This is a genomic window from Mesorhizobium loti CJ3sym (assembly GCF_000472785.1).
GTDB classification, from domain to species: Bacteria; Pseudomonadota; Alphaproteobacteria; order Rhizobiales; family Rhizobiaceae; genus Mesorhizobium; species Mesorhizobium loti_E.
Genome location: NZ_KI421462.1, coordinates 57,672 through 114,484, shown reverse-complemented (window position 1 = coordinate 114,484; position 56,813 = coordinate 57,672). Strand labels below are relative to the sequence as shown.

The 56,813-nt window shown below is 60.9% G+C and carries 55 protein-coding genes and 2 tRNA genes (2 of these 57 cut by a window edge); 39 read left to right on the top strand and 18 right to left on the bottom strand.

Annotated elements, in window-relative coordinates:
* The 11 genes in view from A3A9_RS0136965 to A3A9_RS0136915 are tightly spaced (at most 31 nt apart) and all read left to right on the top strand, a layout consistent with a single transcriptional unit that may run on beyond the window.
* On the top strand, positions 1–189 hold the final stretch of the coding sequence (locus A3A9_RS0136965; RefSeq protein ID WP_027033450.1) for a CopG family transcriptional regulator. Its footprint begins 225 nt before the window's first position; only the last 189 of its 414 coding nucleotides appear in the window; its start codon lies beyond the left edge, outside the window; its stop codon occupies positions 187–189.
* The gene (trbB, locus tag A3A9_RS0136960) at positions 186–1,154 is read left to right on the top strand and encodes a P-type conjugative transfer ATPase TrbB (RefSeq protein ID WP_010914019.1); all 969 of its coding nucleotides are present in this window, start codon (positions 186–188) and stop codon (positions 1,152–1,154) included. The genes A3A9_RS0136965 and trbB overlap by 4 nt, the downstream gene beginning before the upstream one ends.
* Before the next feature lie 11 nt (positions 1,155–1,165).
* Complete coding sequence (locus A3A9_RS0136955) at positions 1,166–1,474, top strand: TrbC/VirB2 family protein (RefSeq protein ID WP_010914020.1); 309 nt, start codon at positions 1,166–1,168, stop codon at positions 1,472–1,474.
* The gene (locus A3A9_RS0136950) at positions 1,474–1,746 is read left to right on the top strand and encodes a VirB3 family type IV secretion system protein (RefSeq protein WP_027033451.1); all 273 of its coding nucleotides are present in this window, start codon (positions 1,474–1,476) and stop codon (positions 1,744–1,746) included. Before A3A9_RS0136955 ends, A3A9_RS0136950 begins: the two co-directional genes overlap by 1 nt.
* A complete protein-coding gene (gene trbE, locus A3A9_RS0136945; RefSeq protein ID WP_027033452.1) occupies positions 1,740–4,190 on the top strand; it encodes a conjugal transfer protein TrbE in 2,451 nt (816 codons plus the stop codon). The genes A3A9_RS0136950 and trbE overlap by 7 nt, the downstream gene beginning before the upstream one ends.
* On the top strand, positions 4,187–4,912 hold the full coding sequence (gene trbJ / locus A3A9_RS0136940; RefSeq protein ID WP_027033453.1) for a P-type conjugative transfer protein TrbJ: 726 nt from the start codon (positions 4,187–4,189) through the stop codon (positions 4,910–4,912). The genes trbE and trbJ overlap by 4 nt, the downstream gene beginning before the upstream one ends.
* Before the next feature lie 31 nt (positions 4,913–4,943).
* Positions 4,944–6,266 carry a P-type conjugative transfer protein TrbL gene (trbL, locus tag A3A9_RS0136935; RefSeq protein WP_027033454.1) on the top strand — a complete coding sequence of 441 codons (1,323 nt, stop codon included), beginning with the start codon at positions 4,944–4,946 and terminating at the stop codon, positions 6,264–6,266.
* Complete coding sequence (gene trbF, locus A3A9_RS0136930; RefSeq protein ID WP_010914023.1) at positions 6,267–6,992, top strand: conjugal transfer protein TrbF; 726 nt, start codon at positions 6,267–6,269, stop codon at positions 6,990–6,992. It abuts the gene before it with no gap.
* 8 nt (positions 6,993–7,000) lie between these two features.
* The gene (gene trbG, locus A3A9_RS0136925; RefSeq protein ID WP_430515917.1) at positions 7,001–8,017 is read left to right on the top strand and encodes a P-type conjugative transfer protein TrbG; all 1,017 of its coding nucleotides are present in this window, start codon (positions 7,001–7,003) and stop codon (positions 8,015–8,017) included.
* Between the two features lie 11 nt (positions 8,018–8,028).
* On the top strand, positions 8,029–9,243 hold the full coding sequence (locus A3A9_RS0136920) for a TrbI/VirB10 family protein (RefSeq protein ID WP_027033456.1): 1,215 nt from the start codon (positions 8,029–8,031) through the stop codon (positions 9,241–9,243).
* 12 nt (positions 9,244–9,255) lie between these two features.
* Complete coding sequence (locus A3A9_RS0136915) at positions 9,256–9,528, top strand: DUF2274 domain-containing protein (RefSeq protein WP_027033457.1); 273 nt, start codon at positions 9,256–9,258, stop codon at positions 9,526–9,528.
* A 538-nt stretch (positions 9,529–10,066) separates the two neighbouring features.
* Here the strand turns inward: A3A9_RS0136915 and hemN are convergent.
* On the bottom strand, positions 10,067–11,416 hold the full coding sequence (gene hemN, locus A3A9_RS0136910) for an oxygen-independent coproporphyrinogen III oxidase (protein WP_027033458.1): 1,350 nt from the start codon (positions 11,414–11,416) through the stop codon (positions 10,067–10,069).
* A gap of 157 nt (positions 11,417–11,573) precedes the next feature.
* Between hemN and A3A9_RS0136905 the strand changes: the two genes are divergently transcribed.
* On the top strand, positions 11,574–12,329 hold the full coding sequence (locus A3A9_RS0136905) for a Crp/Fnr family transcriptional regulator (RefSeq protein ID WP_027033459.1): 756 nt from the start codon (positions 11,574–11,576) through the stop codon (positions 12,327–12,329).
* Between the two features lie 3 nt (positions 12,330–12,332).
* On the opposite strand, the gene A3A9_RS0136900 is transcribed toward A3A9_RS0136905, so the two are convergent.
* Entirely contained in the window at positions 12,333–12,872 is a 540-nt protein-coding gene (locus A3A9_RS0136900; protein ID WP_010914029.1) for a hemerythrin domain-containing protein, read from the bottom strand.
* Positions 12,873–13,001: 129 nt separating this feature from the next.
* Between A3A9_RS0136900 and ccoN the strand changes: the two genes are divergently transcribed.
* The 8 genes from ccoN to ccoS all read left to right on the top strand — a co-directional run bounded on the left by ccoN (position 13,002) and on the right by ccoS (position 21,069).
* Positions 13,002–14,612, top strand: coding sequence for a cytochrome-c oxidase, cbb3-type subunit I (ccoN, locus tag A3A9_RS0136895; RefSeq protein WP_027033460.1), 1,611 nt, complete (start codon positions 13,002–13,004; stop codon positions 14,610–14,612).
* Positions 14,613–14,623: 11 nt separating this feature from the next.
* On the top strand, positions 14,624–15,355 hold the full coding sequence (ccoO, locus tag A3A9_RS0136890; protein ID WP_027033461.1) for a cytochrome-c oxidase, cbb3-type subunit II: 732 nt from the start codon (positions 14,624–14,626) through the stop codon (positions 15,353–15,355).
* Between the two features lie 10 nt (positions 15,356–15,365).
* Positions 15,366–15,515 carry a CcoQ/FixQ family Cbb3-type cytochrome c oxidase assembly chaperone gene (locus A3A9_RS0136885; protein ID WP_027033462.1) on the top strand — a complete coding sequence of 50 codons (150 nt, stop codon included), beginning with the start codon at positions 15,366–15,368 and terminating at the stop codon, positions 15,513–15,515.
* Between the two features lie 2 nt (positions 15,516–15,517).
* Entirely contained in the window at positions 15,518–16,381 is an 864-nt protein-coding gene (gene ccoP / locus A3A9_RS0136880) for a cytochrome-c oxidase, cbb3-type subunit III (RefSeq protein ID WP_027033463.1), read from the top strand.
* A 203-nt stretch (positions 16,382–16,584) separates the two neighbouring features.
* Positions 16,585–18,150 carry a cytochrome c oxidase accessory protein CcoG gene (gene ccoG, locus A3A9_RS0136875; RefSeq protein WP_080680419.1) on the top strand — a complete coding sequence of 522 codons (1,566 nt, stop codon included), beginning with the start codon at positions 16,585–16,587 and terminating at the stop codon, positions 18,148–18,150.
* Complete coding sequence (locus A3A9_RS0136870) at positions 18,147–18,644, top strand: FixH family protein (RefSeq protein ID WP_027033465.1); 498 nt, start codon at positions 18,147–18,149, stop codon at positions 18,642–18,644. Before ccoG ends, A3A9_RS0136870 begins: the two co-directional genes overlap by 4 nt.
* Positions 18,641–20,923, top strand: coding sequence for a cation-translocating P-type ATPase (locus tag A3A9_RS0136865; RefSeq protein ID WP_027033466.1), 2,283 nt, complete (start codon positions 18,641–18,643; stop codon positions 20,921–20,923). Before A3A9_RS0136870 ends, A3A9_RS0136865 begins: the two co-directional genes overlap by 4 nt.
* Positions 20,920–21,069: a cbb3-type cytochrome oxidase assembly protein CcoS gene (gene ccoS / locus A3A9_RS0136860; RefSeq protein ID WP_006329249.1), complete on the top strand. Its 150-nt coding sequence runs from the start codon at positions 20,920–20,922 to the stop codon at positions 21,067–21,069. Before A3A9_RS0136865 ends, ccoS begins: the two co-directional genes overlap by 4 nt.
* Positions 21,070–21,108: 39 nt before the next feature.
* Here the strand turns inward: ccoS and A3A9_RS46180 are convergent, their stop codons facing one another.
* Together A3A9_RS46180 and A3A9_RS0136850 are read right to left on the bottom strand one after the other, a co-directional pair.
* The gene (locus A3A9_RS46180) at positions 21,109–21,354 is read right to left on the bottom strand and encodes an Arm DNA-binding domain-containing protein (RefSeq protein ID WP_407660584.1); all 246 of its coding nucleotides are present in this window, start codon (positions 21,352–21,354) and stop codon (positions 21,109–21,111) included.
* A gap of 144 nt (positions 21,355–21,498) precedes the next feature.
* Positions 21,499–21,795: a hypothetical protein gene (locus A3A9_RS0136850; protein WP_224713086.1), complete on the bottom strand. Its 297-nt coding sequence runs from the start codon at positions 21,793–21,795 to the stop codon at positions 21,499–21,501.
* A gap of 623 nt (positions 21,796–22,418) precedes the next feature.
* On the opposite strand from A3A9_RS0136850, the gene A3A9_RS0136840 reads away from it, so the two are divergent.
* Positions 22,419–24,350 (top strand): hypothetical protein, encoded by a 1,932-nt coding sequence (locus A3A9_RS0136840; RefSeq protein WP_027033468.1) that lies wholly within the window; start codon positions 22,419–22,421, stop codon positions 24,348–24,350.
* Positions 24,351–24,402: 52 nt separating this feature from the next.
* A complete protein-coding gene (locus tag A3A9_RS0136835) occupies positions 24,403–25,311 on the top strand; it encodes a carbohydrate kinase family protein (protein ID WP_080680529.1) in 909 nt (302 codons plus the stop codon).
* Between the two features lie 38 nt (positions 25,312–25,349).
* On the opposite strand, the gene A3A9_RS40930 is transcribed toward A3A9_RS0136835, so the two are convergent.
* On the bottom strand, positions 25,350–25,847 hold the full coding sequence (locus A3A9_RS40930) for an NADAR family protein (protein ID WP_032925939.1): 498 nt from the start codon (positions 25,845–25,847) through the stop codon (positions 25,350–25,352).
* 35 nt (positions 25,848–25,882) lie between these two features.
* Here A3A9_RS40930 and A3A9_RS0136825 point away from each other — a divergent pair, with 35 nt between their 5' ends.
* The 4 genes from A3A9_RS0136825 to A3A9_RS0136810 all read left to right on the top strand — a co-directional run bounded on the left by A3A9_RS0136825 (position 25,883) and on the right by A3A9_RS0136810 (position 30,546).
* A complete protein-coding gene (locus tag A3A9_RS0136825; protein WP_157279971.1) occupies positions 25,883–26,242 on the top strand; it encodes a helix-turn-helix domain-containing protein in 360 nt (119 codons plus the stop codon).
* A gap of 103 nt (positions 26,243–26,345) precedes the next feature.
* Entirely contained in the window at positions 26,346–27,464 is a 1,119-nt protein-coding gene (locus tag A3A9_RS0136820; protein WP_027033471.1) for a phosphoribosyltransferase-like protein, read from the top strand.
* Between the two features lie 18 nt (positions 27,465–27,482).
* Positions 27,483–29,375 (top strand): hypothetical protein, encoded by a 1,893-nt coding sequence (locus A3A9_RS0136815; protein ID WP_027033472.1) that lies wholly within the window; start codon positions 27,483–27,485, stop codon positions 29,373–29,375.
* A 76-nt stretch (positions 29,376–29,451) separates the two neighbouring features.
* On the top strand, positions 29,452–30,546 hold the full coding sequence (locus A3A9_RS0136810; protein ID WP_152536311.1) for a hypothetical protein: 1,095 nt from the start codon (positions 29,452–29,454) through the stop codon (positions 30,544–30,546).
* 387 nt (positions 30,547–30,933) lie between these two features.
* On the opposite strand, the gene A3A9_RS40925 is transcribed toward A3A9_RS0136810, so the two are convergent.
* The 3 genes from A3A9_RS40925 to A3A9_RS0136795 form a co-directional block, all read right to left on the bottom strand.
* Positions 30,934–32,178, bottom strand: coding sequence for a tyrosine-type recombinase/integrase (locus A3A9_RS40925; RefSeq protein WP_051371565.1), 1,245 nt, complete (start codon positions 32,176–32,178; stop codon positions 30,934–30,936).
* 212 nt (positions 32,179–32,390) lie between these two features.
* A tRNA-Phe gene (locus A3A9_RS0136800) sits at positions 32,391–32,466 on the bottom strand.
* A gap of 313 nt (positions 32,467–32,779) precedes the next feature.
* Entirely contained in the window at positions 32,780–33,652 is an 873-nt protein-coding gene (locus A3A9_RS0136795; RefSeq protein ID WP_027062879.1) for a helix-turn-helix domain-containing protein, read from the bottom strand.
* Positions 33,653–33,756: 104 nt separating this feature from the next.
* On the opposite strand from A3A9_RS0136795, the gene A3A9_RS0136790 reads away from it, so the two are divergent.
* From A3A9_RS0136790 to A3A9_RS0136770, 5 genes are all read left to right on the top strand, one after another.
* Complete coding sequence (locus A3A9_RS0136790; protein ID WP_027062878.1) at positions 33,757–35,028, top strand: ABC transporter substrate-binding protein; 1,272 nt, start codon at positions 33,757–33,759, stop codon at positions 35,026–35,028.
* 90 nt (positions 35,029–35,118) lie between these two features.
* Entirely contained in the window at positions 35,119–35,979 is an 861-nt protein-coding gene (locus tag A3A9_RS0136785) for a carbohydrate ABC transporter permease (protein WP_027062877.1), read from the top strand.
* Complete coding sequence (locus tag A3A9_RS0136780) at positions 35,976–36,812, top strand: carbohydrate ABC transporter permease (protein ID WP_027062876.1); 837 nt, start codon at positions 35,976–35,978, stop codon at positions 36,810–36,812. The genes A3A9_RS0136785 and A3A9_RS0136780 overlap by 4 nt, the downstream gene beginning before the upstream one ends.
* 8 nt (positions 36,813–36,820) lie before the next feature.
* Positions 36,821–37,900, top strand: a complete 1,080-nt coding sequence (locus A3A9_RS0136775) for an ABC transporter ATP-binding protein (RefSeq protein WP_027062875.1) — start codon at positions 36,821–36,823, stop codon at positions 37,898–37,900.
* A 35-nt stretch (positions 37,901–37,935) separates the two neighbouring features.
* A complete protein-coding gene (locus A3A9_RS0136770) occupies positions 37,936–39,963 on the top strand; it encodes an aldo/keto reductase (RefSeq protein ID WP_027062874.1) in 2,028 nt (675 codons plus the stop codon).
* Positions 39,964–39,987: 24 nt separating this feature from the next.
* Here A3A9_RS0136770 and A3A9_RS0136765 read toward each other — a convergent pair whose 3' ends face one another.
* On the bottom strand, positions 39,988–41,043 hold the full coding sequence (locus A3A9_RS0136765; RefSeq protein ID WP_202596450.1) for an AraC family transcriptional regulator: 1,056 nt from the start codon (positions 41,041–41,043) through the stop codon (positions 39,988–39,990).
* Positions 41,044–41,109: 66 nt separating this feature from the next.
* On the opposite strand from A3A9_RS0136765, the gene A3A9_RS0136760 reads away from it, so the two are divergent.
* From A3A9_RS0136760 to A3A9_RS0136735, 6 genes are all read left to right on the top strand, one after another.
* The gene (locus tag A3A9_RS0136760; protein ID WP_027062872.1) at positions 41,110–42,576 is read left to right on the top strand and encodes an alpha-glucosidase/alpha-galactosidase; all 1,467 of its coding nucleotides are present in this window, start codon (positions 41,110–41,112) and stop codon (positions 42,574–42,576) included.
* 102 nt (positions 42,577–42,678) lie between these two features.
* On the top strand, positions 42,679–44,760 hold the full coding sequence (locus tag A3A9_RS0136755) for an ABC transporter substrate-binding protein (protein ID WP_027062871.1): 2,082 nt from the start codon (positions 42,679–42,681) through the stop codon (positions 44,758–44,760).
* Positions 44,761–44,876: 116 nt separating this feature from the next.
* Positions 44,877–45,884, top strand: coding sequence for an ABC transporter permease (locus A3A9_RS0136750; protein ID WP_027033482.1), 1,008 nt, complete (start codon positions 44,877–44,879; stop codon positions 45,882–45,884).
* Positions 45,885–47,024: an ABC transporter permease gene (locus A3A9_RS0136745; RefSeq protein WP_027062870.1), complete on the top strand. Its 1,140-nt coding sequence runs from the start codon at positions 45,885–45,887 to the stop codon at positions 47,022–47,024.
* A 10-nt stretch (positions 47,025–47,034) separates the two neighbouring features.
* A complete protein-coding gene (locus A3A9_RS0136740; RefSeq protein ID WP_027062869.1) occupies positions 47,035–48,702 on the top strand; it encodes an ABC transporter ATP-binding protein in 1,668 nt (555 codons plus the stop codon).
* A 19-nt stretch (positions 48,703–48,721) separates the two neighbouring features.
* Positions 48,722–50,092, top strand: coding sequence for an alpha-glucosidase/alpha-galactosidase (locus A3A9_RS0136735; protein ID WP_027062868.1), 1,371 nt, complete (start codon positions 48,722–48,724; stop codon positions 50,090–50,092).
* Between the two features lie 69 nt (positions 50,093–50,161).
* On the opposite strand, the gene yacG is transcribed toward A3A9_RS0136735, so the two are convergent.
* The 9 genes from yacG to A3A9_RS0136690 form a co-directional block, all read right to left on the bottom strand.
* Positions 50,162–50,359 carry a DNA gyrase inhibitor YacG gene (yacG, locus tag A3A9_RS0136730; protein ID WP_027062867.1) on the bottom strand — a complete coding sequence of 66 codons (198 nt, stop codon included), beginning with the start codon at positions 50,357–50,359 and terminating at the stop codon, positions 50,162–50,164.
* The gene (locus A3A9_RS0136725) at positions 50,356–50,982 is read right to left on the bottom strand and encodes a Maf-like protein (RefSeq protein ID WP_027062866.1); all 627 of its coding nucleotides are present in this window, start codon (positions 50,980–50,982) and stop codon (positions 50,356–50,358) included. The genes yacG and A3A9_RS0136725 overlap by 4 nt, the downstream gene beginning before the upstream one ends.
* 23 nt (positions 50,983–51,005) lie before the next feature.
* On the bottom strand, positions 51,006–51,224 hold the full coding sequence (gene infA / locus A3A9_RS0136720; protein WP_006200926.1) for a translation initiation factor IF-1: 219 nt from the start codon (positions 51,222–51,224) through the stop codon (positions 51,006–51,008).
* Between the two features lie 97 nt (positions 51,225–51,321).
* Positions 51,322–51,792, bottom strand: a complete 471-nt coding sequence (locus tag A3A9_RS0136715; RefSeq protein WP_082222412.1) for a low molecular weight phosphatase family protein — start codon at positions 51,790–51,792, stop codon at positions 51,322–51,324.
* Positions 51,780–52,259 carry a UPF0262 family protein gene (locus A3A9_RS0136710; RefSeq protein WP_027062864.1) on the bottom strand — a complete coding sequence of 160 codons (480 nt, stop codon included), beginning with the start codon at positions 52,257–52,259 and terminating at the stop codon, positions 51,780–51,782. The genes A3A9_RS0136715 and A3A9_RS0136710 overlap by 13 nt, the downstream gene beginning before the upstream one ends.
* Positions 52,260–52,265: 6 nt before the next feature.
* The gene (gene hisD, locus A3A9_RS0136705) at positions 52,266–53,558 is read right to left on the bottom strand and encodes a histidinol dehydrogenase (protein WP_027062863.1); all 1,293 of its coding nucleotides are present in this window, start codon (positions 53,556–53,558) and stop codon (positions 52,266–52,268) included.
* Positions 53,559–53,561: 3 nt separating this feature from the next.
* On the bottom strand, positions 53,562–53,993 hold the full coding sequence (locus A3A9_RS0136700) for a DUF2948 family protein (protein WP_027062862.1): 432 nt from the start codon (positions 53,991–53,993) through the stop codon (positions 53,562–53,564).
* A 168-nt stretch (positions 53,994–54,161) separates the two neighbouring features.
* On the bottom strand, positions 54,162–55,454 hold the full coding sequence (gene murA / locus A3A9_RS0136695) for a UDP-N-acetylglucosamine 1-carboxyvinyltransferase (RefSeq protein ID WP_027062861.1): 1,293 nt from the start codon (positions 55,452–55,454) through the stop codon (positions 54,162–54,164).
* Between the two features lie 129 nt (positions 55,455–55,583).
* Positions 55,584–55,760, bottom strand: coding sequence for a hypothetical protein (locus A3A9_RS0136690; RefSeq protein ID WP_080680930.1), 177 nt, complete (start codon positions 55,758–55,760; stop codon positions 55,584–55,586).
* 160 nt (positions 55,761–55,920) lie between these two features.
* Between A3A9_RS0136690 and A3A9_RS0136685 the strand changes: the two genes are divergently transcribed.
* Positions 55,921–55,995 (top strand) — tRNA-Thr (locus tag A3A9_RS0136685).
* A gap of 92 nt (positions 55,996–56,087) precedes the next feature.
* A protein-coding gene (locus tag A3A9_RS42245; RefSeq protein ID WP_152536310.1) for a tyrosine-type recombinase/integrase crosses the window boundary here: on the top strand, positions 56,088–56,813 show its 5' portion. The gene runs 849 nt beyond the window's last position; only the first 726 of its 1,575 coding nucleotides appear in the window; its start codon is at positions 56,088–56,090; its stop codon lies beyond the right edge, outside the window.

The window sequence follows — 56,813 nt, the reverse complement described above, 5'->3', positions numbered from 1 at the left end:
ACATTGGAAAGCTTGGCGCTCTTCATCCGCTTTTCGATCACGCTTCATGCCCACACGCCTGTTCCGGACAAGGCGACACAGGCGATTGCTCAGGAGCGTTTCGACAAATTCGTCGAGCAGGTCGGTCGCCAGATCGCATCGGGGAAACGCTCGCTTGGCAAAGACAATGGCGGAGGAGGGGAAGGATGAGCGCTCATCCAGAGGCCGACCACCGACGCCGCGCCATGCTGCGCACCGCCATGGGTCCGACGATCACTGAGGCGCTGGCCGATCCATTGGTCATCGAGGTGATGGTCAATCCCGATGGCGCGCTGCGGCTCGACCGGCTGGGAGAAGGCCGAATCGATACGGCCGTGCATATGCATCCTTCCGAGGCGGAACGCATCATCCGCCTGGTCGCTTCCCACGTGCGTGCCGAGGCGCATGCGGACAATCCGATTGTCAGCGCCGAATTGCCGTCGGGCGAACGCTTCGAGGGACTGCTGCCGCCTGTCGTGCTGGCGCCTTGCTTTGCCATCCGCAAACCAGCCGCAAAGCTCTACACGCTGGCCAACTATGTTGCCGATCGCATCATGTTGCCGCTGCAGGCCGATGCGTTGATAAAGGCAGTCCGAGAACGGCGCAACATCCTTGTCGCCGGAGGCACGTCGTCGGGTAAGACGACGCTTGCCAATGCGCTGCTGGCCGAAGTCGCCGAATGCGACGAGCGAGTGATCCTCATCGAGGACACCCGCGAACTGCAATGCGCAGCAAAGGACTGCGTTGCCCTGAGAACCAGGCGGGGCTCGGTCACACTCGCCGATCTCGTGCGCTCGACGCTCCGGCTCCGCCCCGACCGCATCATCGTCGGTGAAGTCAGGGGCGCGGAAGCGCTGGACATGCTCAAGGCATGGAACACCGGGCACCCCGGCGGCATCGCCACGGTTCATGCCAATTCGGCGCGCTCTGCCCTCTATCGCATCGAGCAGCTTGCACAGGAAGCTGTCGTCACCGTGCCGCGCCGCCTCATCGCCGATGCCATCGATCTCATCGTCTTCATCGCGGGGCGCGGCTCGTCGCGCCGCATCGATGCAATCGCTGAGGTCACAGGTCTCGACGGCAGCGGCGACTACGCCGTCTCCCCACTCACGCCTCCGCAACTCCAGCAACTCTGAAAGGCCCCCTTATGCGCAAGAAGCTCCGCTTTCTTTCGTTTGCCGCGCTCGCGTTTCTTCTCACAGTTCCGGCGCACGCTGCCGGCTCCGGCATGCCTTGGGAACAGCCGCTGCAGCAGATCCTGGAATCGGTGCAGGGACCGGTCGCCAAAATCGTCGCGGTGATCATCATCATCACCACCGGCCTGACCCTTGCCTTCGGCGATACTGCAGGCGGTTTCCGCCGGCTGATTCAGATCGTCTTCGGCCTGTCGATCGCCTTCGCCGCATCGAGCTTCTTCCTCTCGTTCTTCTCCTTCGGCGGCGGGGCGCTCGTCTGATGACCGCCGGAGTGCAACATATCGAGGGCTTCGAGGTTCCCGTTCACCGGGCATTGACTGAACCGATCCTGCTGGGCGGCGCGCCGCGGGCGGTGGCGATCCTCAACGGCACGGTGGCTGCGGCCATCGGACTAGGCTTGCAGCAATGGATTGCCGGGCTAGTGCTCTGGCTTGGCGGCCACACGCTCGCGGTCTTTGCCGCAAGGCGCGATCCCGACTTTGCCAGCGTGCTTGTCCGTCACCTTCGCCTGAGGGGATGGCTCGCATGCTGAACCTTTCGGAATATCGCGGCAGGGCCGACCGGCTTGCCGACCATCTGCCCTGGGCAGCACTGGTGGCGCCCGGCATCGTGCTCAACAAGGACGGCAGCGTTCAGCGGACTCTTCGGTTTCGCGGGCCCGATCTGGAAAGCTCGACCGAAGCCGAACTCCTCGGCATCTGCGCCCGGGCCAACAATGCGCTTAGACGCCTTGGCTCCGGCTGGACATTGTTTTTCGAGGCCGAGCGCATCGAAGCGCTGGGCTATCCGTCCTCGCGTTTCCCGGACGCGGCGTCATGGCTGGTTGATGAAGAACGGCGTGCTGCCTTCGAAGGCAAGGTCGCGCATTTCGAGAGCCGCTATCACCTGACCTTGCTGTCCATGCCGCCACCGGACGCCCAGGCGCGGGCGGAAAGCGCGCTCGTCGACTCGCATCATTCAGAAGGCGAAAGAGACTGGCGCCAGGAGATGGCGCGGTTCCGTGACGAGACCGACCGTGTGCTGGATCTTCTGTCGGGCTTCATGCCCGAAGTGCGTCCGCTCGATGACGCCGAGACGCTGACATACCTGCACGACACGATCTCGACCCGCCGCCATCCGGTCGCCGTGCCGGAAACGCCAATGTATCTGGACGGCATCCTGGTCGATGTGCCGCTTACCGGCGGCTTGGAGCCGATGCTGGGTGAGCAACATCTTCGCACACTTACCATCCTCGGCTTTCCGAACCTCACCCGGCCCGGAATCCTCGATGCCCTCAATCATCAGGATTTCGCCTATCGCTGGATGACGCGCTTCATTCCGCTCGACAAGACCGAGGCCACCAAGACGCTGACCCGCTTGCGCCGGCAGTGGTTTGCCAAGCGCAAATCGATCGTCGCAATCCTGCGCGAGGTTGTAAGCAACGAACCCGTTCCGCTCGTCGACAGCGACGCCGACAATAAGGCGCTCGACGCCGATGAAGCACTTCAGGCGTTGGGCGGCGATCATGTCGGCTTCGGGTATCTCACTGCAACGGTGACGGTATGGGACGAGGATCGCCAAGCCGCCGCTGAGAAACTTCGCGCGGTCGAGCGCATCATCAATGGGCTCGGGTTCACCACCATCCGCGAAAGCGTCAATGCGGTCGAAGCCTGGCTCGGCTCGCTGCCGGGTCATGTCTATGCCAACGTTCGTCAGCCGCTCGTTCACACGCTGAACCTTGCCCATCTCATGCCGCTTTCCTCGGTGTGGGCCGGTCCTGCGGCGAACGAGCATCTGGCTGAAGTCACTGGACGAGAGGCCCCGCCGCTCCTCATCGCCGAAACCAGCGGGTCGACTCCGTTCCGGCTTTCTTCTCATGTCGAAGATGTCGGCCACATGCTGATCGTTGGACCGACCGGCGCCGGAAAATCGGTGCTGCTTGCCCTGATCGCCCTGCAGTTTCGTCGCTATGCCGGCGCGCAGGTCTATGTCTTCGACAAAGGCAATTCGGCGCGCGCGGCAACGCTCGCCATGGGTGGAGAGCATCATGTCTTGGGTTCGGACGGTGCGCTTGCCTTCCAGCCACTGCGCAATATCGGTGATCAGGGTAGGCGCAGCTGGGCAGCTGAATGGATCGCCGGCCTGATTGCCCATGAGAACGTCACCCTCACGCCGGAGGTGAAGGAGGCGATCTGGTCGGCGCTCAACAGCCTCGCCACCGCGCCGGCGCAGGAGCGCACGCTGACCGGTCTGTCGGTCCTGCTTCAGTCCAATGCACTGAAGTCCGCCTTAATGCCCTACACGCTCGACGGTCCCTTCGGCCGATTGCTCGATGCCGATGACGATCGGCTGGCCTTGTCGGATGTGCAGTGCTTCGAGACCGAGGAGCTGATGCATAGCCAAAGCGCTGTGCTGCCTGTGCTCACCTATCTCTTCCATCGCCTTGAGGAGCGGTTCGACGGGCGACCGACGCTGCTCATGCTCGATGAGGCCTGGGTCTATCTCGACAATCCGCTTTTTGCTGCCCGCATCCGCGAATGGCTGAAGGTGCTGCGAAAGAAGAACGTATCGGTGATCTTCGCCACGCAGTCGCTTGCCGACATCGCCGGCTCTGCAATAGCGCCGGCGATCATCGAGAGCTGCCCACAGCGCATTTTTCTCCCCAATGATCGTGCCGTGGAACCGCAGGCACGGACTGCCTATGAGCGCTTCGGTCTCAACAACCGGCAGATTGAACTGATCGCCCGGGCCACGCCGAAGCGGCACTACTATTTGCAGTCGCGCTGCGGCAACCGTCTCTTCGAGCTCGGGCTCGGCCCCATCGCGCTTGCACTTTGCGGCGCCTCGGGTCCAGCCGCGCAAAGCCTGATCGACAGGGTCCTGTCCGAGCACGGGCAGGACAGCTTTGTCTTTCGCTTCCTCGGCGCCCGCGGCCTCGATTGGGGGGCCGAGCTTCTCCAGCAATTCCCTCAACCAACCAAGGAGCAATCGTCATGATGCGGCGCCGCTTTCTCTCGGGCCTGATCACCCTTTCGTTGATCGCCAAGCCGATGGCCGACTACGTGCAGCCGGCCTACGCGCTCATCGTGTTCGATCCGTCGAACTACGCACAGAACGTGCTCACGGCGGCGCGCTCGCTGGAGCAGATCAACAACCAGATCCAGTCGCTCCAGAACCAGGCGACCGTGCTGCAGAACATGGCACGCAATCTTCAGAGTCTGGATTTTTCTTCGGTGGGTCAGCTTACCGGCTCGCTCCAACGGATCGACAGTCTGATGGACCAGGCAAGTGGCCTGAGCTTTGATCTCAACAAGCTTCAGGACCAGTGGCGTAATCAATATCCGGAAAGCTACGACGCCACGATCAAGGTCAGCGATGTAGCGAGCGCCGCACGTGACCGCTGGCAAAGCGCAATGCAGGCATTCCGTCAGACCATGGGTGTTCAGTCGCAGATCGTCGAGAATGTTCGCGGTGATGGCGACCTGCTTGCCGATCTCGTCAACCGCAGCCAAGGCGCGGCCGGTGCGCTTCAGGCAAGTCAGGCCACTAACCAGCTCCTTGCGCTTTCGACCAAGCAGCAGATGCAGATCCAGACGCTGCTCGCAACGCAGTTCCGCGCTGAGGCCGAGGATGCGGCGCGCAAGGCGCAGTCCGAGGAGGCCGCGCGCGAGACGACAAAGCGCTTCCTCGGCACAGGCACGGCCTATCCCAGCAACTGATCACCAATCTCTTGACGACGAGGAAGGCGGCATGAACGACCTTGGGGTCATTGATCGCTTCATGGAGACCTTCATCCGCTACATCGATAGCGGGTTCGGTCTGCTCTCGGGCGATGTCGCCTTCCTTACCACGACCCTGATCGGCATCGACGTCACACTTGCCGGCCTCGCCTGGGCATTCGGCGGCGAACCCAACATATTCGGCCGGCTCATCCGCAAAGTGCTCTATGTCGGCGTCTTTGCCTTCATCTTGAATAACTTCAAGAACCTCGCCGACATCATCTATCGGTCCTTCGCTGGCCTCGGCATCAATGCGTCCTCAGGCAATCTCTCCGCCGACAATCTCCTGCATCCGGGGCGCATTGCCGCAACCGGTTTCGAGGGCGCCTGGCCGCTTCTCGATCAGGCAAGCCAGCTTCTCGGCTTCCCAGAAATCTTCGGCAACGCGCTCACCATCTTCGTGCTGCTCGTGGCCTGGTTCCTGGTCATCATCGCCTTCTTCATCCTCTCCATCCAACTCTTCATCACCATCCTCGAATTCAAACTCACCACTCTGGCCGGATTCATTCTTGTGCCCTTCGCGCTTTGGAACCGGTCAGCGTTTCTCGCCGAGCGCGTGCTCGGCAATGTCATCTCGTCGGGCATCAAGGTGATGGTGTTGGCCGTCATCATCGGCATCGGCTCCACGCTCTTTGGCGAGTTCGCTTCCGCGCTGCAAGGCAAGGAGCCGGATCTGGCCGCCGCCATGTCACAGGTCCTGGGCGCCTTGGCGCTCCTTGGTCTCGGCATTTTCGGACCTGGGATAGCCTCCGGTCTTGTCTCGGGCGCGCCGCAGCTTGGCGCGGGCGCCGCACTTGGAACCACGGCAGCCGCAGCCGGTGCATCGCTCGTTGCCGCAGGCGCAGCATTTGCCGGCGCGCGCACGGCAACCGGCAGCGGTCTCACCGCACTCCGTGCCGGCACGACCATGGGGTCAGCGGCTTCTACGGCCTGGCAGATCGGGCGCGCAACATCGCCCGAGTCCGGCCTGTCCGGTGTAGCTGCTGGAATGCATGGTGTGACCAGCGCCGCCGGCGGCGCCGCAATGCGGGCGGCACGATCTGCCGCAGGGGGCTTCGGGCGCAGCGTTGATGCCGGGCGCGAAGCTGCCTGGACCGCGACCGGTGGTGCGCCGACCGCATCCATGACCGGAAGCCCTACTGGTCCGGTCGCTGATGCCGCGCCCGGCTGGGCCAGGCGCCTGCGTTCCGAACAGACAGCCCGTGCCCACCGTCACACCGCCATGCAGGCCGTCCGTGAAGGCGACAGGCCGGGAGGCAGCGCCAATCCCTCTCTCAACGACAAGGACGACTAAATGCTATTCAAGCGACCCATTCAACGTTATGGCAAGACGCCCGAGCCGGTCACGCCGTATCAGAAGGCCGCGCAGCTCTGGGACGAGCGCATAGGCTCATCTCGAGTGCAGGCCCGCAACTGGCGGTTCATGGCTCTTGGCTGTCTGACCTTGGCGGCCGGACTTTCCGGCGGACTCGTGTGGCAGTCGATGCAGAGCCGCGTCGTGCCTTACGTCGTCGAGGTCGACGGCTTCGGCGAGGCACGCGCCGTTGCGCCGGCAATCCGGGACTACGAGCCCTCCGATGCCCAGATCGCGTGGCATCTCGGCCGCTTCATTCAGAATGTCCGTTCCGTTTCCACCGATCCGGTGCTGGTGCGGCAGAACTGGCTTTCGGCCTATGACTTCGCCACCGACCGCGCGGCGCTCTTTCTCAACGAGTACGCCAAGGCGAACGATCCTTTCGGCCAGATCGGCACACGCAGCGTGTCGGTGCAAGTGACCAGCGTGGTCAGGGCTTCCGACAGCTCGTTCCAGGTCAAGTGGGCCGAGCAGGTTTTTGAGCGCGGCAGCCTTGCCAGCACGACGCGCTGGACCGCGATCCTCACCATCGTGATCCGCCCGCCAAGTAATACTGACCAACTGCGCAACAACCCGCTCGGCGTCTTCATCAATGCGATCGACTGGTCGCGCGAGCTCGACAGTGCTGCGCCGACGTCCGTTTCCCCAAAAGGAGTCCACCAATGAAGAATAGAATGTCGTCGGTCCGTGCCGTGCTGATCCTGTCGGCCTCTACAGCAGTCCTCTCCGCCTGCGCGTCGAAGCCGGTACCGCCGCCTGAGATTTCCTATGATGCTGCCGATTTCAAACCAGCCGCAATCGAGAAGCCGCCGGAGAAGCCGGTCAAGATAGTCGAGGTGCCAAAGCCGCTGCCGCTACCCGGTCAGTTACAGCCCAATCCGGGCAGGGTGGCCGAAGACAAGCGCTCTCCTGAAGAACGGGTCTCCGATGCCAATAAAGCAGCGACGCAGCAACCTACCAGGTATGGGTACATGAATGCGGTTCAGGTTTATCCATTCGCCGATGGCGCGCTCTATCAGCTCTACGCCGCACCGGAGCGCGTCACCGATATCGCACTCCAGCCGGGCGAGAAGCTAACAGCCGTGTCGGCCGGCGACACGGTGCGTTGGGTGATCGGCGATACTGTCAGCGGCACCGGTGACAATCAGCGCACCCATGTGCTGGTAAAACCCTTCGCGCCGGGGCTTACCACCAATCTGGTGATCACCACGGAACGACGCACCTACCATTTGCAGCTTCAAAGCACCGAGAAAACCTCGATGGCGGCGATCTCCTGGACCTATAGCGAGGACCAGATCATCGCGCTACGCCAGCGCAACGCTCAAGCCGAGGGTGCCATGCCGGTAGCTTCGAATGTGGCGCTCGAGAATATCCGCTTTCGGTATTCAATCACCGGCGACACACCACCCTGGAGGCCGACGCGCGCTTTCGACGATGGCAGCAAGGTCTATATCGAATTCCCCCGTCGCATTGATCAGGGTGAAGCGCCTCCTCTCTTCATCGTCGGCGCCGATGGCAATGACCAGCTCGTCAACTTCCGTATGCGCGGCAACTATTACATCGTCGATCGCCTCTTTGCTGCCGCCGAACTGCGCCTCGGCGCCAAACAGCAGCAAGTGGTGCGCATCACCAGGACTGACGGCCGGCAACCGCCGCGGCGGATTCCGCTCTTTGCGCGGACCAGCAGGTGAGGGGAGCGCTCATGACCGATACTTCCCGATCCGATGCGCCGCCGAAACTCGATCCCGAGCAGCTGCAATTGCGAGCCTCGCCCCGCCGCGCTGTCCGATTCAGGCGCGGTGTGATCGTCGCCATCGCTGCAGTCGGATCCGGTGCCATTCTGGGCGTCACGATGATGGCGCTTCAAGGACCGGCATGGCGTATCAAGCACCAGGCAGAGGACCGCTATAACACCGAGCGCAAGCCACCCGCCGAGGGACTAGAAGCGCTTCCCAAGGACTATTCCGGGATCATGCCGAAGGCCCCTGTGCTCGGACCGCCACTGCCCGGCGACCTCGGTCGCCCCATCCTTGAACGCCAACGTCAGCTCGGCATCGCGCCAGGGCAGGATATCTCCGCCGAGGAGCAGCGCCTTGCCCAGCAAGCAATTGAGGCGCGCGAGTCGCAAGTCTTGTTCCGGATCGACAATCGACCCAGACAGACAGATGTCGCCGGCGGCGGGCCGAGTGCGCAGCAGCCGTCTGAGGCGCTTCCGCAATCCGGAGCGACGCGCGCGTCAGCTTCCGTTGCCCCAGCCGAGGGTGACCAGAACAACCAACAGCGCAAGCTCGATTTTGTCAGTCAGCGAAACACAAGCGGGATCTACAATCCGCATGCGCTGCAGACGCCGGCCTCGCCCTACCAACTGATGGCCGGCAGCGTGATCGCGGCCAGTCTCGTCACCGGCATAAATTCCGACTTGCCTGGCCTTGTCGTCGCGCAGGTCACCGAGAATGTGCACGACACAGTCACCGGCAGCATTGTGCTCATTCCGCAAGGCTCACGCCTCATCGGCACTTATGACAGCGTCGTGGCTTTTGGGCAGAGGCGCGCATTGCTGGTCTGGCAGCGAATAATCCTGCCCGACGGTTCCTCGATCGAAATCGACAATCTGCCAGCGACGGATACTGCCGGCTATGCCGGGCTTGAAGACAAGGTCGATTTTCACACCTGGCAGCTGATCAAGGGAGTTGCTCTAGCGACGCTACTGGGCGTTGGTACCGAGTTGAGCTTTGGGGAAAACGAAAGCGACCTAGTTAAGGCGATCCGGGAATCCACTCAGCAAAACATCAGTCAAGCCGGCCAGCGCATCACCGAAAAGAACCTGAATATTCAACCCACCATTATCGTCCGCCCCGGTTGGCCCCTCCGCGTGATTGTACACAAGGATCTTGTGCTGCGCCCATACCCGACTTGAACAGGAGTAATCATGGCAGATCTGAAACTTGGAAAGCTTCCAGACCGGACACCTTCGAAGATGACCATCACCGTTAGCGCGGACTTGAACCAAGCACTCAAGGACTATGCGGCGCTTTACCGCCAGACCTATGGCGAGTCTGAAACGGTAGCGGAACTCATACCTTTCATGCTGGCAGGGTTTCTGGAAGGTGACAGAGCGTTTGCCAAGGCCAGAAAGGAAAGCTTGCCTGCCGCCGGCATGTCAGAGAAATCGCGACGCGTGTCAGGTTCAGATTCCGAGTAATCGAAGCATAAAGTTGGTCAATTGGCGCAGCCGCCCGGGTGCCTAATTTCCCGGCGGTCGCGGCCTACCGATCCGTCATGTAAGGCCTATGCGCGAACTTCGAGCAGCTGGAGGTCAAGTAAGTGCCTGGGCGGCCCGGAAACCGCGAACAAGGCGCAGGGCGTGCTAGCCGCACTCATGCATGGTTTCAGACACGTGGGAACGCCGTGCGGTTGTTACTCAGAATGAGCCCATCTCAAAGGGGCATTCAAGAGCCGCAGCGCTGAGTAGCGAAAGCCGCAATGGGGTGCGTCGCTGACATTCAGTGAAAGACTGGGCCGAACAATCCAACCTGCTTGGGCGGATACGAAGTGGAGCCCTGCCTGCAGGGTTCCGGCGGGTCCCAGCCCTCTGCCATGCGACCCCCTTTGGGAAATACCCGCGTCGTCACAGCATCGTAAAGTGGCGTCATATGCACTATCGAATTGTTAGCTGCTGGTTTCGGCGATTTTGAGGAGGTTCGCGATCGACTGAAGACGGTGACGTTCGTCTGTGGCACTCAGACTGCCACTGAGTGCCTGGCCGTTCCACTTTCGAAATATTTGTCGAACTTCGCTGCAATGCTCCTTACAAAGGGACGACTTTCCGCCGATACGACGTAACTGTCACCTTGGAGTTCAAGCGGTCGAGCAGGGTCGCCAATGGCGATGGAGCTTGCTTGGAAAAGAAGCTTTTGTCCGGCTTCCCCGAAGCGTTCCACCAGATCGGCTGCTGAAAAGCCGAAATCGCACATCAAGCGCTCGATGATCCAGCCGCGAACACGGTCATCTTCGGAAAACGCGATGCCGCGGACCGTGGCCAGATGTCCCCCCTCGACCATGCGTCTATATTCGGCTGTCGACGGCATGTTCTGCGAATAGCCCTGTCGAAACCGGCTGATCGATGACGACCCGAGCCCGATCAGTGTTTCGCAGCGATCCTCGGTGTAGCCCTGGAAATTGCGGCGGATTGTTCCCGCGCGAGCCGAGACTGCAAGCGCATCATCCGGCCTGGCGAAATGGTCTATTCCAATCGCCTCGTATCCGGCGCCCATGATCAGACGGGCGGCAATTTGCCACTGAGCGAACCGTTCGGCCGGACCCGGCAACCATGCCTCGTCGATCATAGTCTGATGCTTCTTGAACCAGGGCACATGCGCGTAGCCGAACAGCGCCATCCGGTCCGGCTCCAGAGTCAGCGCCTGCGCCACGGTGGAACAGACGCTCTCCCTGGTCTGATGCGGCAGGCCGTAAAGCAAATCGAGGTTCACGGACCCTACGCCGCGAGAGCGAATGCCGTCTACAACCGCCTTGGTCTGCAAAAAGCTCTGCTCGCGATTGATCGCCTTCTGCACCTTCGGATCGAAATCCTGAACGCCGACGCTCGCCCGCGCCATGCCGATCTCGGCAAGTGTATCAAGGCGGGCTTCGTCCATGTCGTTGGGTTCGATTTCGACGCTGATCTTCGCATCGGCAAGAAAATCGAAGCTATCCCGCAGGACAGTTCCCAAGGCTATCATATCCTCGGGCTTCAGCATGGTCGGCGAGCCGCCGCCGAAATGCACGGCGCGGACATGGGCCTTGCTGCCGACAAGACCGGCGACAGTCGCGATCTCCGCGTGAAGCGAGCGGAGATACGAAGCCACCGGCTCGTAGCGGCGGGTCTGCTTTGTATGGCACGCACAGAACCAGCACAGCCGGTCGCAATAAGGGATGTGCAGGTAGAGCGAGACCTCGTCACCGCTTTCGAGCGCCTTCAACCAGCTTCGATAGACATCAGCGTCGACGCCAGGATGGAAATGCGGCGCGGTCGGGTAACTGGTATAACGCGGGACGTTCTCGCCAAGCCTGGCAGCTAATTCCGGTCTCATTTGGTGGTCCGCCGTTTTTGCCTCGCCGGAAGTCTGGACGCGTCGAAGAGCCAATGCCCTGATTTCGGTCAGCCTCCAGCACGGACAAACTGCCGCAAGGATTTCTCTGCCATCGCTTGCTATCCTGTCGAAACTTGAGATCGGTAGCGCGAGCGTAATGACAGTACGGCAAGACATTCACAGTTCCGGCATTCCCGTTCTTTGCCTGTCTTGCGCAGCACGACATCGCGGCGTCTGCGGTGCGCTCGATCCAAACCATTTGGTTGGGCTAGCCAAAACTTCGTCGCGGCACAAGCTCGAGCCGGGGGTCGAACTGATCACCGACGCCGAGGCCGTCGACAGCTATTCAAACTTGCTTTCAGGCGTTGTGAAGCTGACGAAGTGCCTTTCGGACGGCCGCCAGCAGATTGTCGGTCTTCGGTTCGCACCGGATTTTCTGGGACGGCCCTTCAAGGTGAAAAGCACGATCAATGTGGAAGCGGCAACCTCCGTCTCCCTGTGCTCGTTTCCGAAGGCGGCCGTTGAACGGATAATGAAGGAATCACCGGGACTCGAGCATCGCCTGCTCAAGCAGACGCTGGACGAACTCGACGAGGCACTTGAATGGATGGTGACTCTCGGGCGCAAGACCGCACCGGAGAAGGTGGCGAGCTTTCTCCTCATGATCGCCCGGAATATGGATTCCAGTATCGACCCGGCGGCTGGGTCGGCATGCTTCGATCTGCCGCTGACACGTGCCGACATCTCTGATTTCCTTGGACTGACGAACGAGACCGTGAGCCGCCAGCTTACGCGATTGCGGGCTGACGGCGTGATCCGGATCGAGAACAAACGCCATGTAACGGTCGACAGCATGAGCCGGCTGGAGCAGCGCTGCGGCGGCCGAGGCGCGCGGCAACCGGCCTTTGAATGAGACCTAAGCGTCGGGGCCTTCGTCGCTTATTACGATCCGCGGCAGGACATGCTCGCGTTCGAAAGCGATGTGTCGCCGCAAGCCTTCGAAGAAGCCGCGTAGCATGAATCCGACAGCTTCCGCGCTCTCTATCGGATCACCATGACCGATCGCTAGGAGCGTTTCGGCCACCTCGCCAGCGAAGCATTGATCCTCAAGGTGCTCGATGCGCAACCGGCTGGTAGAGGCAAGTTTGGCCTCGGCCGGGGTCAAGTGCGCCTCATACGCAGGGAAAATCACCCTCTCCTCAAACCCATGAATGTCACGGAGCAGCGGAACGATCTTCTTGGCCGTTCCAAGACATTTGAGGCGGTCGACGTTCGGCAGTGCATCGGCAATGCTTTCCAGCGAGAAGCAGAGCTCCAGCTTTTCCCGATGAGCAAGCTTCATGACCTCGCCCGGAATCGCCTCTGTGCCGGCCTGGCGCGAGAAAGCCGCACTTGTCCATGAGCGGGTTGGCCCGTGCTGCGTTTCCTTGTTCAAATCGCCACCTTCTGATTGCACCGAACTCGATGCTGCCCGAAGCAAAATCGTGCGGCTCTGACATGGATCAGGGCGAGCAGGCGGCAACTACGGAATTAATGCACCGCGGATTTGGCGTCCGCGCATTGGAATCCTGGTCGGGGACATGTCATGAAATTCGGCACGGAGATCGTCGTTCTAAGCCTGTTTGCTTTTGCGGCCCTGGTGGCTGCCGGCTTCGGCGTAGAAGGACCTTTTCGCCAGCATATGGGGGTTTTGTTCTTCGCCGTGGCTGGCTTTACCGCGATCCTGCTGCGCAACACAGATTTCAAGCCGGCGGCTCCGATCGACACCTCCGCCTACATGGATGGCCCGATCCGCTACGGAGCCATTGCAACGGTATTCTGGGGCGTCGTCGGCATGCTCGTCGGTGTGATCATTGCCCTGCAGCTGGCATACCCTCACCTCAACATCCAACCCTGGTTCAATTTCGGCCGGCTGCGGCCGCTGCACACATCCGGCGTCGTCTTCGCCTTCGGCGGCAACGCTTTGCTTTGCACGTCTCTCTATGTCGTGCAGCGCACGTGCCGCGCCCGGCTGTTTGGCGGCAAACTGGCCTGGTTTGTGTTCTGGGGTTACCAGCTGTTCATCGTCATGGCGGCGACCGGCTACCTGCTCGGCATCACCGAAGCCCGCGAATACGCCGAACCCGAATGGTATGTGGATCTCTGGCTGACCATCGTCTGGGTCGCCTATCTCATCCTGTTCCTCGGCACGATCCTGAAGCGCAAGGAACCGCATATCTACGTCGCCAACTGGTTCTACCTGTCCTTCATCGTGACAATCGCGATGCTGCATGTGGTCAACAATCTGTCGATGCCGGCGTCGTTCCTGGGCTCGAAGAGCTACTCCGCCTTCTCCGGCGTCCAGGACGCCTTGACGCAATGGTGGTATGGCCACAACGCCGTCGGTTTCTTCCTCACCGCCGGGTTCCTCGGCATGATGTATTATTTCGTGCCCAAGCAGGCGAACCGGCCGGTCTATTCCTACCGCCTGTCGATCGTCCACTTCTGGGCGATCATTTTTCTCTACATCTGGGCCGGCCCGCACCACCTGCATTACACCGCCTTACCCGACTGGGCGCAGACGCTCGGCATGGCGTTCTCGATCATGCTGTGGATGCCGTCATGGGGCGGTATGATCAATGGCCTGATGACGCTGTCTGGCGCCTGGGACAAGCTGCGCACCGATCCGATCATCCGCATGATGGTGATGGCAGTCGCCTTCTACGGCATGTCGACCTTCGAAGGTCCGATTATGTCGATCAAGACGGTCAATTCGCTGTCGCACTACACGGACTGGACCATCGGCCATGTCCATTCCGGAGCGCTCGGCTGGGTTGGCATGATCTCGTTCGGCGCAATCTACTACATGGTGCCGAAACTGTGGAACCGTGAACGTCTCTATTCGCTGCGGCTCGTCACCTGGCACTTCTGGCTGGCGACGCTCGGAATCGTCGTCTACGCCGCGGTGATGTGGGTTTCCGGCATCATGCAGGGCCTGATGTGGCGCGAACACGACGAGCAGGGTTTCCTCGTCTACTCCTTCGCCGAAACCGTCGCCGCCATGCATCCCTTCTACGTCATGCGTGCCATCGGCGGTGCGATGTACCTCACCGGCGCCCTGCTCATGGCCTGGAACGTGACCATGACCATTCTTGGCCACCAGCGCGAAGAGCAACCAATGCCAGGTTCCGAGCCCGCCCTCCGGCCTGCCGAATAGGGAGCCAGACAATGGGCTTGATGGACAAACACGCGATCATCGAGAAGAACGCCACGCTTCTTCTCGTTGGCTCTCTTCTTGTCGTGACCGTCGGCGGCATCGTCGAGATTGCGCCGCTTTTCTATCTCGACAACACGATCGAGAAAGTCGAAGGCATGCGGCCCTACTCGCCACTGGAACTCGCCGGACGCAACATCTATGTGCGCGAGGGCTGCTACCTCTGCCACAGCCAGATGATCAGGCCTTTCCGGGACGAGGTCGAGCGCTACGGCCACTACAGCCTGGCCGCCGAGTCCATGTACGACCACCCCTTCCAGTGGGGCTCGAAGCGCACCGGCCCTGACCTTGCACGAGTCGGCAACCGCTATTCCAACGAATGGCACGTTCAGCACCTTATGGATCCACGTTCGGTGGTGCCGGAATCTATCATGCCTCGCTATGCCTTCCTGAAGGACGCTCCGATCGAGGTGAAGGACTTCTCGACGCATCTGGTTGCGAACGCGCGTGTTGGCGTCCCGTACTCCGATGAGATGATCGCGCACGCCAATGCCGATCTGATGGTCCAGGCCGACCCGAATGCCGATGCCTCCGGCGTCGAGAAACGCTATCCGAAAGCCAAAGTCGGTGATCTGGACGGCAATCCGCAGCAGGTGACCGAGATGGATGCCCTCGTCGCCTATCTGCAAATGCTGGGAACACTGGTCGATTTCAAGACCTATGACGATGCAGCCGGCTACCGCTGAGGGGGACGCAATGAGCTATAATTTGATGCGGGAATTCGCGGACAGCTGGGGTCTGCTTGCCATGGCGCTCTTCTTCGTCGGCTGCATTGCCTTTGCCTTGCGTCCCGGCGGCAAAACACAGGCCGATCAAGCCGCCCAGATTCCACTCAAGGACGACTGATCATGAGCAGCGAGTATATCGATGAAGTCTCGGGCATCTCAACGACCGGTCATGAATGGGACGGGATAAGGGAGCTCAACACCCCATTGCCCCGATGGTGGGTGATAACCTTCTACATCACCGTCGCTTGGGCGGTGGCTTATACAATTGCGTATCCGGCTTGGCCGATGCTGTCTTCCGCGACCAAGGGTGTGCTTGGCTATTCCAGCCGCAACGCTGTCAAGATTGAGCTGGCGGCTGCCGAAGCCGCCAAGGGCAAATATGTCGCGGCCATCCAGCAGAAGACCGTATCCGAGATTGCAGCCGACGACGCGCTGCGTGAATTCGCGATAGCGGCCGGCGGAGCTACCTTCAAGGTCAATTGCGTGCAATGCCACGGCTCGGGCGCCCAAGGGTCGAAGGGCTTTCCAAACCTGAACGACGATGACTGGCTGTGGGGCGGCACGACCGAGCAGATCCAGCAAACGATCGCGCACGGCATCCGTTTCGCATCCGACCCGGATACTCGGCAGTCGGAAATGCCCCCTTTCGGTGACATCATCACGCCCGAACAGATCGCACAGGTCGGCGCCTATGTCGCCAGCCTCTCGGGCAAGGTCCAGGATGCAAGTCTTATCGAGCCCGGCGCCAAGGTATTCGTGGAAAACTGCGTCGCCTGTCATGGCGATAATGCGAAAGGCAACAAAGAGCTCGGCGCGCCCAATCTGACCGATGCGATCTGGCTCTACGCACCCGGCGAGACAGCCATCGCCGTCCAAGTCCGCGCGCCGAAGCACGGTGTCATGCCGGCCTGGATCGGGCGTCTCGGCGAGACGAAGGTTAAGGAACTTGCGGTTTATGTCCATTCGCTTGGCGGCGGAGAATAGGAACGGAAGCCTATTCTCGGCCCTCCCCGCCAAGCGACGGGGCCCGGCACGAGTCGGGCCCCGACACCATTCCGGCATGCGGCGATTGACCTGCAGCAAGGCGGCGCGGCCCACACGGCGAAGCGGGCTCACTGCAGACCGGACGTCTGTCGAAGCAGACAAGTCCGTCGCACAACGATGTCATAGGCCGCGCGCGAGTGGAGATGCACGTGCTGGATAAAACGCAGATGGAGCGGCTCGAGGCAAAAGCGGTCAACTCCGCCAAGACACGACAGCCGCTCTATGCTCCGCGCAAGAAAATCTTCCCTAAACGCGCCTCGGGCAGCTTTCGCCGCTTCAAATGGCTGGTGATGGCGATCACGCTGGGCATCTATTATCTGATGCCCTGGTTGCGCTGGGATCGAGGTCCGTTTGCTCCTGATCAGGCCGTGCTGATCGATCTTGCCAACCGCCGTTTCTACGTCTTCTTCATCGAGATATGGCCGCAGGAATTCTACTATGTCGCCGGCCTTCTGATGATGGCCGGCATCGGCCTCTTCCTGATCACGTCCACCGTCGCCCGCGCCTGGTGCGGCTATACCTGCCCGCAGACGGTATGGGTCGATCTTTTCCTAGTTGTCGAGCGGGCGATCGAAGGCGATCGCAACGCTCGCATGAAGCTCGACGCCGGCCGCTGGACCGCGCGCAAACTGGTGCTGCGTGTGTCGAAACACGTCATCTGGCTGGTCATAGCGGCAGCTACCGGCGGCGCCTGGATCCTCTATTTCGCCGATGCGCCGACGCTGATCGGCGACGTATTCAACGGCACCGCCGCTTCGGTCGCCTACGTCACCATCGCGGTGCTGACGGCGACCACCTACACGTTCGGCGGGCTGATGCGCGAGCAAGTCTGCACCTACATGTGCCCGTGGCCGCGCATCCAGGCTGCCATGCTCGACGAGAATTCGCTCACTGTGACCTACAATGACTGGCGTGGCGAACCTCGTTCGCGGCACGCCAAGAAGGTCCAGGCTGCGGGGCAGCCGGTCGGTGACTGCGTCGACTGCAATGCCTGTGTCGCAGTCTGCCCGATGGGGATCGACATTCGCGACGGCCAGCAACTCGAATGCATCACTTGCGCGCTGTGCCTTGATGCCTGCGATGGCGTCATGAACAAGCTCGGCAAGGAGCGCGGGCTGATCTCCTATGCGACGCTGTCCGACTACAACGCCAACATGGCGGTGGCGACCGCAGGCGGCTCCGGTCCCGTGAACCCTTCACTCGTCAGAACGGCCGACAGCACATTCTCCGCCAGGTTGGCGCATTTCCATATTCGCAAGATCTTCCGGCCGAGGACCTTCTTCTACATGGGCGCGTGGACGGCGGTCGGGCTTGCCTTGATCTATTCGCTGCTGACGCGCGACCGACTCGAGATCAACGTCCTGCACGACCGCAATCCGCAATTCGTGACCCTGTCCGACGGCTCGATCCGCAACGGTTACACCGTCAAGCTGCTTAACATGATCCCCGAGCCAAGGACGATCGTCGTCACGATGCAGGGCTTGCAGGGAGCCGAAATGAGCGTCGTCGGCAGTGATCTGCCGGCAGCTCGCTTCTTCGCCATCGCGGTCGAACCCGACCGGCTAAACATGCTGAAGGTCTTCGTGCGCCAGCCAGCGGGTGAGGTTCGGCACGCTGCACAAACCTTCAAGTTCCGCGTCGAGGACAGAGCGAGCTTCGAATCGGACGAATACACCGCCACCTTCAACGCCCCGGAGATCGCCAGATGAGCACCAATACGCAAAAGACGCGTGAGTTCACCGGCAGGCACATGCTGCTCACCATTCTCGGCTTTTTCGGCGTGATCATCGCGGTCAATCTCACGATGGCGACACTCGCCAGCACGAGCTGGACCGGCCTTGTCGTCGAGAACACCTATGTGGCCAGCCAGCAATTCAACCGAAAGGCCGAGGAAGGGCGCGCGCAGGCGGCACTCGGCTGGACCGGCAAACTGACGATCGCTCGGGGTGAGGTCCGCTACAGCTTGAGCGATACCACCGGCAAGCCGGTCCCCTTGCATGGCGTCAAGATACTGTTTCGCCATCCCGCTTATGAGGCCGAGGACAAGTCCGTCACTCTTACCCTTGCTTCGGCTCAGGAGTTTGCAGCACGGGACGTGCCCAAGGATGGCGTCTGGATCGTCGAAGTCGATGCCGACGTCGGTCTCGCGGAGCCCTATCGCGACGTTCGCCGGATCATAATTTCGCAAGGAGCGCTGCAATGAGCTGTTGTGCACCCAGCGCGGAACTGGCGCTGGATCTGACCGGTACCACATCGGTCCTGCCGTCTAGCCAGGAGATCAGGTTGGCGAGCCGGTCGCTTGGCGACAATCTTTGGCAGACCGACCTTTCAGTGCCGACGGTTCACTGCGCGGCCTGCATCCAGACGATCGAGACGGCGCTGGCAAAGCTCGACAATGTCGAAGGCGCGCGTGTCAACCTGTCGACGAAACGGGTCGCGATCCGGTGGCGTGGCGACGAGGTGCCACCCTTCGTCGCCGCGCTGGGAAGGCTGGGCTATCAGGCGCACCTTTTCGCCGCCGAGATCGATGAAAAGGACAAGACGCTTGCCGAGCTGATCCGCGCGGTCGCGGTCGCCGGCTTCGCCGCCGGCAACATCATGCTGCTTTCGGTCTCGGTCTGGTCCGGCGCCGAAGGCGCAACGCGGGACCTGTTTCATTGGGTCTCGGCGCTGATTGCGATCCCGGCACTGGCCTTCGCCGGCGGCATCTTCTTCCGCTCGGCCTGGAACGCGCTGCGTCACGGCCGCATGAACATGGATGTTCCGATCGCGGTCGGAGTGTCCCTCGCCTATGCCATGAGCCTCTATGAGACGATCAACCACGGCGATCACGCCTATTTCGACGCGTCGGTTTCGCTGCTGTTTTTCCTGTTGATCGGTCGCACGTTGGATCACGTGATGCGCGAGCGGGCCCGGACCGCCGTGAAAGGCCTGTCCCAGTTGGCCGCACGTGGCGCCATGGTGCTGCGCGGCGACGGCGCGCGCGACTATCTGCCGGTTGGCGAGATCGAACCCGGCATGCTGCTGTTGATCGGGGCCGGCGAAAGAATCCCCGTCGACGGCAAGATCATTCAAGGGGCCTCGGATCTCGACTGCTCGCTGGTTTCCGGCGAGAGCACGCCTCGAAACGTGGCGGCAGGTGAAGCCGTGCAGGCCGGTGTCCTCAACCTGACCGGCTCGCTGACGATTGAGGCCACAGCCGCCGCGAAAGATTCGTTTCTGGCGGAAATGGTTCGGCTCATGGAAGCCGCAGAGGGCGGCCGCGCGCATTATCGCCGGATCGCCGATCGCGTTTCAGGGCTCTATGCCCCGGTGGTTCATCTCACAGCCTTCGCGACGTTCCTTGGCTGGATGGCGGCGACCGGCGACTGGCACCGGGCGATAACCATCGCCATCGCCGTTCTCATCATCACATGCCCATGCGCACTCGGCCTCGCCGTGCCGATCGTGCAGGTAGTCGCCGCGCGGCGCCTGTTCGAAAACGGCATCATGGTCAAGGATGGTTCGGCCATGGAGCGCCTGGCGACGATTGATACAGCGGTGTTCGACAAGACCGGAACGCTCACGCTCGGCCAGCCCCGACTGGTCAATGCGTCGTCGATCGATCCGACGATGCTGGCGATCGCAGCCGACATGGCCGCGCACTCCCGCCACCCGTTCTCAAAGGCCATAGCCGGTTTCGCGAATTTTGTCGGTCAACCGAAATTGGAGGCCGTCAGCGAGCACCCCGGTTTCGGGATCGAAGCCACAACCGCGGACAGCACCTGGCGGCTCGGTCGACGCGGATGGGCTGGATGGAAGGCTCGAACCGGCGGCGAAGGCAAACATGGCTACGGCACGGTTCTGACGAAGAACAGGATGATTGTCGCTTCCTTCGCTTTCGAGGATGCGTTGCAGGCCGATGCCGGGAGCGTCATGGCGCAATTGAACGATGCAGGGGTCGCGGTCGAAATGCTGTCGGGCGATACCGCGGACGCCTGTGGCGATGTCGCAAGAATATTGGGCATCGACCGTTTTGTTCCGGCGCTGCTGCCGTCCGGGAAGGTTGAGCGGATCGAAGTGCTGACCAAAGCCGGCCACAAGGTCCTGATGGTGGGCGACGGGCTCAACGACACGCCAGCGCTGGGCGCTGCGCACGTCTCGATCGCTCCAGCCACCGCCGCCGATATTGGTCGCAACGCGGCTGATTTCGTGTTCCTGCGTGAAAGCCTTTCGGCAGTAACCCTTGCGCTGGACGTCTCGCGGAAGGCAGGGCGGCTTATCCGCCAGAACATAGCCATCGCGATCATCTACAACGCCGTTGCCGTGCCGATCGCCATCTTCGGCAACGTCACGCCGTTGGTCGCGGCGGTCGCGATGTCCGCCTCATCGCTGCTGGTGATCGGAAACGGGCTGCGGCTGCAGGGCTTTATGCTCGCCGAGCTGACGAGGGCTTCTTCGGCAACACATTCCGGCATTCACCCATCAGCGCGGTCATCATGACGATACTCGTCTACCTCATGCCAGTCGCCCTATTTCTTGGCGCACTGGGGCTGACTGGCTTTCTGTGGGCGTTGAAGAGTGGCCAATATGAGGATCTTGACGGAGCCGCTGAGCGCATCCTCCGGGACGACAAGCCGGAACGCTGAGCCAGAGCGCTATTCCCGACGCTGTGCTGACGCCGGCCCTCAGCCGACTCGGAATAACGATCGTGCCGGGTCGATGCCAACCAGCAGCAGGCGCTTTGCGGCATCGCGGGCTTGGCGTACCTCGGCGAGAGAAATGAGAAGATAGCTGTCTAGCGGCAGAAGTTTCTGCTTGCCTTCAAATCGATAGGTGAGGCGGCATAGGCGGGATCCGGAGGACTGCATCCAAAACTGGAGCCCGCCACCGTCAGAGGCCCAATCCGGTCCAAGAAGATTCTTTGTTTCCAAATAGTTGTGATTTGCGCAGCGGCAGCGCTACCAACATAGATACCAAAATATTTCTGCGGATTGTTTCGGTTCCCAATCTATCCGCGGCTGGACTCGTGGGAGTGACAAGGGCATCGGCAACACTATAGGCGCAGTTATGCGACGCTAAGTTTCCGGAAATAGCTTAGGAAACAGTTCGTCCAACGTGTCGACCGGGAAGCGTAGCGATACCGGTCCTTTCGGGGTATCGGACGCAAGCAGGCCAAGCTCGAGCACCTCGGTAAACACGCGGCGGGCCCTACGTTCCGGCAAGCCAGCGATACGTGAGGCCTCACCGCGATCGAACTCGCCGCGCAGAAGCGCCTCCTCGAGCAGCCGGAAAGCTTCCGGCTTCAGGTCGTAGCGTTGAACAAACCGCTGCAGGCGCCGGGCAAGTTGGTTAAAATCGAAAAGGCTGGACATGAAACTGACCTGGTCGATGCATACGCGTGCGCGGATGCAGCTTGGCGCCGAGAACCGCCGAGCTTGCTGACAGCTCAGCCAGCGCGTCGGAGATAGGCTCCGCAACGTCTGCCAGGCGCGCCGGCTCGATGCGCTGTACGGTCTCTTCCATGATTGGCCGATGCTAGATTGCGCTAAGTACATATGTGTCAACAGAAATTTTAGCTGAGCGCCCATAACTGGCCGATCATTTGGCCGATGTTAGGCGCTACCTCAGCTTCACCGAGACGGTTGATCGATGACGCCAATGTCGATGCCGATGATGGCCGATATTCGCCATGCTCAGCGCATTGATAGCATGTACAAATTTGCGATCGGTAGGCTTGAGAATCATCGCTGAACCGAACATAACAGGAACAAACTGGTGCAGTGGTGTGAGGAAGCTGGTGTTTTTATGCGCTTTATCTGGAAGATGGGTGCCATCATACGTTGGCAGAAAATAGCGTGCGGCCCGGCTCTGGATATGCGATGTTTCTTAGGCACGGGCCGGTGAGATTGCTTGCCCCGCCGCGTTCGCGAACGATCCGTTCTCGTGAACTACAGCGTCCGCTTGCTCCGAGTCCGTTTGAAGTTAGGCGAGCAGAATGACTGTCTTCTCCGAAAAATTGCGCCGGTTGCCTGAGACAATCGAGTTGGCGAGCGCGCACGGAGCTGGCGACATTGCTTTCGCTCTTTCACAAGGGAAAGGACGGCTCGCCGTCGCTATTGCCTCGGGGGGATCCGTAGTTACAGCAGAATTCTTCTCGCGGTGCCGGACAACATTGCAATTGGGTCCGACGATGGTGATGACACCCATGCAGTTCGTCCTATCGATGGAAAATTGGGATGGATGCGATATCTGGCTGTTCAGCGCCGGAGCGAACAATCCTGACATCGCGGCAGCCTTCCGTGTCGCAAATGCATCCAGCTGCAAATCGCTCCAGTTGATGACAGTTCAATCGGAAGGCGCGACAACCATTGTGGCCTCAAATAGTCCTCGCGCCAAAGTGATTGTTACGCCAGTTGCCGATCCCAAGGATGGGTTTCTAGCGACGCATTCAATGATTTCGATGGTGACCGCCTTGTTGATGGCGTCAGATCTCACCACTGAGCAGCCGCAACGCGGGAGATTGGCCGAAGAACTCCGAAAGCGCGCGGAAGAGGTGCTAAGTGCACCTCAAAGCCCAGACTTCGATTTCCAGGTTGGGGATACTCTGTTCGTTCTGCACGATCCGCAAAACGCAGCAGCTGCAACGTTGATTGAAACTTCTCTTTGGGAGACCGGAATAGCGCCAGTACAGAGGACTGATTTCAGAAACTTCGCTCACGGTCGTCATGTTTGGGCGGCGAAGCATCCAGAGACCATGTACGTGCTGGCTTTGACAACCGCGGAAAGTGGCGATGTTTGGAAGCCCATCCGTGCAGCACTTCCTTCCCAGACCAGGATTCAAGATGCTGAGTTCGATCACGGTGGCCGATTGGCCAACGCGGTCAGCATTTTGTGGGGTCTATCCTTCGTTCAGCACCTCGGAAACGCTACGAGTATCGATCCGGGACGCCCGGGGAGAGGCGCGTTTGCCGAGGCGATATATGACAATCCCGCGCTCGACACGCTTTCGCGAGATTTGACTTCATCGGTTCGACACAAGACGTCCGCGCGGATGTACTTTGATCCTATCGATGAGCGATCAGCATCACTTTGTTCCGTTGGGCGAGAGAGGCTGCTTAGTTTGGGGGGCGCGAGCTTTGTCGGTCTCGCGCTCGATTATGATGGGACGGTCGTCCCGAACGATCCGCGTGAAGCCCGGCTCGGTCCTCCTCCCAAAGCGATTATGCACGAACTGGTCAGGCTTGTTGATGACGGCATCCAGGTGGGCTTTGCGACAGGACGCGGCGGCTCCGCTGGCGAAAAATTGCGAGACGCCCTTCCGAAGCGGATACATAGAAATGTCCTCATGGGTTATTATAACGGCGCCCACATTCGAACGCTCGACGTCGACATAGCTGAGGACCCCCCGCAACGAAATCCGAACATTGCCGAGGTTACCCGGTGGCTAACGGGCTCAGGCCTGCTTCGCGACGGAGTCGAGATCAAGACGCGTCCAATTCAGGTGTCGATTGACTGTGCCGATGTCATCGACGTCGAGCGTTTTGCGGATGGCTTGGCTGCTTGCCCTCAGATAGTCGAAGGTAGCGTGAAGGTGCTGAGATCTCACCATAGCGTCGATATCGTCTTGGCATCTACGTCAAAGCTCCGCGTTGTAGAGGAGCTCGCCCGTCGATCCGGCGATGCGAGCAAGGCCGTTCTCGGCATCGGAGATAGTGGCTCGCCATTGGGAAATGATCGGGAGCTATTATCCGGACCGCATTGTCTAAGCGTTGGCAGTGTTTGCGGCGCTTCAGGCGGCGCTTGGACGCTGTTTGGATCAAAGTTGCGAGGTCCGGATGCTCTCCTGCGCATTTTGCAGGCCGCTCGTGCGAAGGGATGCGAAATGATGATTGATCTTTCTGCTCTGACCCTCGATCAGCACTCTTGAAATGGTGACCGAGAAAAAACAGAGTGGGCCAGCTTATGACCGGGAGAGTCCGATGAGTGCAGTCGACGTGGTCGGCACAGGATTTACTGTTCTCGACCGCATCTACGCGGACTCGTTGGCGGTGTCGTCCGAGGATCTTGGTGGCTCTTGCGGGAACGTTTTGATTTCGCTCGCCATGCTTCAGCGGAATGTGGCGCCGGTGTTGAGCCTCGGTGAAGACGAGGTTGGCATCCGTCTTGTGGTCGCATTCCGGCACGCGGGAGCCGAGACGCGATACATCCGACAAACAGAACACATCCGCTCGCCGATCCTTGCTCAGCGTCTGCATGGGCCCGGGGTACATACATTCGAATTTAGGTGTCCAGAAACTTCCATCGATCTTCCGCGATATGAGCCGATAGACTGGGAAGATGTGAGCCGGGCTCTGCCGGCGATCAAGAACTGCAATGTCTTCTATACGGATCGATTATCCGGAGCGATCGTCGATGCGATGGAAGCTGCGGCCGACGCAGGGTCCACCGTCTATTTCGAGCCATCCGCGCTTGGCGATAAAGAGCTTTTCAGACGCGCAGTCGCTGCAGCGTCCGTTCTCAAGTTCTCAGCAGAGCGTCTGGCAACACTGGCGGGGCAGGTCGCCCCCCACGACGCCCTTTTCCTAATCGTGACGCACGGAGAAGCTGGTCTGGAGGTACGACGGGGAGCTGAGAAGGCGTGGTGCAAATCCTACCCGGCGCCCGAATTGCGCGACACCTGTGGTTCTGGCGATATGGTAAGCGTTGGCGTGATTGATTGGCTGCTGAGCCGCCGCGACCGCGCGACCCGGAAGATTTCAATTGACGAATTCGTTGTCGGAATCGAAGCTGGACAACGCCTGGCTGCCGAGAACTGCGCCTATGTCGGTGCTCGCGGCATCTTCCGCGAGCGTGGTGCAGAATACGCGCGGTCTGTCTTGCGGGGGTAAACCCGATGTCGGCAGTTTCAGATTTGCATTGGCTCTTCTTACGCCGCCTTCGAGACGTCGTCGTTCTGAAGCTTTGCACGGAGTTCCATCAGTAGCTCTCCAAGCATATTGCGACCCTGACCATTCACCTCTCCCCAGAGCCGATTCACCTCATTGTCGACGGTCGCAGTTTCAATCAGTCGAGCTGAGCCCGTCGATACCAGCAATTCGCGAAGATCTTCATGCTGAGTGAACTTGGCTCGGAGCACGCACCTCATCCTGTCAAACTTTGTCCGTGACCAGCCTGGGCTGACATCCCAGTAATATAGCCCGTGCGCCGCCATCGCCAGAAGCGCGGGAGACGGTGCCGCCATAAGCCATGCTTTGACTTCCGGCTTACGCGCCTTGCCGGCCTGATAGGCGTGCTCGCTCGTCGCAAAGCGCTCGCCTTCGAATTCAATCTCGCGCCGGAATAGATTGCTGAAGGCCCCGTAAGGCTTCTCGCTGGCACGATAGAACCGGATTTCCTGGCCAACATCCGTCACGAAAAACTCCATTGTAAATTTGCATCGTTTAGTGCATGCAAATTTACATGAAGCCGAAGCAAATTGAAAGGGCGGAGTTGGTCCGCCATATCAATGAAAAGCGCTTAGAAGCAGGCCTTTCTTACGCGGAACTGGCTGACATTGCTGATGTCGACGCTAGCCAAGTTTCGCGTATTTGTCGGGGGCAATTCATTACGTTCGGAGCGAGCGTCGTGCGAATTTGCACGACCCTCGGGCTGCAAAATACGCAGGGTGAAGGAACGACATGGAAACGCAGTCGGCACGCATCCGATCCGAACTGGGCAAAGCTGGAGCGCTCAATTCGGCGTGCTTGGGATAATACACCGGCCGGTGCGGAGCGGCTTGCAAAAGTCATAGCTGCGGTTGGCGAAATCACCCGCAAGTGAATCCCGTGAATTAAGGTAAGGACCAGGTTGATTTCGCTGGACGAACGCACTCCTCCCTGCGGTATATCGCTGCGGTCGGGTAGAGGTGTCATGGGGAGTTCTGATGAGGAAGGATTTGGCGGAAAGCCTGCTGGCAAAAATCATGGAATGGTCTGACGAGGAAAAGGCAGCGGAACGCGCTTATCTCGAAAGCTTTGCCAGTTACAAATACGACGAATATCAGCAGTTCTCGCCAGGCAAACGGTTCATCGAGAGTCTGGCGCTCTGGCTTGGGCAGTTCACCGGGGGTGAAGAGCGTCGCGAGGCTTACAACTTCGTGCGAAAGAGGCTGCTTTTCATATCCACAGATGAAATGAATCATCTGGTGGAGCTTACCTTCCCGACGATCATTCGCCCAATCCTAATCGCTGACACTGCGACCGAACTTGGGGTCGATCCACATAAAGTGAAGGCAATCGTCGACACGGTGGAGTATCGAACTCGACTTCGCCAGACACTGGTCCTAGGCCTGAGCGACGGTGCGCGAACAGACTGGTTTCGTCGCGCGAATCCGCAAGAGATGTCCAATGAGCAAGTCTTTCATGCCTATGACGTTTCGGATCCGAAAAGCGAGGGCATGGTCCAAGACCTTCGGAAGCACCTAACGAAGATCTTGGGTCGAGAACCCCACGATCATGAGGCCCGGTTCCGGTACATCGTACTGCTCGATGATTTCACTGGCAGTGGTACGAGTTTCATTCGAGAGGATGGGCAAGGTGGATGGACCGGGAAGATAGCGAAGATCGTTAGCGGCTTAATGAAAGCAGGAAACCTTGGAGACGCGATAGCGAATTCCGGCGTCAAGATAATCATCATTCTCTATGTCGCCGGCGATCAGGCAATCGAGCACATTGAAAGCCGTTTGCCCAAGTTGACCTTCGGCAAGGGCACAGTCGAGTTCGAGGTGGTTCACAAACTGGGCGAAACGACGCCGCTCGATGATGCAAGCGACAGCCCAATCCTGGGGCTCGTCGCAGATGATCGATATTTTGACGACGATGCCGACGATGAGCATTCTAAAGTAGGCGGTACAAGCAAGCGCTACGGTTTCGCGAATTGCAGGCTCCCGCTCGTGCTAGCTCACAACACTCCCAACAACTCGATCTATCTGCTCTGGGCAGAGGACGACCAATCGGTTCGTGGCCTGTTTCCGAGAGTTAGCCGCCACAGAAAGCTACAGTAGGTGAGAAATCCATTCCGAATGCGCGCATCCCAGCGCTCGACGAGTGACGATGAGTTTGTTCGTCTCTTCGGCGTGGGTGCTTTGGAGGTCATCAAGTCCTTCGATGACCCTTGGAACGGTCTCGTCTTTCTTCGAAGTGCACCTGGTGGCGGAAAGACTACGTTTCTGCGTATTCTTACGCCGCGTCCGCTGAAGCTCACTGACAACCTCGCTGATCAGCACCAGCAGGTGAAGGCGACGCGCGACGCGCTGAGGGAGGTGGGCGCCATCGGTCGCGACGGACCGAAATTGCTTGGTGCGATGGTCGTCTTCACCAGTGAGTACAAGGAACTGAGTGCCTTTGACCGCGGCAATATACTCTTTCGAGAGCTATTGAATTCTCGAATTGTGGTCGCGACACTCAGGTCGGTGCTGGAACGAGCGGAACGTCAATTTCCCGACGATCTTGACCAATACAGCTTCGAATGGGAGCCGGAATCAGACGCGACTATTCCGGGCCGCGCTACAGGAAAGGAGCTTTTTACCTGGGCGTCGCGCATCGAACGAGATTTCTACGATCGAATGGACGATCTCGGTTCGCCTGCGTCGATAAAAGGTGGGCACGCGCGCTTGGACGGGCTCAAGTGGTTTGCGCATGTTCGCATAAGCGACGCGCAGGGTGATATGGACGTCAAGCGCGTCCTTCTCATGGACGAACTCCAGACACTGGCTCCTCCACAGCGTGCAAGCCTGATTGAATTCATAACCAATGCGCGGGAGCAGTGCGGAGTATGGATCGCTGAAAGGCTAGAGGCTCTTACGCATAAGGATCTGCTCTCCGAGGGCGCGCTTCGCAAACGAGATTACGAGAACGTCGTGCAACTGGAAGAACGTTGGTCTGGAACAAGAACCAAGTCCTATACCAAATTTGTGGAAACGATCGCCAATCTTCGGGCGGCCAAGGCTGATGGTTTCGAAGGGCGCGAGCTGTTTCCGCTCATTGGTGAAACCGACGACATACCGAGCTTGGAGACCGCTCTCACTGGCCGTACGGCGGAGATCGAGGCCGAAGTTGTTAAGATGGCCGGCGTTGGCCCTCGTTATTCGAATTGGCTTGCCAATGCTCGCGGGCTAAGCGGCAACCTTCTCGAACGCGCCTTCAAATGGCAGTTGCTCAAAATTCTGGTCATAAGAGATACGAGACGAACCCAGACAAGCTTCGATTTCGATTCATTGACATTGGATGAGTTCGGAGCACGATCAGGCAGCGGCACGGACCGAGCAGCAGAACACTTTCTGCGAACAGATGTGGGAGCGCCAATCTATTTCGGCCGTGAGTCTTTGAGCGCCGTATCATCCTCCAATGTGGACCAGTATCTGGAGGTGGCAGGCGCATTGTTTGAAGAAATCTCTGCGAAAATCCGGTTTCACCGAGATCAGCCGGTGCCACTCACGGCAGCGCGACAGGACGCACTGATCCGGGGCGTTGCGAAGGATCGGTGGGACGGGCTTCCGCGCCGCCTTCCGCGTGGTGTCGAGGCGCGCCGCCTGCTCGAAGCAATCGGCGAATACTGCCGCCAACAGACTTTCAGAAGCAGCGCCCCCTACGCACCCGGCGTCACCGGAATTGCGATCACGATGGACGATCGAAAACTGATAATTGACAGCGAGGACGCTGAAATCTCGCATTTTATTCGACTTCGAGACGTCATGACGTCTCTCGTGTCGCATAACCTACTGATGCCACGTCTCGACCATAGAAATAATGGTCGGGAATATGTCGTGTTCTATCTGAACCGTCTTCTCTGCGTACATTTTGGCCTGCCACTTGGTTACGGCGGCTGGAGACATCAAACACTGAAGAGCTTGCTTCACTGGCAAGAAGCAGGAGCGAAGGCAATCGCCGTGGCCGAGGAGGCAACTCTTGTCTAGTCCGAGCCCGGCAATGCGATGGGATCCCTACTCCCTCACACTCGACTCCGATTTCACCATGTTCTGGCGACGGCGCTTGTCGGCCAAGAAGCGTAAGGTCCTTCTCGTGATTGGTCGCGGTTTCGACGTCAGAACTCTTGAAACTGCTCGACGCTTGCATGCCCTGGACGCCGATATATCGGTCTGGCAGTTGGTGTTCGACAACGGATTGGGCGACAGCCCGAAGCGATCGGAACTCACGGCGACCAACCACGAAGGACTCTTGAAACTCGTTCCCGCGGAAAAGATCGTTGCAGTGCCGATCGAGATTGGAGGCCCCGTAGGCGCTGCTGTAACTCCACGAAATACCAAAGCTTCATTGGACAGAGCGGGAGATTGTCGCGACTTTGACGATGTCATTGTCGACATCAGCGCTATGCCGCGCATGGTGGCACTTACCGCTGTCAGCGTTCTTCTCTTCAAACTTGATAAGCTGGCCGAAGCCAACGGCCCAAGCGTAAATCTTCACGTGACCACATCCGAGAGTGTTTCTGCGGATCTCGGCGCGGCAAAAGGCAGTCTCAGGGACAGCGTAACCTTCGTCCTTGGCTTCTCCGGACATCTTGAAGAGCAGACTACTCAGAATTGGCCGCGGGTGTGGTTTCCTGTTTTGGGTGAGGGTCAGCGTGACCGACTGCATCTCATACAAGACCATGTGAACCCGGATGAGATTTGCCCGGTTATCCCTTTTCCTACGAGAAAGCCACGGCGAGGGGACGAGGTGGTTGGTGAGCACCGTGACACTCTGTTCGACGACTTCAAGGTGGAGCCGGCAAACATCTTGCTAGCAAGCGAATACAATCCGTTCGAGGCTTACCGCCAAATATTTACGGCCATGGAACGATACAAAAAAGCTCTCAAACCTATGGGTGGCTGTAAGCTGTTTGTGTCGCCTCTCTCATCAAAGCTGCTTTCGATTGGCGTGTTGCTCGCGTGTTATGATCATAAGTTTGGAAAGGGCTCTAGCGACCGCTTTGACGTAGGCATCCCCTATGTCGAGACAGCTGTATATGGAGATCCCGAGCAAAATGCTGAAACTGCCGATTTTGAACTTCACTCGTTGTGGATACGCGGGGAATGGGAGGAGCCGATTCCAGCCACCGCGTCGGCAGCAGTGACGGCGGCAACATAACACCGAATGATGATCATGCTGGCCCGTTGGAGGCTGAACCACCGGAATGGCTGGTTACTCGTTTTCGCCTTTCGAAAGTCGCCGTTCCGGTCTCGGCCCCAAACCAGCCACGTTCGTCACGGTTAATCGACCCTTCTTGTGGGCCGACGAGACGCCGCGGAGGGAATACTAGTCCTCCTCCTGGTCCTTAGGTTCGCCAGACCATACGAGAGAATACGAAGGAAATGTGTGGCGAACCAGACGCTAAAATATTGATTTAATGTGGAAAACGATGACCATCCGGTTCTGTCACATTGGTCGCCCACTTTCGGTTTTTCGATGGGGTTCAGTGTGATTTTCGGAGGTTGGAGATTTGTCTCGGCGTTTGGTCGACCGTCGATGTTGGATTCAACGTAGATCTCGCGACGGCGTATGGACGGTGGATTTGCCGTGTCCCCCAATCGAGATTACCCCCGCGTCTTTGCTCTCGAGTTCATCCAGATAATCGGCCCACCATTGCATCATCTTGATGCGCTCTTCCCAGTGCTCCGCCCGGGCGTAGGCCCGACGAACGTCGTTGCTCTCAATGTGGGCCAGCTGCCGTTCTATGGCGTCCGGATGCCACTTTCCACATTCGTTTAGCAGAGTTGATGCCGTTGCTCGAAAACCATGCGCGGTAGCTTCTTCTTTGCCGTAGCCCATACGGCGCAAGGCAGCGTTAAGCGTGTTGTCAGAAATCGGACGCGAACGCGACCGAACACTGGGAAACACCAGTGCTCCACCATCAGAGATTTCTCTAAGTGAGGTCAGGACGCTGACGGCCTGTCTGGAAAGAGGTACGCGGTGCGGCCGTCGCATCTTCATGCGTCCTTCAGGGATGCTCCACACTGCGCTTTCGAAATCGAACTCGTCCCATTCGGCCGCGCGCAGCTCGCCGGGGCGGGGAAACAGCAGGGCCATCAGCTTCAGAGCGGCTCGGGTGGTAGGCTGTCCGTCAAATGCATTAATCGCCCTCAGCAAGCCTCCCAAGGCCTTAGGATCGGTAACTGCGGCACGCGGGGTGACCGTCGGACCGACCAGTGCGCCCCTCAGGGCGATCGTCGGATCTACATCGGCGCGTGCGGTTGCGATTGCATATCGAAACACGCTGCCGATGGTGGAGCGCAGTCGCCTTGCCGACTCGTATCGACCGCGAACCTCCACGCTGCGGAGAGCGACAAGAATTGTGGCCGGATCGATCTCCCGAACGCTTTTGTTCCCAAACGTTGGATAGGCAAAGTCGAGCAACCATTTGACCTTGGTGATGGTCCGGTCGGCACGTCCCTCCTTCTTCAGCTTGTCGACATAGTCCTCCGCGATTGAGCGAAAGGTGTCCTCCGCCGAAGCCTTTTGCGACTTACGCTCCTGTGCGGGGTCGATGCCACGTAGGAGGAGACGTTTGGCGGCATCGCGCGCCTCGCGTGCCTCAGCGAGGGAGATGAGGGGATAGCTGCCCAACGCCAGAAGCTTCTGTTTGCCGCCAAAACGATAGGCGAGGCGCCATAGGCGAGATCCGGTAGGCTGCACCCAAAGCTGGAGCCCGCCACCGTCAGACAATTTTACGAGCTTAGAAATGGGTCGGGCATTTCGGCATTTTACGTCGGAAAGGGCCATTTTCGGGACCTCCATTTGGCTGCAGCGATACCATCAGCATCTCCAATACCACCGAAAATACCAGCCCCCCGCCTCGTTGGACCAACTGCGCCGAAATTCCACAAAACCCGACCATCCGCGCTTTGCGCGCCGAAATCAGTAAGGATTTCAGCTAGTTGCCGAGACAGAAGCGTAGAGGCTTCGGCGAAAGAGACTGTCGGGAGAAGAGGGGATGGTGCCCAGAGGCGGATTCGAACCACCGACACGCGGATTTTCAGTCCGCTGCTCTACCAACTGAGCTATCTGGGCCTGTTCCGGCAAACGAAATTGCGTCGACCGGATTTCATCAAGGCGCCGTGGGGCGCCCCTTGAAAGCGCGTGGGTTATAGCACGGGAATTCTGCCTGTCCAGCGCCTAGGTGGCGATTTCCGGTAGGAAAAGCGAGGCTGTGGAAGGGGCGGCTTCATCAGGCGCTTTCATCCCCACAATGGCGCGCGGGCTGGCCCCTTTCGCCTTCGTCCCGACGCTGCCATGGCGCGCTGCAACTGCCGGGGCCGTCCTTAGCCGACGATCGGGATGCCACCATGCATCCGCGTCAACAGGCGGCAACGGGCCTTCGCTTCTATCTGGCGCCGAACGCGCCCCGGCGAAAATCCGAAGGCGACATCCCGGCCAGCTTGCGGAAGGATTTGTTGAAGGCGCTGAGCGAGCCGAAGCCTGAATCCATGGCGACGCGCAGCACATTGGCGTCCTGGTGCATCAACAGCGCCTGCGCGTAGCTCAGCCGCAACAGGTTGACATACTCGTTGAGCGTCATGCCGGTCGATTTCTTGAACAGGCTCATGGCGTATTTGGGATGGATGTCGGCCGCCGCGGCAATGTTCATGCAGTCGATGTCGTAGAGGAAGTTTTCGGCGATGAAATCGCACATGCGCCCGACATTGCGCGACGATTGCTGGTCGAAGGGGCTGCCGGCGTCCTGTCCGGCCGCCGTTTCGGGCACCAGTCGATAGGTCTCGAACCGCACCCGCTCCAGCCGCAGCAGAAGTTCGTTGACGGCGTGCTCGGCCTTGGCCGGGTCGCCCGAGCGGGCATAGCGGTTCCAGCGGGCGAAATTGTCGTTGTCTGATTGATCGGTGGCGCCGGTCACCAGCGTCGCACCGGTCATTAGCCGGTGGCGCACGTCGGCCGGCAGATGCAGCCGGAAGAAATGCACCAGCGGCAGATGCGCGCCGGCATAGACGGCGTCGTCTGAGAGATCGTCCATCTGGTGCGGCAGACCGCCCCAGAAGAAGCACATCTCGCCGGCCGAAAGGGAGATTTCGTGGTCGTTCATGCGGTAGTGCACGCTGCCTCGCACGATGAAATTCACTTCCACCTGGGCGTGCCAATGCGGCTTCAGCATCACCAGCGGAGCGGTGTGAAACATCTGCAGGAGCAGCGGCAGGCCTTCCACGCTGCTGGCGCCTGGCTGGTAAAACGGCCGTTCCGGCATCTTACTTTCCGCCAATTCCGTATTCCCTTTGTCGGGGACAAGCCTTCCACGCTGCATAGTCTAGCCGGGCTCGCAGAGAGAGCAAATGAAATGGGAGGATTTCAATGCGCATCACACTGACTTGCGCCGCGCTAGCGCTTGCCCTGGGCTCAGCCCCGGCCTTCGCGCAGTCCGGCGAAATCACCATCTGGAGTTGGAACATCGCCGCCTCCTCGCTGAAGGCGACAATTGCCGGCTTCAACAAGCTACATCCCGACATCAAGGTCACCGTTCAGGATCTCGGCAACCAGCCGACCTATGACAAGTCGATCGCCGGCTGTGCGGCCGGCGGCGTTGGCCTTCCCGACATCGTCACCATCGAGAACGGCGAGGCCGAGAATTACTGGAGCCAGTTCCCCGACTGCTTCGTCGATCTGCACACGCTGGGTTACACGACGGAAGACCAGAAGAAATACCCCGATTTCAAACGCACCGAGCTCGAGGTCGGCGACAAGGCCTATGCCATGCCGTGGGATTCCGGCCCGGTCGCCGCCTTCTACCGCCGCGACTTCTACGAAAAGGCAGGCGTCGACGCGGCATCGATCAAGACCTGGGACGATTTCATCGCCGCCGGCAAGAAGGTCCAGGCTGCCAATCCGGGCGTCTCGATGACCAATGCCGATTTCAACGGAGACAGCGAATTCTTCCGCATGATCTCCAACGAGCAGGGCTGCGCCTATTTCGCCGAGGACGGCCAGTCGATCACGGTCAACCAGCCGAAATGCGTCGACGCCATGACCAAGGTCAAGGAGATGAAGGACGCCGGCATCATCTCGTCGGCGGACTGGGGCACCAAGATCACCAACAACACGGCGGGCACTGTGGCCACCCAGGTCTATGGCGGCTGGTATGAAGGCACCATCCGCACCGAATCGGCGGGTGAAAACGGCAAATGGGGTGTCTATCTGATGCCGAGCCTCACCGCCGACGGCCCGCGCGCCGCCAATCTCGGCGGGTCGTCGCTGGCCATCACTTCGGCCTCGAAGAACAAGGAAGCGGCCTACGAGTATCTGAAATACACGCTCGGAACCAATGAAGGCCAGATCACCATGCTGAAGGAGTTTGGCCTCGTTCCCTCGCTGGTCTCGGCGCTGAACGATCCCTACGTCAGCCAAGGCCTGCCCTACTGGGGTGGCCAGGCGGTGTGGAAGGATATTTTGGGCACCTTGCCCAAGGTCGTCCCCAGCCGCGGCACGCAGTTCCAGAGCGATGCCGAAATCATCGTGCGCGCGGTGCAAACCAAATATCTGGGCGGCGGTTATCCCGACGCCAAGGCCGCACTCGACGACGCCGCAAAACAGATCGCCGCTGCGACCGGATTGCCGGTAAAATCATAACCTCCCAAGGATGGGGTCCGGGACGGCTCGTGCCGCCCGGACCCTGCGCCTGCGAGCTTGTCTGAAACATCGGGGAGAAGGAGGAGCAAGATGCGCAACCGCAACGCCACGGCCTATCGTTTCCTGGCGCCCTATCTCCTGATCTTCTCCGTCTTCTGGGTATGGCCGATCATCTCCTCGTTCTTGATCTCGTTCCAGGCGACGCGCACCGTGCCCTGGCGTTTTGCTCCCGGCTTCAACTGGGGCCGGCTGATCGGCGACCCGGCCTTCTTCAACGCGCTGAAGAACACGCTGCTCATCCTCGTCATCCAGGTGCCGGTGATGATCGCGCTGGCCATGGTGATGGCGGTGCTTTTGAATTCGCCGCTCTTGAAGGCGAGGGGCCTCTACCGCTTCGCCTTCTTCGCTCCGGTGGTGGTCGGCGAGGTCGCCTATTCGGCGGTGTTCCGGCTGATGTTCAGCCTCGATTTCGGCATCGTCAACAAGCTCTTGAACAGTGTTGGATTGCCCAAGATCGACTGGTTCTCCAATGTCACGCCGGCCATGGCGCTGATCATGATCGCGGTCACCTGGCGCTGGGCCGGCTACAACGCCATCATCCTTCTGGCCGGCATGCAATCCATCCCCGAGGATGTCTACGAGGCGGCGACGCTCGACCGGGTCAGCAAGCTCAAGCAGTTCTTCTACATCACGCTGCCGCTCTTGAAGCCGGTCATTGTGTTCTGCCTGGTGCTGTCGATCATCGGCACCATGCAATTGTTCACCGAGCCATTCCTGATCACCGAGCGCGGCGGCCCGGGCGGCGGCACCGAGACGCTCGGCCTGTTGCTCTACCGCCAGGGTTTTCGCTCGCTCAATTTCGGCTACGCCTCGGCCGTTGCCTACACCATGGCGGCGCTGGCGATCGCCATCACCCTGGTGCAACTGTGGCTGACGAGGGAAAAGCAATGAGTTCGCTGTCTTCCGCCAAGCTGAGACGCAGCATCGCACTGCATCTTTTCCTCACCCCGCTGGCGCTGATCTGGCTGTTCCCGCTGTGGATGATGGTGGTGTTCTCGACCATGCCCGACAACGGCATTTTCAGCCCCGGTATCGAACTTCTGCCGCATGGCAATTTCATCGACAATTTCAACAATCTGCAGCGCGACACCGACTTTGTCGGCGCCATCGGCATCTCCGTCTCGGTGGCGGTGACCTACACCGTCCTGTCGGTGCTGTTGACGTCAATGGCCGGCTGGGCGCTCGCCCGCTACCAGTTCTTCGGCAAGGGCGTGGTTGTCGGCATCATCTTCGGCACCATCACGCTGCCCTACGCGGTGGTGCTGATCCCGCAATTCATCATGGTGGCGCGCGACTTCCAGCTCGCCAACACCTGGGTGGCGCTGATCGTGCCGCCGCTGTTCAATTCGCTTGGCGTGCTGTTCATGCGCCAGAGTTTTTCGATGATGCCGGATGATCTGTTCGACGCCGCCCGCGTCGAGGGCGTGAAGGAGTGGCGCATCTTCCTGTTCGTCGCGCTGCCGCTGGCGCGGCCGATGCTGGCCGCACTGGCCATCATCTTGTTCCTTGCCTCTTGGAACAATTACCTGTGGCCGCTTTTGATCAACAGCCAGCCGGGTTCGATGACGGCGCCGGTGGCGCTCGGCACGCTGATCGGCCTCACCAAAGTGTCGTGGGGCGGCATCATGGCGGGAGCCGTGATGTTGACCGTGCCGATGCTCATCGTCTTCGTGCTCCTGCAGCGCCATTTCATCGCCGGCATTGCCGCCGGCGCGGTCAAGTAAGAGGCAGCATGGCGACCGTCACCCTCAACAATGTCGTCAAGCGCTTCGGCGCCTTCGAAGTCGTCCATGGCGCCAACATCGACATCAAAGACGGCGAATTCGTTGTCTTCGTCGGCCCGTCCGGCTGCGGCAAGTCCACGCTGCTCAGGATGATCGCGGGGCTCGAGGACATCAGCGGCGGCGAGATTGCCATCGGCGGCAAGCTGGTCAACGATATCGAGCCGGCCGACCGCGGCATCGCCATGGTCTTCCAGTCCTACGCGCTCTATCCGCATATGAGCGTCGAGCAGAACCTCTCTTTCGGGCTGCGCATGACCGGCAACCCCAAGGCCGACACCGAGCGGCGGGTGAAGCGCGCGGCCGAGATCCTGCGCATCAGCGAATTGATGGACCGGCGTCCAAAGAAACTCTCCGGTGGCCAGCGCCAGCGCGTCGCCATCGGCCGTGCCATCGTGCGTGAGCCGCAAGTGTTCCTGTTCGACGAGCCGCTTTCCAATCTCGACGCCGAACTGCGTGTCCAGATGCGGGTCGAAATCTCGCGCCTGCACAAGGAACTCGGCACCACGATGATCTACGTCACCCACGACCAGACCGAGGCAATGACGCTCGCCGACCGGATCGTCGTGCTGCGAGCCGGTCATGTCGAGCAGATCGGCCGGCCGCTCGATCTCTATGACAATCCCGACAATCAGTTCGTGGCCGGTTTTGTCGGTTCGCCGAAGATGAATTTCATCAACGGCCGTGTTGTCGGGCGCAACACGCGCAGCGTCACGGTCGAGCTCGCTGGCCAGGAGCGGACCCGCATCATGCAACCGCTGACTGGCGCTGCGCCCGAAGCAGGCAGCAAGGTCATCGTCGGCGTGCGGCCGGAACATTTCGGCGGTGCCGGGGAGGGCGACACCGACCTCGTCGTTACCATCGACGTGGTCGAGCATCTCGGCGGCACGAGCTTCCTCTATGCCCGTACCGCCAATGGCGAAGACGTGGTGATCCAGCGCGACGCGGCGAAGGTTCCCACCACCTCCGAGGTCACCGTTTCCATCCGCAAATCCTATCTGTTCGACGAAAAAGGGCTGCGGCTGCGCTGACCGGCCGCCCCTTCCAGCCTTCAAGGAGAATGACAATGACCGCAACCACGCCCATTCGCTGGGGCATTCTCGGCCCGGGCAGCATCGCCCTTGCCTTTGCCGGCGGCGTGGCCGCTTCGCGCACCGGAAAACTGGTCGCCATCGGCGCGCGCAATCCCGCCAAGTCGGGCCTCGCCGAGAAATTTCCCGGCGCCCGTATCATCGACGGTTATGAAGCGCTGCTTGCCGATCCCGACATCGATGCCGTCTATATCGCGATACCGCATCCCGGCCATGCGCAATGGGCGATCCGGGCGGCGGAAGCGGGCAAGCATGTGCTGTGCGAAAAGCCGCTGGCGCTGACCGCCTTCGAGGCCGACGCCATGATCCATGCCGCGCGCAAGGCCGGCACCTTTCTCGGCGAAGCCTTCATGTACCGGCTGCATCCGCAGACTCTGAAGCTGGTCGAGCTGATCAAGACAGGCGTCATCGGCGAGATCAGGATGATCAAGTCGAGCTTCGGCTTCGCCATGCCTGGCTTCATGCCGGAGCACCGGCTCTATGCCAACGATTCTGCCGGTGGCGGCATTCTGGACGTCGGCGGCTATCCCGTGTCGATGGTGCGGCTGATTGCAGGGGCTGCGGCAGGCCTCCCCTTCACCGAGCCGGACAAGGTGGTGGGCACCGCCCATCTTGGCCAGTCCGGCGTCGATGAATGGGCCTCGGCGCTGCTGCATTTTCCCGGCGGCATCGTCGCCGAGGTTTCCTGCAGCATCTCGCTCAACCAGGACAATGTGCTGCGCATCCTCGGCACCAAGGGCCGCATCGAAGTGCCGGACTTCTGGTTCGCCGGGGGAAATCGCGATGTCGGCCTCGGCCGGATCGACGTGATCGGCGCTGACAGCGCACGCGAGATCATCAGCGTCGACGAGAAGCGCCATGTCTATTCTTTCGAGGTCGATGGCGCCGGCGAGGCGATCCTTGGCCGTCGGCAGGAGTTCGCCTGGCCGGGCATGGATTGGGCCGACAGTCTCGGCACTTTGCGCGTCCTCGACAGATGGCGCGCTGCCGTCGGCCTGGAATACGAGATCGAGAAGGCCTCGCTGCGCACCAGCACCATCTCCGGCCGGCCCTTGCGCTCGGGCGGAACCGCGATCGGCAAGCGCGGCATTCCGGGCCTCGCGAAACCAGCGTCGGTCGTGGCGCTCGGCTTTGAGGATTTCCGTACTTTCTCCTCGGGCTCGATCCTGCTCGATGCCTTCTTCGAGGCCGGCGGCAATCTGTTCGACACCGGCTATGTCTACGGCGCTGGCTATACCGAAAAACTGCTTGGCGAATGGCTGAAGAACCGCGGCGTGCGGGAGCAGTCGGTGATCATCGCCAAGGGCGCGCATTCGCCGCTCTGCTATCCCGACGTGATCGGCAAGCAGCTTGCCCAGTCGCTCGACCGCCTGCAGACCGACCATGTCGACATCTATTTCATGCACCGCGACAATCCGGACGTGCCGGTCGGCGAGTTCGTCGATGCGATGGATCGTGAGGTGAAGGCGGGCCGCATCCGTGGCCCGTTCGGCGGCTCGAACTGGACGATGCAGCGCATGGACGAGGCGATTGCTTATGCGCAGCGCACCGGCAAGCAGAAGCCCGGCGCGCTCTCCAACAATTTTTCGCTGGCCGAAATGCTGGAGCCGATCTGGGCGGGTTGTGTCACCTCGTCCACCGATGACTGGAAGGCCTGGCTGACATCCAGGCAGATGCCGAATTTCGCCTGGTCGAGCCAGGGGCGCGGTTTCTTCACCGAGCGCGCCGGGCGCGACCGGCGCGACAGCGAGGAACTGGTGCGGGTCTGGTATTCGGAGCGCAATTTCGGCCGCCGCGACCGCGCGATCGAACTCGCCGCGCGGCTGCGCAAGAGCCCGATCCATGTTGCTCTGGCTTACGTGCTCAACCAGCCTTTCCCGTCGGTCCCGTTGATCGGGCCACGCACGCTGGGCGAACTGGAAGACAGCCTGCGGGCATTGGACATCGCGCTTTCGCCTCCCGATCTCGAATGGCTGGACGGCGGCAGCCTGCACGCGGCCTGACAACGCAAGGTCTCAAAAGTGGCGTCAGGTCTCGTCGTCAGACACCCTGACGCCGCGCCTGGCCGGGGTCCGCAGATTGGCATACATGCCGGTGGTGCGGAATTGGCTGGGCGTGGTGCCGTAGAGGCGGCGGAAGACTTTTGAAAAGTAATTCGCGTCCTCGAAGCCGCACAAGATGGCGACTTCCTTCACCGGCAGGAAGTCCGCTTTGGTCAAGAGCTTTGCCGCCCGTTGCAGGCGCTGCTGCAGCACGAATTCGGCCGGCGGCAGGCCTTCGCTCTCGGCGAAGCAGCGTGAGAAATGGGCGCGGCTGAGACCACTGATCTGGACCAGGTCCGCCACCGGGAGCGGCCCGTCGAGATTTGCGTTGATATGGTCGATGACCGGTTGCATGGCGCTCTGTTTCTCGGCAAAGGCATGCGAGCCGAAGACATCGTCGTAGAGCGCCATCGCCGCCTCATAGGCGATAGCGGAAGCCGCACCTGGCGACGCGGCCCCGTTGACGAGACGCAGGCTGCAATCGGCAAGGTGGTCGATCGTCGCCGGCTGCAGCCGGAACACCGGACCGGAGACGCTGAGGATCGACTTGTGGATGCGCAGCGCCTCCTCGCCATTCATCGAGATCCAGAAATATTCCCAGCGCTCGTCGCTGGCCAGCCAGTAGCGGTGGTTGTGCGGCACCAGCACCAGCAGCGTGTCGTTCTCTTGCAGGCGATAATTGCGGTTCTCGTAGCGCAGCCGGCCGGTTCCGCTGATCGTGTGCTGGAGCACGGTGAATGGTGTCTGGCCGCGTTTGCGCCCATCCCAGTCGTAGGTCTCGTCCTCGCGCACTTCATAGCCGGTGCTTGTCGGCATGGCATGCAGACGCTGGCGGCCCCGCGGCAGCGAGATCGTGCGCATCGACTGTCCGTTGGCGATCAAATCCCGCAGCACAAAATTACCCTTGAAAGCATAATCCTTCTCTGGTCGCGCTCGTGAATAAGGGCATAATCCCCCTCGAAAAGCGAGAGAGATCCGCAGGCGAGGAGCGGACAGGGAGGTTGGCAGGCCGGAATCCGGCTTGTCGCGCACACATGCCATGGCATGTGGCTGCAACCCATCCCTGTCGTCCCCGGCCTGTCATGAGACTAAGATGAGGTGCGGCTGATGAGTTTCAAAATAGCTATCATCGGTGCCGGCAGCGTCGGATTCACCAAGAAATTGTTCACCGACATCCTGTGCGTGCCCGAATTCCGGGATATCGAATTCGCACTGACCGACCTTAGCGAACACAATCTCGGGATGATCAAGGCGATCCTCGACAGGATCGTCGAGGCCAACGGATTGCCGACCAGGGTGACGGCGACGACCGATCGCCGCAAGGCGCTCGAAGGCGCGCGCTACATCATCAGCTGCGTGCGGGTCGGCGGCCTCGAAGCCTATGCCGACGATATCCGCATTCCGCTGAAATATGGCATCGACCAGTGCGTCGGCGACACGATCTGCGCCGGCGGCATCCTCTATGGCCAGCGTAACATCCCGGTGATCCTCGACTTCTGCAGGGATATCCGCGAGGTCGCCGACACGAACGCCAAATTCCTCAACTATGCCAACCCGATGGCGATGAACACCTGGGCGGCGATCGAGTATGGCAAGGTCGACACGGTTGGGCTTTGCCACGGCGTCCAGCACGGCGCCGAACAGATCGCCGAGGTGCTGGGCGCGAAGTCCAGGTACGAGCTCGACTATGTCTGTTCCGGCATCAATCACCAGACCTGGTTCATCGATCTGCGGCTGAACGGTCGCAAGGTCGGCAAGGATGAGCTGGTTGCCGCCTTCGAGGCGCATCCTGTTTATTCCAGGCAGGAGAAGCTGCGCATCGATGTCTTGAAGCGCTTTGGTGTCTATTCGACCGAAAGCAACGGCCATCTCTCGGAATATCTGCCCTGGTATCGCAAGCGGCCTGACGAGATCACCCGCTGGATCGACATGTCGGACTGGATCCATGGCGAGACAGGCGGCTATCTCCGCTACTCCACCGAAACCCGCAACTGGTTCGAGACGGAATATCCGCAATTCCTCGAAGCGGCGTCGAAGCCGATCGACCCCACAAAACGCTCCAACGAGCATGCCAGCCACATCCTCGAAGCGCTGGAGACCAACCGCGTCTATCGCGGCCACTTCAACGTCAGGAATGAAGGCATCATCACCAACTTGCCGCAGGACGCCATCATCGAATCGCCCGGCTTCGTCGACCGTTTCGGCATCAACATGGCCGCCGGCATCACGCTGCCAGAGGCTTGCGCGGCGACCTGCATCTCCTCGATCAATGTCCAACGCATGTCGGTCCATGCCGCGATATCAGGCGACATCGATCTCTTGAAGCTCGCTGTCCTGCACGACCCGCTGGTCGGTGCGGTGTCGACGCCGGAGGAAGTCTGGCAGATGGTCGACGAAATGGTCGTCGCCCAAGCGGCCTGGCTGCCGCAATATGCGCATGCGGTTCCGGCGGCCAAGGAGCGGCTGTCGAAATCTACGGTCAAGACCCGCGAATGGGCAGGTGCCGCGCGGCGAAATGTGCGTTCGATCGAGGAGTTGCGCGCTGAAAAGGCCGCACTGAAGCAGGCCGGCTGAAACCTTGGGCGCAGCGGCGGACCTTAGGAGGCAGGTCCACCGCAGTCAGCGTCCAGGCAGAAGACGAGCTGCAGCAAAAATCTGAACACGAGGGAGGAGATAATGAGGAACCTACGCAGCATTGGCATTGCAGCCGGACTGGCGCTGAGCGTCTCCGTTCGGGCACTCAACGCTTTCGCATCCGAACCGACGGTCCCGCCGACACCGGCGACATTTCCGGCCGAGGGCAAGATCAAGTATGTCGCGCGCGACTCCATCCTGGAGTTCAAGGCGCTGCCGGAATATCGCGAACCGGACTGGGTGACCGACAAATACGTCAAGACCGGCAAGCTGCCGCCGGTGAAGGACAGGCTGCCGAAGGAGCCGCTGGTCTTCAAGACGGCCAACATGCCGGATGGCACCGGCGTCTATGGCGATACGATGCGCCATGTCATCGGCGGACGCCCGGAAGGCTGGAACTATGGCGCCGGCCAGACTCAAGGCTGGGGCGGCATCGATATCGGCCTCTCCGAATGCCTGACGCGCACCGCGCCGCTATTCCAGGTCGAGGCCAAGGACACCGAGCCGCTGCCGAACCTCGCCAAAAGCTGGGACTGGTCGAAGGACGGCCACAAGCTCACCATGCATCTGATCGAGGGCGCCAAATGGTCCGATGGCGTCGCCTTCAACGCCGACGACGTCATGTTCTACTGGGACGATGAGGTGGTCGATCCGAACGTCTCGCCGCTCAACGGCGCGACGCAGGAAACCTTCGGCGTCGGCACGACGCTGAAGAAGATCGACGACTACACCGTCGAGTGGACCTTCAAGGACGCCTTCCCGAAACAGTACCTCTACGCCATGGCTTACGGCACGTTCTGCCCCGGCCCCGCGCATATCTTGAAGCCGCAGCATCCGAAATATTCGAAGAACACCTACGACCAGTTCAAGAACGCCTTTCCGCCGGAATACATGAACATGCCGGTCATGGGCGCCTGGGTGCCGGTCGAGTATCGCGCCGACGACATCATCGTCATGCGCCGCAACCCCTACTACTGGAAGGTCGACGAGAAGGGCAACCAGCTGCCTTACCTCGACGAGCTGCAGTACAAGCTGTCGACCTGGGCCGACCGCGACGTCCAGGCGGTCGCCGGCTCGGCCGACTTCTCCAATCTGGAGCAGCCGGAAAACTTCGTCGCCTCGCTGAAGCGCGCGGCCGAAGCGAATGCGCCGGCACGGCTCGCCTTCGGGCCGCGGCTCATCGGCTACAATCTGCGCCTGAACTATTCCGCCAATGGCTGGGGCAACCCGGATGAGCGCAGCCAGGCGGTCCGCGAACTGAACCGCAACGAAGACTTCCGCAAGGCCGTCACCATGGCGCTCGACCGCAAGGCTCTGGGCGATTCCCTCGTCAAGGGCCCGTTCACCGCCATCTACCCCGGCGGCTTCTCCTCGGGCACCAGCTTCTATGACCGCAAGTCGACCGTCTACTATCCCTTCGACCTCGCCGGCGCCAAGGCCGAACTCGCCAAGGCCGGCCTCAAGGATACGGACGGCGATGGTTTCGTGAACTTCCCGGCTGGCACCGCTGGCGGCAAGAACGTCGAGATCGTCATGCTGGTCAACAACGACTATGGCACCGACAAGAGCCTCGCCGAAGGCGTCGTCGCGCAAATGGAAAAGCTCGGGCTTCGGGTCGTGCTCAACGGTCTCAACGGCACGCAGCGCGATGCTTCGCAATACTCCGGCCGTTTCGACTGGCTCATCCGGCGCAACGACCAGGAACTGACTTCCGTCGTGCAGAACACCGAACAGCTCGCGCCCGTCGGCCCGAAGACCAGCTGGAACCACCGCGCGCCGGAAAGCGGCGAGGTCGACCTGATGCCGTTCGAAAAAGACCTCGTCGACATCGTCAACAAGTTCGTCGCGTCGGAGGACAATGACAAACGCGCCAGCCTGATGAGAGAGTTCCAGAAGATCTCGACCGAACACGTCTACAATGTCGGCCTCACGGAATATCCCGGTGCGCTGATCGTCAACAAGCGCTTCTCGAACATTCCGCAGGGCACGCCGATCTTCATGTTCAACTGGGCCGAGGATTCGATCATCCGCGAACGCATCTTCGTCGCGGCCGACAAGCAGTCGAAATTCGAATTGTTCCCGCAAGAGCTTCCAGGCAAGCCTGGAGACAAGGGCCCGATGTAAGTTTACCTCCCCTGACCAAGAGAGACCCGGCCGCGCTGCTGGCGCGGCCGGGACAGACCAACCCTCCGAACGTCCCTCAACGGGAGCGTCCGGCGAGATGAGGAAGCGGACCGTCCATGCTGCGATTTCTGCTTATGCGCATAGCGTCGGCAATACCGGTCCTTGGCATTCTGAGCCTCGTCACCTTCGCCATCATCCAGGCGCCACCTGGCGACTATGCCGATTACATCCGCTCGCAGCTGATCAACCAGGGCGGCGCGTCCTTCGCCGAGGCCGATGCGCAGGCGCAGGCCTACCGCGTCGAGCACGGCCTCGATAAGCCCCTGCCCGTCCAGTATCTCAACTGGATCGGCGGCATCGTCACGCGCGGCGATTTCGGCTACAGCCTCTACTACAACAAGCCGGTGGCCGACGTCGTCGGCGAGCGCCTGCCGCGCACGCTGCTCCTGGCGCTGGTCTGCCATCTGCTCGCCTCCGTGCTGGGCATCACCTTCGGCATATGGGCGGCTACCCGGCAATACACCTGGATCGACACGACGCTGTCGGCGATCTCCTTCCTCGGCATGACGGTGCCCCGCTTCCTGATGGCGCTGATCATCGTCTATCTCCTGGTCTTCCAGTTCAACGTGTCGGAGATCGGCTCATTCTTCTCGCCGCAATATGGCGGCGCGCCATGGTCGTGGGCGAAGTTCGTCGATCTCGTCAAACATGTCTGGCCGGTGGTGGCGATCGCCACCTTTGGCGGGCTCGCCTACAACATGCGCGTCATGCGCGGCAATCTTCTGGATACGCTCAACGCGCAATATGTCGAGACGGCGAGAGCCAAGGGCCTGACCGGCAGCGCCGTCGTCATGCGCCACGCCGTACCCAACGCGCTGCACCCGCTCGTCATGTATCAGGGCGTCGTGCTGCCCTATATGCTCACCGGCGAGATCGAGACGGCGATCATTTTCGCGCTGCCGACCGTCGGTCCGGCGATCGTCGGCTCGATGGCGGTCGGCGACGTCTATGTCACCGCCACCTTCATGATGGTGCTGTCGGCAACGCTGATCGTCGGCAACATCATCGCCGACATGCTGCTTGTCCTGCTGGATCCGCGCATCCGCCAATACGGAGAGAGCTAGATGCTGGCGCGCGATCCATCACCGCCACCACCTCCGGCCGAAGGTGTTTCCGTAGCCAAACCGGCGCGCGGCAATGAGAGCTACATCGCGCTGGTCTGGCGTCGGCTGAAGCGCTCCTGGACCGGCATGGCCGGGCTTTGGCTGGTCGTGCTGTTGCTGGCGATGGCCGTGTTCGCAGAATTCCTGGCGCCGATGGATCCGAAGGCGACCGATGTCGGCTTCGCGCCGCCGCAGCTGCCTTCCTTCCACGACAAGGACGGCAATTTCGTCGCGCGGCCGAGGGTCTATGCGCTGGCCGATTCGACCGATCTCGATCCCGTCACCTTCCAGCCCATCGTCGGCCCTGACTATGACCATCCGAGGCTGCTGGGCTTCTTTGTCGAGGGCGCGCCCTACAAGCTCTTCGGGCTGATCCCGGCGGACCGGCATTTCTTCGCCTCGACGGACGGCCAGCCTGTGCATTTCCTCGGCACCGACAAGTTCGGCCGCGATGTGCTGTCGCGTGCCATCCATGGTTCGCGCGTCTCTCTGATGATCGCGCTGACGGTGGTCTTCATCATCACCGTCATCGGCACCACGGTCGGCATGGTCTCCGGCTATTTCGGCGGCCGGTTCGACGTCTGGATGCAGCGCTTCGTCGAACTGGTGCTCGCTTTCCCGCAACTGCCGCTCTACCTGGCGCTGACGACGCTGATCCCGGTCACCGCGCCGACGAATGTCTTCCTCGCCTTCGTCATCATCGTCATGTCGGCGCTGGGTTGGGCGCAGATGTCGCGCGAGGTGCGCGGCAAGACGCTGGCGCTGGCGCGCATCGAATATGTGCGTGCCGCCATGGCGGTCGGTGCCACCGACCGGCGCATCATCCTGCAGCACATCTTGCCCAATGTGATGAGCCACGTGATCGTCGCCGTGACGCTGGCGATCCCGACCGTGGTGCTGCTCGAATCCTTCCTTGGTTTCCTCGGCTTCGCGGTCAAGCCCCCGCTGATCTCATGGGGTCTGATGCTGCAGGACACAGCGACCTATTCCGTTATCGGCACCTATCCCTGGATCCTGTCACCGGTCGGTTTCGTGCTTGCCACCGTCTTCGCCTTCAACGCGCTGGGCGATGGCCTGCGCGATGCCGTCGACCCCTATTGAGGTGGCTGGGATGACGATAGCGCTCGCAGACAATTTCGCACCCACCGTTCGTCATGACCATGACGGACGGCAGGACCAGCCCATCATCGACGCGCGCAACATCGAGGTTGCCTTCAAGGTCGAGCATGGCGTCGTCGAAGCAGTCAAGGACATCTCGTTCCAGCTCTATCGCGGCGAGACGATCGCGATCGTCGGCGAATCCGGCTCCGGCAAGTCGGTGACGGCGCGCACCGTCATGGGACTGCTGTCGCGGCGCGCCACCGTGTCGCCGAAATCGAGCGTCTCTTACGACGGACAGAACATCCTGAAGTTCCCGGAGAGCGAGCGGCGCAAGCTGCGCGGCAACCGCATCTCGATGATCTTCCAGGAGCCGATGAGTTCGCTCAACCCGATCTACACGGTCGGCAGCCAGATCGTCGAGGCGATTCGGGTGCACCGCAAGGTCAGCCGCAAGGCGGCCTGGGCGCGGGCGCTCGAGCTGCTGCGGCATGTGCAGATCCCCGAGCCTGAGGCGCGGCTCAAGCAATACCCGCACCAGCTCTCAGGCGGTCAGCGCCAGCGCGTGATGATCGCCATGGCGCTCGCCAACAATCCCGACGTCTTGATCGCCGACGAGCCGACGACCGCGCTCGACGTCACCGTCCAGGCGCAGATCCTCAACCTGATCCGCAATCTGCAGAAGGAGTTGCGGATGGCGGTGATCCTGATCACCCATGACCTGACCGTGGTGCGCAAATTCTCCGACTACGTCTATGTCATGCAGCACGGCGAAATGTGCGAACACAACGTCACCGAGCGGCTGTTTGCCGATCCGCAGCATCCCTACACGCAGCGGCTGCTCGCCTCCGAACCGCGCGGGCGGCCGCAACCACTCCCTGAGGGCTGCGGCACCATCCTCGAGGCTAGCGGCGTGCGCGTCTCATTCATGCTGCGCCACGGCAGCTTCCTGAAACCTGACTGGCGCGAACTGGTTGCCGTCGATGATCTCGGCCTCACGCTTTGCCGCCACGAGACGCTGGGGCTGGTCGGCGAATCCGGCTCCGGCAAGACCACGTTCGGCCAGGCGCTGCTCAGATTGACCGACGCCAAGCGCGGCGAGATCCGTTTCGACGGCAAGCCGATCCACGGCCTCTCCCGGGCCGAGATGCGGCCGTTGCGTTCGCGCATGCAGATCGTGTTCCAGGATCCGTTCTCCTCGCTCAACCCGCGCATGACGATCGGCCAGATCATCGAGGAAGGGCTGATCGTCAACAGCATCGGCGCGACGCGGCGCGAGCGGGTCGACCGGGTGCGCGAGGCGCTGGTCAGTGCCGGCATGCCGGGCGATATCCTGTCGCGCTTTCCGCACGAATTCTCCGGTGGCCAGCGCCAGCGCGTCGCCATTGCCCGTGCCATCGCGCTCGAACCCGAATTCATCCTGCTCGACGAGCCGACTTCCGCGCTCGACCTCTCGGTGCAAGCGCAGATCATCGACTTGCTGCGCAAGCTGCAGGACGAGCGCGGTCTGAGCTATCTCTTCATCTCGCACGACCTCAAGGTGGTGCGCGCGCTATGCCACCGCGTCATCGTCATGCAGAACGGCAAGATCGTCGAGCAGGGACCCGTCGACGAGGTCCTCACCAATCCCAAGACCGCCTACACCGAACGGCTCGTCAGAGCCGCTTTCGACGTGGCCTGAACATATGCCGGAGGTTAGCATGGCAAGAAATCCCAGAATCGCTTTCATCGGAGCTGGCTCCACCGTCTTCATGAAGAACATCGTCGGCGATGTGCTGCAGCGGCCGGCACTTTCGGGCGCGACGATCGCGCTGATGGACCTCAATCCGCAAAGGCTCGAAGAAAGTGCTGTCGTCGTCGGCAAGCTGGTCTCGACGCTCGGGGTACAGGCAAAGGTGGAGACCTATTCCGACCAGCGCAAGGCACTGGCGGGGGCTGATTTCGTCGTCGTTGCCTTCCAGATCGGCGGCTATGAGCCTTGCACCGTCACCGACTTCGAAGTGCCGAAGAAGTATGGACTGCGCCAGACGATCGCCGACACGCTCGGCGTCGGCGGCATCATGCGGGGCCTGAGGACCGTGCCGCATCTGTGGAAAGTCTGCGAGGACATGCTCGCCGTCTGCCCCCAGGCGATCATGCTGCAATACGTCAACCCGATGGCAATCAACACCTGGGCGATCGCGGAGAAATATCCTGAGATCAGGCAGGTCGGCCTCTGCCATTCGGTGCAGGGCACGGCGATGGAACTGGCGCACGATCTGGATCTTCCTTATGAGGACATCCGCTACCGCTCGGCCGGAATCAACCACATGGCCTTCTATCTGAAATTCGAGCACCGCCAGCCCGACGGCACCTACCGCGACCTCTATCCCGACCTTGTACGCGCCTACCGCGAAGGCCGTGCGCCCAAGCCTGGCTGGAACCCGCGTTGTCCCAACAAGGTGCGCTACGAGATGCTGACCAGGCTGGGCTATTTCGTCACCGAAAGCTCGGAGCATTTCGCCGAATACACGCCCTATTTCATCAAGGAAGGTCGCCCCGATCTGATCGAGAAATACGGCATTCCGCTCGACGAATATCCCAAACGCTGCATCGAGCAGATCGAGCGTTGGAAAGACCAGGCGCAGGCCTACCGCTCGGCCCAGCGCATCGAGGTCGAGGAGTCCAGGGAGTATGCTTCCTCGATCATGAATTCTGTCTGGACCGGCGAACCGTCGGTGATCTACGGCAATGTCCGCAACAATGGCTGCATCACCTCGCTGCCCAGGGATTGCGCTGCCGAAGTGCCGTGCCTCGTCGATGCCTCCGGCATCCAGCCGACCTATATAGGCGACCTGCCGCCGCAACTGACGGCGCTGATCCGCACCAACATCAATGTCCAGGAACTGACGGTGCGGGCGCTGATGAGCGAGAACCGCGAGCACATCTACCATGCGGCGATGATGGATCCGCATACGGCAGCCGAGCTCGATCTCGACCAGATCTGGTCACTGGTCGATGATCTCCTGGCCGCTCACGGTGACTGGCTGCCGGCGTGGGCACGCGTGAGCCGCAAGACCGAGGCGGCCTGACGAATGCATGTCACCCAAAAGTGGGTCCCGGTTCTGGGACGACGACATGCATAAAAACAAAGCTTGGCCTTACTTCGGCTCGTCGGCGTCCGTCTCTTCCTCGTCGTCGCGGGCGGAGATGACATAGGCGCCCTTCAGCCAGCGGTTGAGGTCGATGTCCTTGCAGCGCGTCGAGCAGAACGGAAAGGTGTCGCGCGCCGAGGCCTTGCTGCATTCGGGGCAGGGCCGCTTTGGGCGCAGCGGTGTGACTTTGGGATCGGAATTCATGGCCGCGCGGACAGCCAGCTTTGATGGATCTTGAAGCCTTCGCCCGATAACAGCGCCACGGTCTCATAGAGGGGCAGGCCGACGATGTTGGTGTAGGAACCGACCAGCTTGACGACGAAAGAGCCGGCGATGCCCTGCACGGCATAGCCGCCGGCCTTGCCGCGCCATTCGCCCGAGGCGACATAAGCATCGATCTCCTCGCGTGGCAGCCGCTTGAAACGCACGCGCGTCTCGACCAGCCGCTGGCGCAGCTTGCCGCCGGGCGTGATCAGGCAGATGCCGGAATAGACCCGGTGCGAGCGGCCGGACAACAGCCCGAGGCAGTTGGCGGCGTCATCAAGCGTTTCGGCCTTGGGCAGGATGCGCCGCCCGACCGCGACCACCGTGTCGGCGGCCAGCACGAAGCTTGGCGCGTAGTCCGTCTCGGTCTTAAGCGACGCGAACGCCTTCTCCGCCTTTTCCTTCGACAGCCGTTTGGCCAGCGAGCGCGGATGCTCTGCACGCAGCGGCGTTTCGTCGATATCGGCTGGCAGGATACGGTCCGGCTCAATGCCGGCCTGCTGCAAGAGTTCGATGCGGCGCGGCGAACCCGAGGCAAGCACCAGCTTCTGCAAAAGGCTCATCGCTGTACCGGCTGGCCTTGATCTTACTTGAAACGGTAGGTGATGCGGCCCTTGGTCAGGTCGTATGGCGTCATCTCGACCAGAACCTTGTCGCCGGTCAGCACGCGGATGCGGTTCTTGCGCATGCGACCAGCCGTATGGGCGATGATCTCGTGTTCGTTTTCGAGTTTCACCCTGAACATGGCGTTGGGCAACAATTCCGTCACGACACCCGGAAACTCGAGGACTTCTTCCTTCGGCATTCGATACCTTTGCTTGGATTGCAGTTCCGGCGCCCAGGCGCGCCCAGGCCGGAATTTCGGCGGAACCTATATGATAATCGTCCGCTTGTGAACACGCTTAATCCGTCGCGTTTTTTGCCTCAGGAAGCAAAAAACGTCGGCCTATGCGCAACTTCAGCCGTTCGCGCACGTCGCGATAGGCAGCCATGATCTGCTCGCGCGTGCCGCCGGCGCCGGTCGGGTCCTGTGTCGGCCAGTATTCGACCTCGACGGCGAGCGAGCGGGTGAGCTCCAGCGCAGCATGGTGCGCTTCCGGCGCCAACGTCACGATCAGGTCGAAATAATCGTCCTCGAGATCGTCCAATGTCCTGGGGTGGCGCTCGCCCAGCGTCAGACCCTCCTCGGCAAGCACCGAATCGACGAACGGGTCGCGTTCGCCGGCGCGCACCCCGGCCGAGGCGACGAAAATGGTGGCGGGCAACATCCGGCGCGCCAATTGCTCGGCCATTGGCGAGCGCACGGCGTTCATACCGCACAGGAACAGGATCGAGCGGGGCAGGGCGCCGGGTACCAGGACTAGCCCCGCCAGTGCAGCACGCAGACCAGCGTGAACAGCCGTCGCGCCGTGTCGAAGTCGATGTCGATCTTGCCGGAGAGCCGGTCCATCAGCGTCTGCGACCCTTCATTGTGCAGGCCGCGGCGGCCCATGTCGATGGCCTCGATATGGCTCGGCGTCGACGAGCGGATGGCGTCGTAATAGCTCTCGCAGATCATGTAGTAGTCCTTGACGATGCGCCGCAGCGGCGTCAGCGACAGGATGTGGGTGACCACCGCGGTGCCGTCCTCGCGCGCCACGGCGAAGACCAGACGCTGCTCGGCCAGCGACAGTTTCAGCCGGTAAGGGCCTGTTCCGTTGTCGTTGACGGGCTGAAAATTGTTCTCCTCGATCAGGTCGAAGATCGCCACCGCCCGTTCATGCTCGACATCGGGCGTCGACCGGCCGATGGACTCATCGAGTTCGACATCGATCAGTTTTGAGCGATCGGAGCCCGTCATCTCAGCCTACATATTCAGCCGGATAGCGACGGAGCGGCCATGCGCGTCGAGCCCCTCGGCCGTGGCCAGCGCAATCGCCGCCGGCGCCAGCGCCCGTAGCTGCTCCGGCCCAAGCTTAAGAATTGAGGTACGCTTGACGAAATCAAGCACCGAAAGCCCCGACGAGAAGCGCGCCGAACGTGCGGTCGGCAGCACGTGGTTGGATCCGGCGACATAGTCGCCGATGGCTTCCGGCGTGTGGCGGCCGAGAAAGACGGCACCGGCATTGCGCATTCGCGACAGGAAGCCTTCGGCGTCGTCGATGGCCAGTTCGACATGTTCGGCCGCGATGCGGTCGACCAGCGGCAGCGCGGCTTCGATGGTCGGGACCAAAATCACCGCGCCGAAATCGCGCCAGCTCGCCGACGCCGTCTCGGCACGCGGCAGGCTCTGCAACTGACGCTCGACAGCCTGTTCGACGGCCTTGCCGAAGGTCGGATCGTCGGTGACGAGGATCGACTGTGCCGACGCGTCATGCTCGGCCTGCGCCAGCAGATCGGCGGCGATCCAGTCCGGATCATTGCTGCCATCGGCCACGACGAGCACTTCCGAGGGGCCGGCGATCATGTCGATGCCGACCGTGCCGAACACCTGCCGCTTGGCAGCCGCGACATAGGCATTGCCGGGCCCGACGATCTTGGCGACCGGCTTTATGGTTGCGGTGCCGTAGGCAAGTGCCGCAATGGCCTGCGCCCCGCCGACACGGTAAATCTCGGACACGCCCGCAATGTCTGCCGCCACCAGCACCAGCGGATTGATGATGCCGCCCGGCGCCGGCACGACCATGACGATGCGCTCGACGCCGGCCACCCTGGCCGGCACGGCGTTCATCAGCACCGAACTTGGATAGCTTGCCGTGCCGCCAGGCACATAGAGACCGACCGCCTCGATTGCCGTCCAGCGCCAGCCGAGCTCGACACCGGCGGCATCCGTATAGCGATCGTCCCTGGGACGCTGCCGCTCGTGGTGCGAGCGGATCCGGTCGCGGACGAATTCAAGCGCCTCGATCGTCTGCGGATCGGCGGTTTCGTAGGCAGCTGCAATGTCTTGCTTCGACACGGCAATGCCGAGACCGGCCAAATCGGCCCGATCGAATTTTTGCGTGTAATCGATCAGCGCCGCGTCGCCCTCGGCACGCACGCGCGCGATGATCTGGCGCACCGCGGCGTCGACGTCCTCGGACACTTCCCGCTTGGTCAGGAGGAAAGCGGCGAAACGCTGCTCGAAGTCGGCGTCGGACTGGGCAAGCGTGATGGCCATCGCTCAGCCCTTGTGGATGGGACGTGACGTGGCTTCCCACGCACCGCCTATGTCAGCAAGGCGGGCTTCGATGCACTCGACATCGAGCATGATGGTGCCGCCGCCCGAAAAGATCAGCTCGACGATGCCGGCCGGCTTGCTGATCTCGATGAAGCTGATCGCCAGCAGCGACAGCACTTCGGCCGGCTTGTCGCGCGGAATCCCGTTGGTCTTGGCGCCTAGCACCCGGTCGAAATGCAGTACGGCCTGCCGCCGCTCATTGTGCTGGCGAAACAGGCCCGATTTGGCCTCCCAGACGAAACGGTTCATGGTCAGCACGAAACGCTTGGCCGACGGCAGGTACTCGAGGTCGCTGACTTTCAGCACGGCGTCCTGGACATGAGCCGAAACGATGCTCAGATCCTGGTCGTCGAGTGCGATGAGTTTGAGGGCCATGCGGATTTCGTGCCTAAGGTTGGTTTCAGCCTTCTGTTAGGCGGTCTTTCAGGCCGGTGCAACCGCGACACAACTTCCGCCCGAGGCAATTGCCTCGGGTTTACAGTCCTGGCAGGGGGATAAATGCCGTACGGGCAGTCTTCATCAGAAGCTGCTGCCGTCCGATCGTCAGGCTGAAATACGCTCGATCACTGCGCCGCAATTGGACAGCTTTTCCTCAAGCCGCTCGAAGCCGCGGTCGAGATGGTAGACGCGGTTGACCGTGGTCTCGCCTTCGGCCGCTAGGCCAGCGATGACCAGCGAGACTGAAGCGCGAAGATCGGTGGCCATGACAGGCGCACCTTTCAGCTTGGCCACGCCGTCGACGATCGCCGTCTGCCCCGAAAGCGTGATATGGGCGCCGAGCCGGGCCAGTTCCTGCACATGCATGAAGCGGTTTTCGAAGATCGTTTCGGTGATGCGCGACTTGCCCTTGGCCATGGTCATCAGGCCCATGAACTGCGCCTGCAGATCGGTCGGGAAGGCCGGGAAGGGCGCCGTCGTCACGTCGACCGGCGAAATGCCGGCGCCGTTGCGCCTGACACGGATGCCGGAATTGGTCGGCGTGATCTCGGCGCCTGTCTGCGAAATCACGTCCAGCGCGGTCTGCAGCAGTTCAGGCCGCGCCCCTTCGAGCACGACGTCGCCGCCGGTCATGGCGACCGCCATGGCATAAGTGCCGGTCTCGATGCGGTCGGGGATGACGCGCACGCGGGCGCCCGACAGCGATTCGACACCGTCGATGGTGATGGTTGGCGTGCCGGCACCATAAATCTTCGCACCCATGGCGTTGAGGCATTCGGCGAGGTTGACGATCTCGGGCTCGCAGGCTGCGTTTTCCAGCACCGTCTCGCCCTTGGCCAGCGAGGCCGCCATCACCAGCACGTGGGTGGCGCCGACCGAGACTTTCGGGAAGACGTAGCGGTTACCGACAAGCCGGCCATTCCTGGTCTTGGCAATGACATAGCCGGTATCGACGTCGATGTCGGCGCCCAGCACCTGCAGGCCTTCGAGGAACAGATCCACCGGGCGCGTGCCGATGGCGCAGCCGCCGGGCAGCGATACCTTGGCCTCGCCCATGCGGGCCAGCAGCGGTCCGATGACCCAGAACGACGCCCGCATCTTCGACACCAGCTCGTAAGGCGCCGTGGTGTCGACAATGTTGCGGGCGGAGAAATTGATGGTGCGCGAATAGCCCTCATTCTGCTTCTCGCGGCGGCCATTTACCGAGTAATCGACGCCGTGATTGCCGAGGATGCGGATCAGCTGCTCGACATCGGCCAGATGCGGCACGTTTTCCAGCGTCAGCGTGTCGTCGGTCAAAAGCGAGGCGATCATCAAGGGCAAAGCGGCGTTTTTGGCGCCCGAAATCGGAATGCTTCCGGAGAGCTTGTTGCCCCCGACAATTCTGATGCGATCCATTAGAGAACGTCCCTCTCGGCCAGAAAAGGCCGGTTCAATCGTTTGAGTATCGGCCCGTCTAGACCATTGGCCAATATGGTTCAAGAAATAGGATTTCGCCCACCCCGGTCCAAGAGTGGCCGATTTGAGTTAATCTTTTTGTATTTCCTTTGCCGAGCCGAGCCCGTCGGGCCGCTGGTCGGCTTCACCTGTGCGGCGCGAGCGCGACTGCGCCTTGCGCTTCTGCAAATTGGCGCGCAGCTGCTCGGCGAGCCGGTCCTTGCGGCCCGTGCCGCCCTGTTTTACTGGATTTGTCTTGTCGCTCATCGTCCCGTCCCGGCCGGCGACCGGCCAATCGCCATTCAGGGATAGCCAACATTGTGGCGCCGCCATGTCATTAAAAGCGATCCGGCAAAGGCTTTCACAGAAGCGTTGCGCTTGGCCTTGCGCTTGCCGGTTCGATATGGCAGAAGCCCCGCCATCAGCGGCTGCGGTAGCTCAGTGGTAGAGCACTCCCTTGGTAAGGGAGAGGTCGAGAGTTCAATCCTCTCTCGCAGCACCAGTCTATCCCCTTGAAATCATTGAAGTCATTGACACGCAACGGTTTCTGTCCATTCTGACGTTACAAATGCCGTAACAAAACGGATGGAATTGATGACAGGCCGCGTTCGAAATCTGCTGAATCGGGACGGCCGCTATTTTGCACGCCTTGTCGTCCCGAAAGAGCTTCGCCCGTATATGGACGGCAAGACCGAACTGCGAACACCGCTCGGCCCCGACTACAGAACAGCCCTCAAGACGTTGCCTGGTGCTGTCGCCGCTCTCCAGCACAGGATCGCACTTGGAGAACGCCGGGCTGTCGCGGCAGGCGAACGGTCCATAACTATCGGCCGCTATCCACTTTCTCCACTCCAAATAGCCAGTCGAGATTATCAGGCCCTTCTCGCCTTTGATGCAGAGATTCGGACGCATTATCATCAATATGCGGGGTTTGAGGTTGACTATGAGTATGAGGGCGGGCCCCTCCGTGATGGCTATGCCGGAAAACTGTCTGACGATCAGTTGGAACAGCTTATCGGCGACCGTATCGAACGCTTTAGGTCTCTTGGCAACCACACGGCCGCGAAGGGAAGTGTGGAGTGGCGGCAGATCGCCCAAGCTCTTTGTGTTTCGCGGTATGAGGCCATGGCACGGCGAGGCGAACGAAACGACGGTGATTTCACAGGCAACCCTTCGCACCCCTTGCTAACCGCCGCTCAACCGACCGAGGATGACCGCCAGCCGGTTTCTCTCAAAGGTCTGCTTACTGACTACCTGGATGAGCGGGCCGCCGACGGGAAGGGCCAGGAGGCTCGAAGGCGCTGGACGCCGGTTTTCGCT

Coding starts and splice junctions, on each gene's coding strand:
- trbB (WP_010914019.1), top strand. CDS start 186: ATGAGCGCTCATCCAGAGGCCGACCACCGACGCCGCGCCATGCTGCGC.
- A3A9_RS0136955 (WP_010914020.1), top strand. CDS start 1,166: ATGCGCAAGAAGCTCCGCTTTCTTTCGTTTGCCGCGCTCGCGTTTCTT.
- A3A9_RS0136950 (WP_027033451.1), top strand. CDS start 1,474: ATGACCGCCGGAGTGCAACATATCGAGGGCTTCGAGGTTCCCGTTCAC.
- trbE (WP_027033452.1), top strand. CDS start 1,740: ATGCTGAACCTTTCGGAATATCGCGGCAGGGCCGACCGGCTTGCCGAC.
- trbJ (WP_027033453.1), top strand. CDS start 4,187: ATGATGCGGCGCCGCTTTCTCTCGGGCCTGATCACCCTTTCGTTGATC.
- trbL (WP_027033454.1), top strand. CDS start 4,944: ATGAACGACCTTGGGGTCATTGATCGCTTCATGGAGACCTTCATCCGC.
- trbF (WP_010914023.1), top strand. CDS start 6,267: ATGCTATTCAAGCGACCCATTCAACGTTATGGCAAGACGCCCGAGCCG.
- trbG (WP_430515917.1), top strand. CDS start 7,001: ATGTCGTCGGTCCGTGCCGTGCTGATCCTGTCGGCCTCTACAGCAGTC.
- A3A9_RS0136920 (WP_027033456.1), top strand. CDS start 8,029: ATGACCGATACTTCCCGATCCGATGCGCCGCCGAAACTCGATCCCGAG.
- A3A9_RS0136915 (WP_027033457.1), top strand. CDS start 9,256: ATGGCAGATCTGAAACTTGGAAAGCTTCCAGACCGGACACCTTCGAAG.
- hemN (WP_027033458.1), bottom strand. CDS start 11,416: ATGAGACCGGAATTAGCTGCCAGGCTTGGCGAGAACGTCCCGCGTTAT.
- A3A9_RS0136905 (WP_027033459.1), top strand. CDS start 11,574: ATGACAGTACGGCAAGACATTCACAGTTCCGGCATTCCCGTTCTTTGC.
- ccoN (WP_027033460.1), top strand. CDS start 13,002: ATGAAATTCGGCACGGAGATCGTCGTTCTAAGCCTGTTTGCTTTTGCG.
- ccoO (WP_027033461.1), top strand. CDS start 14,624: ATGGGCTTGATGGACAAACACGCGATCATCGAGAAGAACGCCACGCTT.
- A3A9_RS0136885 (WP_027033462.1), top strand. CDS start 15,366: ATGAGCTATAATTTGATGCGGGAATTCGCGGACAGCTGGGGTCTGCTT.
- ccoP (WP_027033463.1), top strand. CDS start 15,518: ATGAGCAGCGAGTATATCGATGAAGTCTCGGGCATCTCAACGACCGGT.
- ccoG (WP_080680419.1), top strand. CDS start 16,585: ATGCACGTGCTGGATAAAACGCAGATGGAGCGGCTCGAGGCAAAAGCG.
- A3A9_RS0136870 (WP_027033465.1), top strand. CDS start 18,147: ATGAGCACCAATACGCAAAAGACGCGTGAGTTCACCGGCAGGCACATG.
- A3A9_RS0136865 (WP_027033466.1), top strand. CDS start 18,641: ATGAGCTGTTGTGCACCCAGCGCGGAACTGGCGCTGGATCTGACCGGT.
- ccoS (WP_006329249.1), top strand. CDS start 20,920: ATGACGATACTCGTCTACCTCATGCCAGTCGCCCTATTTCTTGGCGCA.
- A3A9_RS0136850 (WP_224713086.1), bottom strand. CDS start 21,795: ATGTCCAGCCTTTTCGATTTTAACCAACTTGCCCGGCGCCTGCAGCGG.
- A3A9_RS0136840 (WP_027033468.1), top strand. CDS start 22,419: ATGACTGTCTTCTCCGAAAAATTGCGCCGGTTGCCTGAGACAATCGAG.
- A3A9_RS0136835 (WP_080680529.1), top strand. CDS start 24,403: ATGAGTGCAGTCGACGTGGTCGGCACAGGATTTACTGTTCTCGACCGC.
- A3A9_RS40930 (WP_032925939.1), bottom strand. CDS start 25,847: ATGGAGTTTTTCGTGACGGATGTTGGCCAGGAAATCCGGTTCTATCGT.
- A3A9_RS0136825 (WP_157279971.1), top strand. CDS start 25,883: ATGAAGCCGAAGCAAATTGAAAGGGCGGAGTTGGTCCGCCATATCAAT.
- A3A9_RS0136820 (WP_027033471.1), top strand. CDS start 26,346: ATGAGGAAGGATTTGGCGGAAAGCCTGCTGGCAAAAATCATGGAATGG.
- A3A9_RS0136815 (WP_027033472.1), top strand. CDS start 27,483: ATGCGCGCATCCCAGCGCTCGACGAGTGACGATGAGTTTGTTCGTCTC.
- A3A9_RS40925 (WP_051371565.1), bottom strand. CDS start 32,178: ATGGCCCTTTCCGACGTAAAATGCCGAAATGCCCGACCCATTTCTAAG.
- A3A9_RS0136795 (WP_027062879.1), bottom strand. CDS start 33,652: ATGCCGGAACGGCCGTTTTACCAGCCAGGCGCCAGCAGCGTGGAAGGC.
- A3A9_RS0136790 (WP_027062878.1), top strand. CDS start 33,757: ATGCGCATCACACTGACTTGCGCCGCGCTAGCGCTTGCCCTGGGCTCA.
- A3A9_RS0136785 (WP_027062877.1), top strand. CDS start 35,119: ATGCGCAACCGCAACGCCACGGCCTATCGTTTCCTGGCGCCCTATCTC.
- A3A9_RS0136780 (WP_027062876.1), top strand. CDS start 35,976: ATGAGTTCGCTGTCTTCCGCCAAGCTGAGACGCAGCATCGCACTGCAT.
- A3A9_RS0136775 (WP_027062875.1), top strand. CDS start 36,821: ATGGCGACCGTCACCCTCAACAATGTCGTCAAGCGCTTCGGCGCCTTC.
- A3A9_RS0136770 (WP_027062874.1), top strand. CDS start 37,936: ATGACCGCAACCACGCCCATTCGCTGGGGCATTCTCGGCCCGGGCAGC.
- A3A9_RS0136765 (WP_202596450.1), bottom strand. CDS start 41,043: ATGGCATGTGTGCGCGACAAGCCGGATTCCGGCCTGCCAACCTCCCTG.
- A3A9_RS0136760 (WP_027062872.1), top strand. CDS start 41,110: ATGAGTTTCAAAATAGCTATCATCGGTGCCGGCAGCGTCGGATTCACC.
- A3A9_RS0136755 (WP_027062871.1), top strand. CDS start 42,679: ATGAGGAACCTACGCAGCATTGGCATTGCAGCCGGACTGGCGCTGAGC.
- A3A9_RS0136750 (WP_027033482.1), top strand. CDS start 44,877: ATGCTGCGATTTCTGCTTATGCGCATAGCGTCGGCAATACCGGTCCTT.
- A3A9_RS0136745 (WP_027062870.1), top strand. CDS start 45,885: ATGCTGGCGCGCGATCCATCACCGCCACCACCTCCGGCCGAAGGTGTT.
- A3A9_RS0136740 (WP_027062869.1), top strand. CDS start 47,035: ATGACGATAGCGCTCGCAGACAATTTCGCACCCACCGTTCGTCATGAC.
- A3A9_RS0136735 (WP_027062868.1), top strand. CDS start 48,722: ATGGCAAGAAATCCCAGAATCGCTTTCATCGGAGCTGGCTCCACCGTC.
- yacG (WP_027062867.1), bottom strand. CDS start 50,359: ATGAATTCCGATCCCAAAGTCACACCGCTGCGCCCAAAGCGGCCCTGC.
- A3A9_RS0136725 (WP_027062866.1), bottom strand. CDS start 50,982: ATGAGCCTTTTGCAGAAGCTGGTGCTTGCCTCGGGTTCGCCGCGCCGC.
- infA (WP_006200926.1), bottom strand. CDS start 51,224: ATGCCGAAGGAAGAAGTCCTCGAGTTTCCGGGTGTCGTGACGGAATTG.
- A3A9_RS0136710 (WP_027062864.1), bottom strand. CDS start 52,259: ATGACGGGCTCCGATCGCTCAAAACTGATCGATGTCGAACTCGATGAG.
- hisD (WP_027062863.1), bottom strand. CDS start 53,558: ATGGCCATCACGCTTGCCCAGTCCGACGCCGACTTCGAGCAGCGTTTC.
- A3A9_RS0136700 (WP_027062862.1), bottom strand. CDS start 53,993: ATGGCCCTCAAACTCATCGCACTCGACGACCAGGATCTGAGCATCGTT.
- murA (WP_027062861.1), bottom strand. CDS start 55,454: ATGGATCGCATCAGAATTGTCGGGGGCAACAAGCTCTCCGGAAGCATT.
- A3A9_RS0136690 (WP_080680930.1), bottom strand. CDS start 55,760: ATGAGCGACAAGACAAATCCAGTAAAACAGGGCGGCACGGGCCGCAAG.